The organism is Enterocloster sp. HCN-30185, from assembly GCF_037890305.1.
Lineage (GTDB): Bacteria > Bacillota > Clostridia > Lachnospirales > Lachnospiraceae > Enterocloster.
Window position 1 is genome coordinate 173,015 of the sequence record NZ_JBBKBT010000004.1, and the last position, 55,691, is coordinate 228,705.

The following is a 55,691-nucleotide window of genomic DNA, read 5'->3' on the forward strand; positions in this document are numbered from 1 at the left end:
TACTGCGCCGGGAACGAGAGGCAATATCTATGACCGCAATGGAAAGCTTCTTGCCTATAATGAACTGGCTTATTCGGTTACGATCCAGGATCTAGGCGATTATCCAAGGCCTGCAGATCGAAATGCCATGATCTACCGCCTGGTGACAATTTTGGAGCGAAGAGGAGAAAAGGTAGAAGGAAAGCTGGAGATTGCCATAAACGAGCAGGGAGAGATGTATTTCACCACCACCTCTAAGGCTTCTCACAAGCGTTTTCTGCTTAATTTTTATGGAATCAGCTCCGAAAAGCTGGATGATGCCAGCGGCCGTTATCCTTCGGACATTACAGCAAGAGAAGCCTTTGAGCTGAAAAAAAGCTCCGGCCGTGACGGCTATAACTTAAACGATATGAAGGATGAAGAAGGCAATCCCTTAGAGCTTACGGATCAGACGGCTCTCGATATGATCAATATCATCTATACCATGAAGCTTACGGAGTACCAGAAATACGAGAGCACTACCGTAGCCACCAATGTAAGCCGGGAGACCATGACAGAGATCCATGAAAATGCGGCTGATCTAAAGGGTGTTTCTGTAGAAGAAAGCTATATCCGTGTATACAATGACAGCCTGTATTTCTCCCCCATTATCGGATATACGGGAAAGGTTCAGGAAGAACAGGTAGACCGACTGAATGAGCAGTGGAGAGAGGAAGAAAATAAAAAGGGTAAAAATCTCACCGAGGAGGATGAAAAATACAACCTCAATGATGTGGTTGGCCGAATCGGCATTGAGCAGTATATGGAACTGGATCTTCAGGGCGAAAAGGGCTATACCAAAATGTATGTGGATAATATGGGACGGCCAAGGGAGGTCATTGAGCAGCAGGACGCCAAGGCTGGAAATGATGTGTATCTGACCATCGACCGGGATCTTCAGATTGCCACCTATAAGCTGATGGAGCAGCAGCTGGCAGGAATTATCACCAAATTCCTTGTAAACGAGGATGTAGATCCTGCCACAGTAAAGGACGGATCTAAAAAGCCGATTCCTGTTAAGAATGCGTATTATCAGTTGATCAATAACAATGTGCTTTCTCTGGAGGCTATGGCTGAGCCGGATGCCTCTTCTGTGGAAAATAAGATTTACAGCACCTATACCTCATCCAAAACACAGATTTTGACAGATATAAAGAATGAGCTTTTAAGTCCTCATGCCAGAGCGATGAATGATCTTCCGGAGGATATGAAAAGCTATATGAATTATATCTACAGTTTTCTGGCTTCCGAAGAAACAGGAATCATCAAGCGTGATAAGATTGATACCAGTTCAGAGGAGTATCTTTCCTGGAAAGAAGGAACCATCAGCCTCAGGGATTATATCTACAGCGGTATATCCGGCAACTGGATCGACACTACAAAGCTGGACTCGGAGAACAAGTATTCCAATGCGGATGACAGCTTTGCACAGCTGGTTGACTACATTTGTGTTCATCTGGAGGAAGATGGGAAATTTACTAAGCGTATGTTCCGCTATCTGATCAATAACGAGGTGATCAGAGGCAGCGAACTCTGTCTGGCCCTCTTTGACCAGGGCGTACTGGAGCCGGATCCCGGAGCACAGGCGGCTTTAGCCGGAGGAGACAGTGTATATGCCTACAACTTTATTAAAAAGAAAATTTCCAATCTGGAGCTGACTCCAGCGCAGCTGGCCTTAGATCCCTGTACAGCCGGAGCGGTTGTGACTGATGTGCGCACCGGAGAGGTGTTAGCCCTCGTTTCTTACCCAAGCTATGATAATAACAAGATGTCAGGCAGTGTGGATGCGGCGTATTTTGCGAAACTCCAGAACGATATGTCCAATCCTCTTTATAATAATGCAACTCAGGCCATCAAGGCGCCGGGCTCAACTTTTAAGCCGATTACTGCCGTGGCAGCTCTGGAGGAGGGCGTGATATCTCTTACCGATACCATTGAGTGTACAGGCTCCTATGATCTGTCCAGCCCGCCTATTAACTGCTGGGTATTCCCGGGACGTCACGGAGTAGAGGATATTGTGACCGGAATCCAAAATTCCTGTAATGTGGTCTTTGCAGAGCTTGGACACCGTTTAAGCCTTACAGAGGATGGAACCTATTCTTCGGAAAAGGGACTTGAGGCAATCCGCAAATATGCATCCATGTTCGGTCTGGATCACACATCAGGTATTGAACTTCCTGAAACAGAGCCTCATCTGACCACAGAGGATCCGGAGCGTTCAGCTATGGGACAGGGAACCAACTCCTACAGTAACGTGCAGCTTTCCCGCTACATTTCCGCTGTGGCAAATCGCGGTGCGGTCTTTGAACTGAGCCTCCTGGACAAGCTTACGGATTCAGACGGAAATCTGATTGAAGATTATACCCCTGAAACCAGTTCACAGATTGAAGCAAAGACTTCTACCTGGGATGCTGTCCAGTCCGGTATCCGCCGGGTGGTTACAGAGGGATCTGCAAAAAGCGTATTCGCAGGCTCCCATGTAGAAGTGGCAGGAAAGACAGGTACGGCACAGGAGGATCGGAGCCGGTCCAACCATGCATTTTTCGTTTCCTTTGCTCCTTATTCCAATCCGGAGATCGCGGTAACGGTCAATATCCCATATGGCTATGCGGGAACCAATGCGGCTTCTCTTGGAAAACAGATCTATGAATACTATTACGGCTATACGAGCTTTGAAGAAATTGTGGGCTCAGGAGCCTTAAGCGCATCAAACAGCTCCGTTGAAGAATGATATCATACAGGAGGAAGGTGATCATATGCAAAACGGGATCGTCATTAAAAGCAGCCGGGCAGGCATGACTGTGCTGCTGGATCCAAATCTCCCCTTTGAGGAGCTTCTTGCCGCTATTGCAAAAAAATTTAAAGACAGCGCCCGTTTCTGGGGGGCAGTTCAGATGACTCTTACACTGGAAGGGCGCAGGCTTACACCTGAAGAGGAGATGGCTGTGGTAAATACTATTACGGAAAATTCACAGATTGATGTGCTCTGTCTTCTGGATACGGATGCCCAGCGGATCGAACGTTGCGAAAAAGCTCTGAATGAAAAGCTTATGGAGCTGAGTGCCCAGACCGGACAGTTTTACCGTGGAACACTCCGCAGGGGAGATACCCTGGAATCAGAGTCCAGCATTATAGTGATCGGAGATGTGGAGCATGGGGCCAGGATCACGGCAAAGGGAAATGTGATCGTCTTGGGCGAGCTAAAGGGTTCTGTGACGGCAGGTGTTTCCGGAAATGCTCAGGCAGTAGTTATGGCCTTTTCCATGATGCCTTTTCAGCTTCGTATCGGAAACTGTCCGATTCCAACAAATGAAAAACACCGCCGGTTCGGCCGAGGAGCCATGATCGCCTGTATCAGGGACGGTGAAATAGCGTTCCGGCCTGTAAAAGGACGATCCATTTTTGGGGATATGGGCTGATATATGTAAAATTTTGCCGAACTGTATTAAATTTTTCTTGAATGGAAAAAAATACTGGTAAATTCACAAAATTTAATGTACAATAGATGGGTAAAGTTCATTTTTTCAGGAGGTCTATATGAGTGAAGTCATTGTGATTACTTCTGGAAAAGGCGGGGTAGGCAAGACGACTACTTCTGCCAATGTGGGAACAGGACTGGCCGTTCTGGGAAAGAGAGTGGTATTGGTTGATACCGATATCGGTCTGCGCAACCTGGACGTGGTGATGGGTCTTGAAAACCGCATTGTCTACAATCTTGTAGACGTGGTAGAAGGAAACTGCCGTATGAAGCAGGCCCTGATAAGAGACAAAAGATATCCAAGCCTTTACCTTCTGCCCGCGGCCCAGACAAGGGACAAATCCTCGGTAAATCCGGAGCAGATGGTTAAGCTGACAGAAGACCTGAAGGAGGAGTTTGATTATATCCTTCTGGACTGTCCCGCAGGAATTGAGCAGGGCTTTTACAATGCCATTGCAGGAGCGGGACGGGCTCTGGTGGTGACCACTCCCGAAGTTTCAGCCATTCGCGATGCAGACCGGATCATCGGCCTGCTGGAACACGCGGGCATTACTGAAATCGGGCTGGTAGTCAACCGGATCCGGGCGGATATGGTACGCCGGGGAGACATGATGTCTTTAGAAGATGTACGGGATATTTTAGCCGTGGATATCCTTGGCGCTATTCCGGATGATGAAAACATCGTAGTCTCCACCAATCAGGGAGAACCCTTGGTAGGAATAGGGTCCGCCGCCGGACAGGCTTACCTGAATGTATGCCGCAGGCTCTTAGGGCAGAATATCCCCATCGAATCCCCCGGCGAGGCCAGAGGCTTTCTTGTAAGGCTGGCCCGGGTGCTGAAGCGGGCATAGGAGGGGTGAAACAACGTGAAGACCAGACGTTCCAAAGATACGGCCAAATTCCGGCTGAAGCTTCTCCTTGTGGCAGATAAGGCAGGCTGTTCGCCGGAACTCATAAGGCTGATCAAAAATGACATGATCCGTGTCATTTCCAAATACATGGAGATAGAAAAGGACAATGTCCGCCTTTTGATGGACACAGACGGTTCCGCCTCCTGCCGGGGGCTGCCGGTGCTCCAGGCAGATATACCCATACGCTCCATTTCCAATAAGGGGCTTTACTGATATGCTTTTTGATTATGATTTCAGAAATTACAGCTTCCGGCTTCTTGCCTATATGACAGCTTTAAGCGTCATTGGCATACTGGTTGTGCGCAGTGCCACCAATATGGATTCGGAAGCAGTGACAAAACAGATGTTTGGCATACTGGCTGGCATGGCTATTGCTGTTTGTCTTTCACTGGTAGATTACCATAAGATACTGAATTTCAGCACGGTCATTTATCTGATCTGCATCGGAAGCCTTCTGGCCGTGCTGTTTTGGGGCAGATCCGTCAATAATGCAAAACGCTGGATCGAGGTTCCTGTTTTGGGACAGCTCCAGCCCTCGGAATTTGTAAAGATTGGCCTTATCATCACCTTCTCCTGGTATTTTATGAAATATCAGGAGAAGGTAGACAAGGTTTCTACCGTGGTACTGGCGGCAGCGCTTTTTGCCGTTCCGGCCATGCTTATATTTGAACAGCCAAACCTTTCTACCTGTCTCGTTACTGTGGTGATCGTGTTGGGGATTGTGTTCGCCAGCGGCATCAGCTACCGCTGGATCGTGGGGACACTGGCAGTTGTCATCCCTATGATTGCGACAGGCGTGTACCTTCTTCTTCATGGTATGATCCCGTTTATTAAAGAATACCAGGCGGGACGTATCTTAGCCTGGTTTTACCCGGAGCAGTATGGAGAGGCACGTTATCAGCAGAATAACTCCATTATCGCGATCGGTTCCGGTCAGCTGCATGGAAAGGGGCTTTACAACACTACGATTGCATCTGTAAAAAACGGTAATTTTCTTTCGGAGGAGCAGACTGATTTTATCTTTGCCGTTATCGGTGAGGAGCTTGGTTTTATCGGCTGCGCCATCGTGATTTTGCTGTTTTTACTGATTGTATATGAATGTCTTATGATGGCAGCCAGGGCAAAAGATATGGCCGGCAGGCTGTTATGTACCGGTATGGCTACGCTCATTGCATTTCAGAGTTTTGCCAATATCGCAGTTGCTACAGGTATTTTTCCCAATACCGGACTTCCGCTTCCGTTTATCAGTTTTGGAAGCAGTTCGCTGATCAGTATTTTTATTGGTATGGGGCTTGTGCTCAATGTAGGACTGCAGCGGGTACCACGACACTACTAATTCCTAAGGAGGGGTCTGAATATGACAATTGGCTTAATTGCACATGATGCAAAGAAAAAACTGATGCAGAATTTCTGCATCGCATACAGAGGGATTTTAAGCAAGCATTCTCTGTATGCCACCGGAACAACCGGAAGACTCATAGAAGAGGTTGCAAATCTTAATATTCACAAACATTTGGCTGGTCATCTGGGCGGGATTCAGCAGATGGCGGCTCAGATTGAGCATAACGATATGGATCTGGTTATTTTTTTGAGAGATCCCCTGATGCCCAAGTCACATGAGCCGGACGTAAATGATGTAGTCCGTCTCTGCGACACCTACAACATTCCGCTGGCTACCAATCTGGCGACTGCGGAGCTTTTGATCAAGGCTCTTGACAGAGGTGATATGGAATGGAGAGAGGTTGACAGATAATGAAGCGGGGGTATGTCAGAGCTTGGAGTGCCCTCATATTGGCTGCTTCTTTGTGTCTTGGAGGCTGCTTTGGCGGCTTTTCTGATGCGTATTCTCTGAAAAAGCGCCTTCCGGCGATTGCCTTGGCAGGTTCAGAGGAAGAAGTCATGGAAGGTTTCGCCTCAGATCTCTGCGTTGTATCCGATGAGAGTGTCTTTGACCCGGATTTTCTCACCTCTGAGGCGGGAGCGCTTTTTGATCTGAACGGCTATCAGACGCTTTACAGCAAGGATGCCTTTGAGACCATGTATCCGGCCAGTATTACAAAGGTAATGACTGCTCTGGTGGCGATCAAATACGGCAATCTGGAGGATCAGGTAAAGGTTACGGATGAAGCGGTAATTACAGAGTCAGGCGCTACACTCTGTGGCATTAAGCCGGGTGATACCCTTACGCTGGAGCAGCTTCTCTATGGTCTTATGCTTCCGTCTGGAAACGATGCGGGTGCAGCCATTGCGGTTCATATGGATGGCAGTATAGAGGCATTTGCAGACCGGATGAATGAGGAAGCGAAACGTCTGGGCGCAGTGGACAGCCATTTTGTAAATCCGCACGGACTTCATGATGAGGATCATTATACCACAGCCTATGATCTCTATCTGATATTCAACGAGGCCTTCAAATACCCCCAATTTCGGGAGATTATTGAGGCGAAGGCGTACACGGCAGATTACATTAATGGGGCCGGAGAGAGTGTATCCAGAACCTGGAAATGCAGCAACCAGTTTATCACAGGGGAACGGGATACGCCGGAGGGAGTTACCGTGTTAGGCGGAAAGACGGGTACCACAAAAGCAGCCGGCTATTGCTTAATTATTGCATCAAAGGATAATGCCTCGGAAGGAAATTTTATATCTGTTGTGCTGAAATCGGACAGCCGCGCCCATCTTTATGATAATATGACAAATATAATTTCTAAAATCGTCAAATAGTGATTGCGTTCCGCATGAATTTGTACTATAATCAAGGTAATCTTAATTGATTTTTTATACAACATATATAACTCAAGGAGGAGATAGGTATGGTTCAGATTATTGCAGGAAAAAAAGGTAAAGGCAAGACAAAACATCTGTTAGACATGGCCAATGCAGCAATCAAGGGAGCCAGCGGCACCGTTGTATATCTGGATAAGAGCGCTCAGCATATGTATGAGCTGAACAACCGGATCCGTCTTATCAATGTGAACGAATTTCCGATCACACACAGCGAAGGATTTTTAGGATTTATCTGTGGCATTCTTTCTCAGGATCATGATCTTGAGACTATGTATCTTGACAGCTTCTTAAAGCTGGCGTGCTTAGAGGGAGCGGACATTTCCGAGACCTACGAGACATTGAAAAAACTCAGTGACAAATATCATGTTACTTTCGTATTAAGCATTTCCATGGACGCGGATGAGCTTCCGGAGAATGCAAAGGGTGATGTGATTATTTCATTGTAATGATACATATTCTGTGATAAAATAGCAGACAGAACTTAGGCTGCCTGCCGCACGAGGTTTTGAAGTACGCCTGGTGCGGAGGGCAGCTTTTTTACGAAACAAGACTTTAAAAGGAGAGCCGTTATTCATGGCCAGTAAAAAGCACAGAAAAAACAGAAAGATCATTCCTTACCGGCGGCCACGCAATGATATCGGCAAGCTGATATTCGGTGTTATCTTTCTGTATCTTCTGATCAATATTTTTATCTATATGGGACATGAAAAAATCCAGTTTTATGAGGTGGCAGAAGGCGGTATTGTAAATGACCGTCCCTACACAGGACTGATCCTGAGAGAAGAACAAGTCTATAATGCGGATAACAGCGGGTATATCAACTATTACCTACGGGAAGGCAAACGTGCCTCCGTAGGTTCCAGGGTTTATTCTCTGGACGAAACCGGCCGCCTGGATTCCCTTTTAAAGGAGCATGGGGTTGAGAATCAGACGCTCAGTGATGAAAACCTGGCTGATTTAAAAAAACAGCTGTCCTCCTTTGTTACCAGCCGTTCGGACGAGGATTTCGGGGCGATTTATGATGCCCGTTATACCCTGGAAGCGGCAGTGATGGAGTATTCCAGCTTCAGTGCTCTGGATCAGCTGGATCAGATTGCCAGGGAATCCGGCATTGTCTTTGAACAGGTGGTATCGCCTCAGTCAGGTGTGGTATCCTATGGCTTTGATTCCTATGAAAGTCTTAAGCCTGAGGAAGTGGAGACGGCATCTTTTGACCGGTCTGCCTATACGAAAACCTTTCATAAATCAGGAGATCTGATCGAGAGCGGAACACCTGCCTATAAGATTGCAACTTCTGAAAACTGGTCGGTTGTATTCCCTCTTACAGAGGAGGACAGGGCCCTCTATGGGGACAAGTCCTCGCTTGAGGTGGAATTTAAGGATCACAGTATTGAAACCACCGCTTCTTTTTCCATTTTTACGGGAAAGGACGGCTCTGTTTTCGGTAAGCTGGATTTTAATAAATACATGGCACAGTTTATCACAGACCGTTTTGTGAATTTTGAGATTCGCCAGGATCAGGCAAAGGGGCTTAAAATCCCTGTCAGTGCAGTAACTGAGAAAAATTTCTATCAGATCCCAAGAGATTTTGTCACTCAGGGCGGGGACAGTACAGACAGCGGTGTAAATAAAGAAATCTATGATGCAAATGGAACAACAGCTGTCTTTACCCCTATAGAAATCGGCTTTGATGATGAAGAATTTTATTATATTGCTGTTCAGGAGGACGGCCCCTTAAAAGCCGGCGACTATATTGTAAAGCCTGATTCCCAGGAGCGGTTCCAGGTGGGAAGTACCAGGGCTTTAAAGGGTGTTTTTAACATTAACAAGGGATATACCGTATTTAAAGAAATTGAAATTCTGGATTCCAACAGCGAATACTATACCATAAAAAAAGGAGCAAGCTACGGTTTGTCTGTATATGACCATATTGTGCTGGATGCCTCTCTGGTTACGGAAGGCCAGATCCTGTATCAATAGGATCGCTGTTTTAAATCAGGATTTGACAGAGGAGGATGAAACGATGTCAGAGATAAGAGACAATCTGGAAATAGTAAGAAGGCGTATCGAGGAGGCCTGCCAAAGAGCGGGAAGAGATGCGTCCGAGGTAACGCTTATTGCGGTAAGCAAGACAAAACCTGTTCCCATGCTTGAGGAAGCTTATGAGGGAGGAGCCAGGGATTTTGGTGAAAATAAGGTTCAGGAGATCCAGGCAAAATATGGCAGCCTTCCTGATGATGTGCGCTGGCATATGATCGGACATCTGCAGCGCAACAAGGTTCATCAGGTTTTGGGAAAGGCCGTCCTGATCCATTCTGTGGATTCCCTGCGCCTTGCCAGACAGATTGAGGAGGAGGCTGCAAAAAAGAATATGGAAGTGGATATTCTTTTGGAAATCAATGTGGCAAAAGAAGAGAGCAAATATGGCTTTTTTATGGAAGATGCCGAGGCGGCCATACGGGAGATCAGCACCTTCCCTCATGTGCATATCCGCGGATTGATGACAATTGCGCCATTTGTTGAGAATCCAGAGGAAAATCGGGAAATTTTTAAAAAATTATATGAATTTGCTGTTGACATAGGTAGGAAAAACATTGATAATGTTACTATGGATGTGCTTTCTATGGGTATGACCGGAGATTATGAGGTCGCTGTTGAGGAAGGCGCTACCATGGTAAGGGTCGGCACCGGTATTTTTGGTGAGCGGCATTACGGCGCTGTGTAAGGCAGCGTTGATAGAGAGGAAATGGAGAGAGTAAAATGAGTCTGTTAGGTAAGTTGATGGATACCATGCGATTAAATCCTGAAGAGGAGGGTGAGGATTACTACCTGGACGATGACTTTGAAGATGAGCCGCCTAAAAAGAGCTTTTTCTCAAGGAAGAATACTGCGGATGATGAAGAGTATTACGATGAACCTCAGGACAAATCCCGTTTTCTGGGACGTCCTACGCCAAAGGTGGTTCCCATGCGCCGTTCCGGTATGGAGGTTACGATGGTAAAGCCTACCTCTATGGACAGTTCCAAGGATATCTGTAATTACCTTTTATCTGGAAAAGCAGTGGTTCTTAATATGGAAGGAATCCACATGGAGGTAGCACAGAGGATCATTGATTTCGTATCCGGAGCTGCTTATTCCATGGATGGCAATCTTCAGAGAATTTCCAACTATATTTTCATTGTAACCCCTAATTCTGTGGAGCTGTCCGGTGATTTTCAGGACATGCTGGCAGCCGGTGATGTGTCCGGTATGGAGATGGCAGGTATGACCATTCACATTTAAACTACATAGGGACAGGATTTGCGGAGGCTGCTGCCACTGGGAGAATTTTATTTCCTGCAGCAGCCCCCGTTTTTCTGTTCATACTACACAAAATTCAGACAGATCAGGAGGAACTTGACGTATGAAGGAACGTTTGACGGTTTGCAGGGATGGAGATCCCATTTATGATATTTGTATGGAAACATCCTTTGAAGGACTGAAGGGGGAACTGGCGGCATTTCATCTGGAAAAGCGCAAAATATGTATTGTTACAGATTCTAATGTGGCATTCCTTTATCTGGACAAGGTAAAAGAAATCCTAAGCCAATGCTGCAGCATGGTTTCTGTTTTTATTTTTCCAGCAGGTGAAGAACATAAAAACCTGGATACGGTTCGGATGCTTTATGAACATCTGATTTTAGAGCATTTTGACCGAAAAGATATGCTGGCAGCTCTGGGAGGAGGCGTGACAGGAGATCTCTGCGGGTTTGCTGCTGCCACTTATCTGAGAGGAATCGACTTCATCCAGATCCCCACCACACTGCTGTCTCAGGTGGATTCCAGCATCGGAGGAAAAACGGGGGTGGACTTTGCGGATTACAAAAATATGGTGGGTGCCTTTCATATGCCCAGACTGGTATATACCAATCTGGAAACACTTTTGACGCTTCCTGCGGAACAGTTTTCTTCCGGAATGGGAGAGGTGATAAAGCATGGACTGATTCAGGATAAGGCATACTATGAGTGGTTAAAGGAACATCGTGATGCGGTGATGGCCCGTGATCTTACGACATGCCGGCAGATGGTCTTTCGGAGCAATGAGATAAAAAAAGCAGTGGTGGAAAAAGACCCTACAGAGCAGGGAGAACGGGCATATTTAAACTTTGGCCACACATTGGGCCACGCTGTGGAAAAGTTAAAGAATTTTACTATGCTTCACGGCCACTGTGTCGGCCTGGGTTGTGTGGCAGCAGCCCGTATCAGCTGTTTAAAGGGTACTTTGAGTGAAACGGAAGCAGATGATATTAAACATACGATGGCGTCCTTTGAACTTCCAACTACTGTAGATGGCCTGATCTGGAAGGAAGTATTTGATGCTACAAAGAGTGATAAGAAGATGGAAGCAGGAAGGGTGAAATTTGTCCTTTTAAATGGAATCGGAGATGCTTATGTGGATCATTCCCTTTCAGAGGATGAAATCCGTGCCGGTTTTGAGGCTGTTTCCCTGTAAAAAAGATTATGCCTTTGACCGGGGCAGAAATACGATTGATATGAAGGAGTAACAATGATGAGCAGACAAAAACGATCCCTTCTGGTAAGCTTCTTAATCGGTTTTTTGATTCTTGTGGGGCTGGATCAGTGGACAAAAGGGCTGGCGGTTCGGTTTCTTAAGAACCAGGAGCCGGTAGCCGTAATAAAAGGTGTATTTGAATTTTCCTATCTTGAAAACAGAGGTGCCGCCTTTGGAATGCTGCAGAACCGTCAGTTTTTTTTCTTCCTGATCGGAATAGCCGTATTGGCAGCAATCTTGTATATGATGTGGCGGATGCCGGAAACACCGAAATATCGTCCGTTAGCAGTATGCCTGATGCTGGTAGCCGCAGGGGCAGTCGGCAATATGATCGACCGGATGACCCAGAATTATGTGGTTGATTTTCTTTACTTTCGCCTGATTGATTTTCCCGTATTTAATGTGGCAGACTGCTACGTTACCATAGCGGCAGCAGGACTGGTGCTTTTAGTGCTTTTTTATTATGATGATGAAGATTTGGACTGCTTCCAGCCCGGAAAGGCTCATGGAAAGGAGAAAACGCAGTGAAACAGGAAATCTGTGTAGGCGACCAGGAAGGCGGTCTGCGTATTGATAAATATCTGGCCGAAGCTGCCGGACAGCTGAGCCGCTCCTACATCCAGAAGCTTTTAAAGGACGGACGGATCCTGGTAAACGGAAAGCCGGTAAAAGCAAGCTATGTGGTAGAAGATGAGGATATTCTTTCCATGGATATTCCAGAAGCGGTGGAACCAGAAATAGAGCCGGAGCATATGGAACTGGACATTCTATATGAAGATCAGGATGTGATCCTGATCAATAAGCCAAAGGGAATGGTTGTCCACCCCGCCGCAGGCCATTATTCCCATACATTGGTCAATGGACTGATGGATCATTGCCGCGGGCAGCTTTCCGGTATCAATGGAGTCATGCGTCCGGGGATCGTACACAGGATTGATATGGATACAACCGGCGTATTGATCGTATGTAAAAACGATATGGCACATAATTCGATTGCGGCTCAGTTAAAAGAACACTCTATTACCAGGCGCTATCAGGCGATCGTTCATGGCGTCATAAAAGAAGAGGAGGGAACGATTGACGCTCCCATTGGCCGCCATCCGGTGGAACGGAAAAAGATGAGCATCAACTATGACAAGGGAAAATCAGCAGTGACCCACTATCGTGTATTAAAACGTTTCAGGCAGTTTACTCACGTAGAATGCAGACTGGAAACAGGACGTACCCACCAGATTCGTGTTCATATGGCCAGCATTCATCATCCTCTTTTGGGAGACGCCGTTTATGGCCCGGCTAAATGTCCGATTTCCGGTCTTAAAGGTCAGACACTCCATGCAGGTGTCCTTGGATTCATTCATCCCAGAACAGGTCTTTATATGGAATTTTCCGCCCCCCTTCCAGATTACTTTGAAAATCTGCTTAAGACTCTGAATTAATTAGACACAATTAGTGGATTTTATCACTCTTGTCTAATAATGTGCTTTTAAAATAGAATTTTCTGTATATTTCTATATACTTTTCTGAATTTTTGAGTTATAATACAAATATGGCAGAGAGAGCAGGGAACAGCTTGGTTCCTGCTGTGAGGCCAGAGAAAGGGGTATGCAGAATGTCAGGAAATCTTGTTATTACGATCGGCAGACAGTGCGGCAGCGGCGGAAAATTGATCGGAGAAAAGCTGGCGGAAAAGATGGGAGTGAAATGCTATGACAAAGAGCTTCTTTCAAAGGCAGCAAAGCATAGCGGCCTCTGTCAGGAATTATTTGAAAAGCACGATGAACGTCCTACCAGCAGCTTTTTATATTCTTTGGTGATGGATTCTTATTCTATGGGCTATACAGCCGCAGGATACTCGGATATGCCTATTAATCACAAAATCTTTCTTGCGCAGTTTGATGCGATCAAGCATCTGGCAGATGAACAGTCTTGTGTGATCATTGGACGATGCGCAGATTATGCCCTGGAAGATTATCCCAATGTTTTGAGCGTATTTATCGCGGGCGATGAAAAAGATAAGCTGGAGCGGATTAAGACGCTGTATAACCTGGATGATTCCAAAGCAAAAGAGGTTATTGTAAAGACAGATAAGAAGAGATCCAGCTATTATAACTATTATTCCAACAAGCGCTGGGGTGATCCCAGAAGCTATGATCTGTGTTTAAACAGCAGTTCGGTAGGTCCTGATGGTGCTGTAGAGGCTATTATGGCCTTTGCAAAGCTGAAACAGCAATGGAAGGATCAGAAGTAATTTCAATCACGATAATTTATGAAGTTTTTGATATGCCCCTTTCTGGCAGCAGTTTTTTGGTATTTCATCTGTCTGTCTGAAAGGGGATATTTTTATATTTACAAATTTTACCATCAGTGGACAATGAATCAGATTTAATGATTCCGTAAGACTTTACAGCTGTATTTATCTGTTTTCCTGTGGTAGAATAGCTGTTATGAAAGAAAATGAAACAGAGGTGAAAATCCATGAATTACCATGATAATGAGGATGAACTTTTACGAATGCAGTCCAGGCGCAGGAGGGCGGGCTCTTACGGAAACGTGCCTTCCCGCTCCAGGGCCTCTTCCCATGACGGCCGCAGTTTTCGGGAACGGGAATCCTTTGATTCCATAGATGACGCTTATTTTGAAGACGAGTATGGCTGTGAAGACGGACTGGATATACCGTTTTCAGATGAGTCTTCCAAAAGAGGTACATCCCAGGGACGATCCGCGAAAAGAGCGGGAGGTTTTTCCAAAAACCACAGAGAATCCTATAGCCGTTCCCGAAATAAGTTTAGGACAGGAGAGAAATCCCGCCGCAATCCGAAAGGCAGTTCTGTCAGAGAAAGACGTCGTAAAAGAAAGAAAAAATGGCCGATGCTTTTGATATTCCTTCTTTTAGCGGTTACGGCATATGGAAGCTTTCTATACCTTCATCGTCCTACAGGGATCTGGACAGTGGCTGTATTTGGTGTAGACAGCCGTGACGGTAATACGAAAAAAGCGCTGGCAGATGTACAGATGGTCTGCACACTGGACAGAGAAACAGGTGAGATACGGTTAGCCAGTGTATTCAGAGATACATATTTAAAAATTGACTCCAAGGGAACGTACCATAAAATCAACGAAGCTTATTTTAAAGGCGGGCAAAAACAGGCCGTAGATGCACTGGAAGAAAACCTGGATCTAAAAATAGATGATTATGCTGCCTTTAACTGGAAGGCAGTGGCTGAAGCGATTAACGTTTTAGGCGGTATTGATTTGGAAATTACTCCGGCAGAGTTCAAATATATCAATGGATTTATTACAGAAACCGTCAATTCCACGGGTATTGGATCGACGCAGCTTAAACAGGCCGGAGCCAATCATTTAGACGGAGTTCAGGCGGTAGCATACAGCCGTCTGCGGCTTATGGATACGGATTTTCAGCGTACAGAGCGCCAAAGGAAGGTGATTGCTCTGGCGTTGGAAAAAGCAAGACAGGCAGATGCAGGCACGCTTACTAATCTTGCAAAAGCTATTTTACCTCAGATTTCTACCAGTGTAGGGATTGAAGATGTGCTGCCTCTGGTAAAAGATATTGATCAACTTCATATTGCAGATACGGCAGGTTTTCCTTTTTCCAGGGAGACAAAGCGGGTTGGAAAAATGGACTGTGTGATCGCAACTACTCTGGAGAGTAATGTGATCCAGCTGCATCAGTTCCTGTATGGAGAGGATACGCCATACCATCCATCTTCCGGATTAAAAAAGATCAGTGCCCACATTTCGGAAGAAACAGGGCTATATGAAGAGGGAGCAGCTGCACCCTCCAAATCTTCTTCGGGCTCCGGAAAAATAGATTCCAAGGATAAGACAGGCGGCGCCGATGCTCCAAAGGAAACAGAGGCTTCAAAGCCACAGGAGACAATTCCGGAGACTTCTGCAGAAGAAACGGAAACAGAAGAGGAGAGCAGCAGCTTAGAAGAAACGGAAGAAACAAGGGAAACGATCAGTATAAAGGAAAGTGAAAAAGAAACAACAAAAGAGGAAGAGAAGAGACCGGGAATTTGGGAACCGGGCAGCAGTAAGGAAACCGAATCAGAGAAAGAAACGGGATCTCTGGAAAATAAGCTTTCTGAGGAAAAGGAAGAAGAGGACACTTCCAGGCCTTTAGGAGAAGCAGGAAGTACAGGACCTGGGGCATCCTCAGACCAGCAGCCGGGCGGAGGCCCCGGTATCTCTGCCTTACCGGGAGCCTCTAAAGATACAAAGCCCGGGGAGTCCGTAAGTAACCAGGGACCAGGGATTTAAGCATCTGCAGAATCGGCAGCTTTGCTCCAACCGGGTATATTTCCGTCTGTAATAGCACGAAAAAGACAATCCTTAATATGGGGGTTGTCTTTTTGCAGTTTCTGGATCAGTTCTTTGATGTACTGGCGTTTGGTGTATCCATCCATAGGGCATGGATTTTTACATACTGGAAGCTGGTACTTATTTTTAAATCCGATAACATCTGCTTCCGATACGAAAATCATAGGACGTATTACAGTCAGATCCATCCGGTCCAGATAGGTGTTGGGAGGAAAACAGTAAAAGCGTCCTTCATAAAAAAGGGACATCATCATTGTTTCCATCACATCCTCTTTATGATGGGCATAGGCGATTTTATTGCATCCCAGTTCTTTGGCTTTTTCATTTAAGGCGCCTTTGCGCATTTTTGCACAGAGAGAACAGGGATTGGATTCCTTTCGTATATCAAAGAGAACGGTTCCAATCTCTGTGGGAAGCACATAATAGGGAATTTCAAATTCTTTGCAGAGTTCCCTTATCGGATCCAGGTCAAGATTTCCAAGCCCCAGATCTACAGTGATGGCTGTAAGATCGTATTTTTGGGGATAGAACCGTCTTAAATGGTGAAGCGCATAGAGCAGTGCAAGACTGTCTTTTCCGCCTGAAATTCCCACTGCAATATGATCTCCGTCCTGTATCATATGATATGTATCGAGAGCCTGGCGGACCAAGCTTAATAAACGCTGGAGTTTCATTTTATAATCCTTTCTTTCATAAATTTGTACCAAATTATTCTAATCGTCCGTTCCTCCGGTGTCAAGTGTTTATAATCAATGGTTGTCATTAACAGACAATTGTGTTACTATAAGGATAGAGATTTTCAATAATGTCATAAATAAAAGATTAAAATCAAACAACAATGCCGTCTATTTCTGTAATATTGAAGATTTAATTTAAACACTAAAACGCAAAGGATGATAAAAATGATAAGCTACAGATATGTTATTTCAAACAGACAGGGACTTCATGCATCAAATTCTATGAGCTTAAGCCGCGCGGCTTCAGATTATCAGAGTCAGATTACCATATCCAGCGCCAAAGGAGAGGCAAACTGCAAAAATGTGCTGGCACTTATGAGTCTGAACGCCAGACAGGGAGAAAACCTTGTACTAAAGATAGATGGTCCGGACGAAAAACAGGCTGCCGGATTTTTAAATGGATTACTTCGGACGATTTTATAATAAAATAAGTTTATCTGCACAGATGTAAGATACGAATATGTCCCGGATAAAAATTGTCCGGGACGTTTTATTCATTTGACAATAATGAAGAGTATGTGATATAAAACAGAAGGAAGCAGGGGCAGCTGAAAATAGCTGAAAATAGCTGAAAATCAGTGAAAGTCGATGATTTAGTAAAATTAGTAATTCCTGCTTCAACTATTCGTTAAAGCTGTGTTTCGCGAATAGTTGAAACACTGTCTCTCATCACATAACTCCAACTGTTTTTATAAAATGAATTGTATGGAGTTTTTATTATGAGTACATTATCCTATCACGAACAAAAAGACAAAGAAAACATTATACGCCTTCGCGGTTTGATCCGGGATCTTCCGGGATTTTGCGCAGATTTCTTCCGTGGAATTGAACCCAGGACTTCTTCACGAACCCGAATTGCATATGCATATGATCTGCATATATTTTTTGATTTTCTCCATAAAGAAAATCCGGCGCTGAAACAGATTGCTATCACAGATCTTTCTCTTGATCTTTTAGATCAGCTCTCTGTAACAGATTTTGAAGAATATATGGAATATCTGAAATATCGGTTTAATGACAAAAATCAGGAAATTATGAATAAAGAACGTGGAATCATGCGCAAGATTTCATCACTCAAAAGCTTTTATAATTATTTTTACCGAAATGAACGTATTAAAAATAATCCGGCTGCATTAGTCCGTTTACCCAAAATTCATGAAAAAGAAATCATTCGTCTGGATATAGATGAAGTTGCTCTTCTGCTGGATGAGGTGGAACAAGGAGAAAATCTGACAGAAAAACAAAAGGCATATCATAATAAGACAAAACTTAGAGATCTGGCCATTATGACGCTCCTTCTTGGTACGGGAATCCGTGTGTCAGAATGTGTGGGATTAAATATTGCTGATATTGACTTTAAAAATGGAGGTATTCGTATCTACAGAAAAGGCGGCAAAGAAGTAACGGTATATTTTGGAACAGAGGTTGAGGAGGCTCTTTTAGATTACTTGGAGGAAAGGGACCGTATCATTCCGGAAACAGGCAGTGAAGATGCACTCTTCCTGTCTCTCCAAAAGAAACGCATGGCTGTACGCAGCGTGGAAAATCTGGTAAAAAAGTATGCCCGCACAGTGGCCCCTTTAAAGCCAATTACGCCCCATAAACTGCGCAGTACCTATGGTACCAGTTTGTATCGTGAAACAGGTGATATTTATCTGGTGGCAGATGTCCTTGGACATTCAGATGTAAATACAACAAAACGTCATTATGCGGCGCTTGAAGATGAAAGACGGCGTAGTGCCCGTAATAAGGTGCAGCTTCGAGAATCAGGGGGGAAGAAATGATATCCCCCCTATATATTACTTAATTCCCGTCCCAATTTCCTGCATCGCTCCAGTGCTTCTTCATCCGGTGCTTCCTGACAGATTACTCCTGTTCCACCCTGGATTTTGGCTCCTGCCGCAGCCATACGCGCTTCCCAATCGCGCATCCACTGCCCATCACCCCATCCATAGGAACCAAACAGGCCGATTACTTTACCGGATACAAACGGTTCAGACTTTGTTACAAATGGTTCCATCTCGTCCTCTTCCAGAACCTCTCCTCCCATAGCCGGACAGCCCAGAGCAAATACATTGGCTTTTTTTAATATCTCTGGCTCCGCTTCAGATACCTCCAGAAGCTTTGCCTGGTTCCCCTCTTCTTCTATCCCCTGGGCGATCGCATGAGCCATGGCCTCTGTATTGCCGGTCTGTGACCAGTATATAATGAGAATTGTTTTCATATAGTCCTCCTTGCTATACAGCCGCTGTGCTGTAATAATATGGGTGGTGCAGCGCTATAATGTGTCTGACGGTCATACCTCCAGCCATGAGACGGATCACACGCTCTCTGGCGTGATCATATTTATTAAAAATACGCCGGCATTCTTCCGGATCGGAGTATACTTTCCAATAACCGCTGTAAAGAGAATCCTGACCTTTATTTTCTATAAATCCCTCTACATCCGCTGCCGGATATCCCAGAAGCAGGCCGATTTCATGGGGGAATTCTCTTCTGCCCTCCATATGGTCCTTATAGCATTGGCCTACAAGAGAAAGGATTTCATCCAGCTTCATCCCCGTATAACCAAAACGTTTCATCAGTCCCTTGACAGAAGGCAGATCCAGATATGCCTTCAACTGCTCCTTCATATATAAGAGAAAAACAGCCTTTCCTTGGGATTGGCAAAGCAAAAAGCAGGATACCGGCGTACGGCTGAACAGACGTGCTGTATGGATCCGGTTGTTTTGATCAGTTGTCAGAAGGTTTGAAATCTTTATACCTGTTAAAAGCGGAGCACACTGCATTACAACCTGTGTTTCCAGCTCCTTTCGGTTAAGGCAAAGCATCATTTCGAGAGTCTCTTTACACATAGTATACCTCACATCTGCAAAATTATAAGTTAGTTTAATCTAACCATAGTTATATCTTAGCATAAGTGTGGAAAAAATGCAAGGCTGTTTTCAGAGGTGCCGTTATTTATAATAAACAATGGTAAGGTGCGCGCCGGCATGGATTGTATCTCCTGTCAGTCGGTTCATCCTCTGGAGCTGTTTTACATACTCTTGTGTAGTCATCCGGCTTCCTTTTCGATAACGGTCTGCAATTTTCCACAGGCTGTCACCCTCCTGGATTTCGATGCTGCTGTAATAAGGCAGCCCTTGAACTGGCTCCTCTTCTGCTAGTGTGGTCAGCATACTGTACCCTGTCACTGCGATCACGAGAATCAGAAGCATAAAACAGGATGCAAAAAAGCGCCGCCTTGTCATTTGAATGGTTTGTCTCATACCAGCTCCTCCTCTGTAAAACGTATGTTATGCGAACATGTGTTCTTATAGATGCAGTTATACTATAGCATCAGAACATACGTTTGTCAATGGGGCGCAGAAAAATCCGAACAAAGGTTTGCATTTTTTTCGAACATATGTTACTATAATATCAGCAAATGATGCCCGTATTATACAGCAGACAGGAGGTAAGGATTATGGAACAGGATAAGATCACTGCAAAACAGCAGGAAATATTAGAATATATTAAAAATACGATTTTAAAGAAGGGATATCCCCCGGCTGTTCGGGAGATCTGCGAGGCTGTTCGTTTAAAGTCAACGTCCTCCGTTCATTCTCATCTGGCTGCACTTGAGGATAAGGGATATATCCGCCGTGATCCTACAAAACCGAGAACCATTGAAATTCTGGATGATACGTTTAATTTTAACCGGAGAGAGATGGTAAATATTCCTGTGATCGGCACAGTGGCCGCGGGAGAACCCATTCTGGCAGAAGAATGTATTGAGGATTATTTTCCCTTTCCTGCAGAAGCCCTTCCCAATGCAGAGATTTTCATGCTTCATGTAAAAGGAGAAAGCATGATCGGTGCAGGGATCTTTCCGGGGGATAAACTGATCGTAGAACAGCGTTCTACTGCAGAAAACGGAGAGATTGTAGTAGCTCTTCTGGATGATTCCGCTACTGTAAAGCGTTATTATAAAGAGAAGGATCATTATCGTCTGCAGCCGGAAAATGATGCTATGGAGCCGATCATTACTGATCATGTAGATATTTTAGGAAAGGTCATTGGTCTGCTCAGGATGATGTAGCCAGCGGTGCTGGGTACTCAGGTATGAAAGCAGCATAAAAGCCGCAGCTTTTCGAAAAATCCCCATCCCGGATTCTAGCGAAAAGCTGCGGCTTATTATACCTTTATAAATCATATATTACAGTTCATTTACATCTACAAATGTCTTTCCGTCTCTCCAGATACGTTCCAGATCGTAGAATAAACGATCCTCTCTGCAGAAGATATGGACAATCACATCTTTATAATCCATCAGGATCCAGTTTCCGCTCTGGTATCCTTCGATCTGTCTGCATTCACATCCAACCTTTGCCAGCATTTCTTCTACATTGTCAGCCATTGCCTGAACCTGATTGACATTGCTTCCATCTGCGATGATAAAATAGTCTGCAAGGACAGATACCAGCTGGATATCGATGATTTTGATATCCTGTCCCTTTTTATCGCTGAGCGCCTCATAGGCGATTTTAACCATTTCCTTAGAAGTCATTCTTCATTTCCTTTCATCTGAGCCTTAAAGTATTCATATGCCTGCAGTGTCATGGGGTCTATACAGCCGCCCTTTCTTTGGAGATATTCCAACGTGCCTTTTAAAATAGCATACATGGTCTGATCAAGATCCTCATAAGCCATACGGCGGATCTGAGGCAGGTTGTCTGCTTTGTAACGTCTGGGTTCGATATAATCTGCAATATAAAGAATCTTATCCAGAACGGTCATCTCCGGTTTTCCGGTAGTATGACAGGCAATGGCATTCAAAATTTCAGAATCCTCAATCTGATATTTATGCCGGGCCAGCCAGGCTCCGTACTTTGCGTGGAGCACTGCAAGAGCCCTTCTCTCTCCTTCTGTAACGGGAATTCCATGCTTTAGGCATTTTTTTAAAATAACCGAATCTGGAAAACGCTTGCCGCAGTCATGAAGAAGACCTGCCAGCTCAGCCTTATCTATATCATACCCATAACGCATAGCCAGATTCATACAGGTAAAGGAAACGCTGAGTGAATGTTCATAGCGCATGGGATCCAGTCTGGATTTAAGTTTTTTCCGAAACATTAAAACCTGATTGCATTGGTGATCCATTTTCATCCGAAACCGCCTTTCTTTGCTGCGGCCCTGTCTTACTGATACAGTCCGTGAGCTTTTATATATTCCGCTACTTCGTCCGGAAGCCATTTAGTCAGATCGCAGCCCTGTTTCGCAGCTTTGCGGACAGTTTCTGAAGAAATGTCCATTTCCTCAAAATGTATCCGTTCGATTCTGGCACTGTATTTATCCTTTAAATAGGCAATCTGAAGATCAAGAGGCCTGTGGGTATGTTTGTATGGGCGGCCCGCAACCAGGATCGTTGTTTCCTGCATCACCATTTCCGGATGATACCAGTCCTCGATCTCATACAGAGAATCCGCCCCTTCTATAAAATAAAATTTATCATGGGGGTATGCTTCCTTTAATAACATAAGGGTCTGAGCAGTATAGCTGTTTCCGTGACGCCTGAATTCAAAATCAGAATACTGAAACCACGGATAATCCCTGATAGCCAGCTTTACCATATCCTGACGCTCGGTTCCTTCAGTCACCTTCTGCGCTCTTTTGTGAGGCGGAAGGCTGGAGGGCATAAACCAGATCTGATCCAGCTTAAACTGCTCATATGCCTGCTGTCCCAGTGCCAGATGTCCTTTGTGTATGGGATCAAAGGTGCCTCCCAGGATTCCTATATTTGCCATAATAGACCTCCTGCATTATTTAGGAAGTACGATTTTTCTCTTCGCCTCATCTTTTGCAGGACGGTACAAAACAATCTTGCGTCCGATTACCTGGACCACCTGAGAATGGGTTCTTTCCGCCAGTACATCAGCGATGGAACGCCCATCATCCAGACAGTTCTTTAATACAGTAATCTTGATCAGTTCCCTGGCTTCCAGTGCTTCAGCCACAGCCTGGGTTACTTCAGGCGTGAGGCTGGCTTTTCCAATCTGGAAAACAGGATCCAGATTCATAGCCAGGCCCTTTAAATAGGCTCTCTGCTTACTTGTCATAGCTGCTCCTTTATACTTGAATCACAGGGGCCAAACGATTTTTTGACCCCGATATCATTATTTATAATAGTCAAATTCCAGTCCGTACATCCGGACCGTGTCGCCCTCATTGATCCCGGCCTTTTCCAGATCATCCAAAACACCTGTATTTTTCAGGAATTTCTGGAAAAAGTCAAAGCCTTTCTCAGAATCCAGGTTGGTATAGCCAAGCATTTTTTCAATTCTCGGTCCTTCTACCACATAGGCGCCGTCATCAGCTCTGGTAACGGTATAAGGAAGGCTTCTGTCTCCCTGATACTGAATTTCAAACTCCTTTTCAAAAACGACAGGAGTCTGATCAACCGTCTTTAAAAGATCATTGATATGCCATAAAAGTTCCTTTACACCCTGACGGCTTACTGCAGAGATTGGGAATACACGGATGCCCTTGGGTTCAAATTCAGACTTTAATGCATCCAGGACCTGATTTTGGTCTTCTTCGGAATACATGGCATCCATCTTATTGGCAGCAATTACCTGCGGACGCTCCAAAAGCTTTGGATTGTACTTCTCAAGCTCTCTGATAATGGTGCGGATGTCCTCCAATGGGTCACGGCCCTCCACAGAGGCAGCGTCTACCACATGAACCAGCACCTTGGTACGCTCAATATGGCGCAGGAAGGAGTGGCCCAGCCCTACGCCTTCAGAGGCTCCCTCGATCAGTCCGGGGATATCGGCCATAACAAAACCGGCTCCGTCTCCTAAGTCCACTACACCCAGATGGGGATTTAATGTAGTAAAATGATAATTGGCAATTTCGGGCTTTGCATTGCTGACAACGGAAAGCAGGGTGGATTTTCCTACATTTGGATAACCTACAAGGCCTACATCTGCAATGACTTTGAGCTCCAGCTGTACCCACAGCTCCTGTCCGGGTTGTCCGGGCTGGGCATACTTTGGCACCTGCATGGTAGAGGTGGCAAAGTGCATATTTCCAAGTCCGCCCTTGCCGCCTTTTAGGATTACTTCCCGTTTGTTGTCTCCTGACATATCGGCAATCACCTTGCCGGATTCAAAATCTTTGATCACAGTTCCTTCTGGAACTTTAACGATCAGATCATCGGCATCTGCTCCGTGGCAGCGGCGTTTTCCGCCTTCCTGTCCATCCTTTGCGATGTATTTGTGTATATGACGGAAATCGATCAGTGTATTTTTTCCTGTATCAACCTGAAAAATCACATCGCCGCCTCTTCCGCCGTCACCGCCGTCAGGACCGCCGTTAGGAACATAAAGCTCCCGTCTGAAGGACACATGGCCGTCGCCGCCCTTACCGGACTTGATAAATACTTTTGCACGATCTGCAAACATATAACAGCACCTCCTGTATGGTGTGGCACACGCTCCGTCATCCGGAACGCATGGTTTTTGTATGCCCCGTCTTTTCGGGTACACTGTCTAAAAAAAGGGCTCCATACACCAGGTATGGGGCCCCTCAGAATTATTCGTTGATTGCTCTTGGGTAAACAGAAACCTGCTTTCTGTCTCTGCCCTTTCTTTCAAACTTAACAACTCCGTCTACTAATGCAAATAAGGTATCGTCGCCGCCTTTGCCTACGTTGTTGCCAGGATGAATGTGAGTACCGCGCTGTCTGTACAGGATGTTTCCTGCCAGTACGAACTGTCCATCAGCTCTCTTGGCGCCCAGTCTCTTGGACTCGGAATCACGGCCGTTCTTAGTAGAACCAACACCCTTTTTATGAGCGAATAACTGAAGGTTCATCTTTAACATGTCTTACACCTCCTTGAATCGGATGATAATATATGTTCTCCCATAATCCTTCTCAATATTCTGAAGTCCCAGAATAAGAGAATTCATAAGGAGCTGCGACTCAGGACTTATATCTGAGGTAAACCGAAAGTCAAACTGAACGTCCGCCTGTCCGGCAGCCCCCTCAAATGGGTCTTCCGTAAATGTCTCTACCGAATTATAAAAATTGATCGCCAGCGCCGATACAGCTGCGCAGATGATATCCTCACCCTCTTCAGCATATCCAGCATGACCTTCAATCACAATCCCCCGGTAAAGCACATTGCCTGAATCTCTGGAATCTTTTAATACAGTTGCCTGAATCATATCATTTACAATTAGGCATTGATCTTTTCGATCTTAACCTGTGTATAGAGCTGTCTGTGGCCGTTCTTCTTGTGATAGCCAGTCTTTCTCTTATACTTGTAAACGATCACTTTCTTAGCCTTACCTTCCTTCTCAACTGTTGCTGTAACAGTTGCTCCGGCTACGGTTGGGCATCCGATCTGCAGTTCGCCGTTGTTTACAGCCAGTACCTGGTCAAATGTTACGGTCTCGCCTGCGCCTGCGCCCAGTCTTTCTACCTTAATGACATCGCCTTCTGCTACCTTGTACTGCTTTCCGCCTGTTGCAATAATCGCGTACATAAAAGGCACCTCCTATGTTCATTACTCGCCAGCTTCGGTGCCGGTTTTTTGGATGCATCCATTCTCCCGGACTTTTACCCCGCTGTGCGGCATACTCGTATACTATAGCATTCCTGTTTTAATCTGTCAATATGTTTTTAGAATTTTTTGTTTTTCCGTCCGTCAGGCAGATACTTTTTTCACGGATGCCGAACGTATCAAAATATGCGTTTTCTTTCGGGATCCATTCCTGCTTAAAACGTTCGCACATTGCCTCGCCGTTTCTGATCCGGATTCTGTTTAACTGCTCTGCGGGATCAATTTCACAGAAAAACCTTAGATCCCAGATGTCTCCAAAGAAGGGGTGCTGGCTGTAGGAGCCTTCAATGATGCTTAAGGGAGTCCAGTCCGTTTGTATTCGGCAGTCCAGCCTCTGAGCCTTACAGCTGTAGATTTGATATTCCAGTCCCTCTCTGTCATTTAAGTGATCTAAAATCTCTTTTTTAAAACGTTCATAATCTACATTCCCGCCGATCTGGGACAGCCGGTCGGCGGTGCGCTGATAAGGCTGTAAAAAAAAGTCATCCATATGGAACAGCCGGCAGGAGTAAATACTTTGAAGAATCCGCCCCATGGTACTCTTCCCTGCGGCGCACATCCCGTCAATGGCAATCTGTACCTGCATCCTCTCTCTCAAAGCCCTGTCAATCCTTATGAAAGCTTCATAATAGCGTGCATAGCTGGCGGAAACGATCCGATAGGCCGGATGATAGGCACTGCGGTAAAAGCTACTGTGACGGACGGCGGGATATCCCTGGCTGCGGTATGTATCCAGAAATGCTTCTGCCTGAGCCAAAGTGAACGGAAGCTCTCCCGACCGGCAGCACTGGAGCAGACACCTTAGTTTCTCCTCAAAGCCCTCCCTTGTTCCGGATGCTCTGGCTGCAGTTTCTGTAAACATCCGGTTTAAAGTTTCTTCGGACAGTCCGTCCTCCAGAGCAGACAGATAAATCCGGTACATTTCTCCCCCGATTGGTTCGCATATAATGGGAGAATACTCCCACTTAAAGCTTTTGTACTCTTCTTTCAGACGATCCAGGCTTTTTTCAGGACTGGTGATCATATGGCCGCCGCCAAATTCGCTCTGATACAGCAGCTTTACCACATCCTGGAGCTGCATCTGGGGATATTGTTTTAAATGCGCAAGCAGTATTTCTTTCATATTTTATTCGATTACCTTTGCTTTTCTCAATGTTATAATAATAACAGGAATCAGGACAAGCTGCAAGATAATTCCCGGGACTGCCTTTAAAAGGGCTCCGCTTAAAAAAATCTGCACAGAAAAGGCATTTCCCATAATTCCATAAAGGACCATGCTTACAAGTCCCCATACGATACGCCCGAAAATCATGGCACCGATCAGACTGATATAAATGGAAATGGTATTTTTCTCCAGTTTTTCATAGAGAAGCCCTGTAGAAGCTCCGTAAGCTGCAAGTTCAAATGCCATAGCAGCTGCTACGGGCATCATAGGAGGCATTCCAAGAGTCATGCTGCGCAGAATGGGAACAATCAGGCCGACTAAAAGCCCCCACTGCCAGCCGCAGACATAGCCGCAGATCAAAACCGGAATGTGCATGGGAAGAAGCATACTTCCAATAGTTGGAATCTGACCGGTGAAGAAGGGAAGCACCATGCCAAGGGCCAAAAATACAGCTGCTGTTACCATGTTTTTTGTTGAAAATCGTTCTGTCATACCTTACTCTCCTTTTTGCACAAAAAATACCAGAAATGTACCTATCCTGTCGGATTTTTGTACCTTCCTGGTATCAATTACGCATGTTTATTTTTAAATATTCCGCTTTTGCGGGAACGGCTTCAGCCGGGAACGCTGGCTTGTGCCAGCTGCTTTATTTATTATAACGGACAAGGGGCACTACGTCAAGAAAATATGAAAATCCAAGGATGGCGTTGTTTTACGATGTTTTGCGATAAAAGAAGGATAACATAAAAACAGCGCCTGCTCCCTTCACATTCCTGCGAACAGACGCTGTCTTTCAGTTATCCTTTCTTCCACGTTCCCGGCGAAAACAGCACCAGGATCGGGAAAAGCTCCAGCCGTCCGGCCAGCATATCAAAGATCAATACCAGCTTTGATAAATCAGACAGCATGGAAAAATTAGAGCTTGGTCCGACGGTCGATAAACCGGGCCCAATGTTGTTAAAGTTTGCAGCCACCGCAGAAAAACTTGTGGCAAAATCAAAGTTATCCAGACTGACCAGCAGCACAGACACTGCAAAAATCAGGGCATAAAGAATCAGATATGCATTCAGCGAACGCAGGACGGGGTGTCCCAGCACTTTTCCCTCGTATTTAATCACCTTGACGCTGCGGGGATGGATCACTGCTGCCATTTCCTTTTTGGCCTCCTTGAAGGCCATCATAATGCGTGATACCTTGATGCCGCCTCCGGTGCTTCCTGCACAGGCGCCGATAAACATCAAAAGCAGAACAATGCATTTGGAAAATTCCGGCCACTGGTTAAAATCCACTGTCGCATAGCCTGTAGTTGTGATAATAGATGCTACCTGGAACAGAACATGGTGAACTGCCAGAAACAGGGATGGAAACAGGTGGCGTACATTCAGAGTAATCAGGATTACTGCTCCCAGAATGACGGCCAGATAGCCGCGCATTTCTTCACAGCGGAAGGCATCCTTGGGTTTTTTGATCAAAAGCAGGTAATAAACATTAAAATTCACGCCAAAAAGGATCATTGCGATACTTAAAACGGCCTGCTGATACAAGGTATAATCTGCCTGGCCGCTGTTTCTGCAGGCAAAACCGCCGGTTCCTGCTGCACCGAGACTCATGCAGATGGTATCAAATACAGGCATTCCGCCAATGAGCAGAAAGCCCATGGTAGCAATGGTCATAAAAAAGTAGATCTGGTACAGAAGCTTTGCTGTAATGCGGATTTTTGGCACCAGCTTTCCCACAGAAGGGCCGGGGCTTTCTGCACGCATGATATGCATATTGTAATCCCCGGTCATGGGAAGGATGGAAAGGATAAAGACTAAAATCCCCATACCGCCGATCCAGTGGGAAAAGCTGCGCCACATCAAAGTAGCCTTGGAAAGCTCTTCTACCTTTGGCACAATACTGGCTCCGGTAGTTGTAAAACCGGAAACAATTTCAAACAGCGCATCAATAAAATGAGGAATTTCGCCGCTGAGCCAAAAGGGCATACAGCCAAAAAAGCTGAGTACGATCCAGCCTAAGGACACCAGTACAAAGCCTTCTTTTGCAAAAAACATTTTTACTTTGGGCTTTTTCCTGGTACACAAAAAGCCCAAAACTCCGCAGATGCAGGAAACAGCCAGATAGAAGGTGATTACGGATTCCCGGTAAACGGCTGCCGTAATAATAGGCAGAAACAGCAAGACGGCTTCAATGTTCATAATCCAGCCAAGCATATAGATAATAATACTTCGATTCATCTCTCTCCCGCCTTTACCTTAAAATATCTGTAAGATCGTTTAATCCTGTATGAGTCGTAACGACAATAACTGTATCTCCAGCTTCAACCGTATCTTTGCCTCGTGGAGTGATGATCGTTCCGCCCCGGTTGATGCAGGCCACTAAAAGATTATCGATCAGCTTCAGTTTTTCCAAAGGAATGCCAAGAATCGGCGATCCCTCCTTTACGCGAAATTCCAGCGCCTCCGCTTTATCTGCGGCAATTTTATAAAGAGTCTCAATATTGCTGCTTCCCATGGAATTCTGCATAGCACGGACATACTGGAGGATAATCTCAGCAGTGAGCATCTTGGGCTGGATCAGACTTCCGATATTTAAAGAATTAATAACATTTTCAAAAGCAATCTTATTGACTTTTGTGATAAGTTTTGCTTTCGACTGGCTGGAGGCATAGAGGGACAGCATGATATTTTCCTCATCAAATCCGGTAAGACTGGCAAACGCCTCTGTCTGTCGGATCCCTTCCTCCAAAAGAAGCTGTTCATCCGTACCGTCGCCGTGGATGATCATAGCTTTGGGAAGAAGTTCGCTTAACTGGCGGCACCTCTCTTCGTCTCTTTCGATGATTTTAATCTTGATTTTTGTGTCCTCCAGCAGCCTGCACAGATAATGGGTCAGCTTTCCGCCGCCCACAAACATGGCGCTTTTGACAATATTATTGTCAACTCCCGCTTTTTTAAAGAAATCCGCACTTTCCTGATGAGAGGCAATAAAGGAAATTTTATCTCCCTTTTTCATCACAAAATTACCGTCCGGTATCACAACGTCATTTCCGCGCTCCACCACACAGATCAGAACATTGCTTTTTAGACGGTTTACAACATCCATGACCCGCATATCATTCAGCAGAGAATGCTCCGGGATCAGGAATTTTAAAAGCTCGATCCGCCCCTTTGCAAAAGGCTCGATCTTAATTGCAGAGGGGAAACGAAGAAGGCGGGCGATTTCTCTGGCGGCTGCCAGCTCCGGATTGATAGCCAGAGACAGATTCAGCTCTTCTCTGATATAACGGATCTCGGATGAATATTCCGGATTTCGGATACGGGCGATGGTGTGGCAGTTTCCGGCCTTTTTTGCGATCAGACAGCAGAGCATATTTAATTCATCTGAATTTGTGGTAGCGATCAGAAGATCTGCATCCTGGATCCCTGCCTCCATCTGTACCTGATAAACTGCACCATTTCCCGTCACGCCCATTACATCCGCGCTGTCGGAAATGTTTTGTATGGCTTCCTCATTTGTATCAATGAGTGTGATATCATGATTTTCTCTGTTCAGCTGTTCAGCCAGGGTGGTTCCCACCTTACCGCAGCCAACAATTATGATCTTCATAGGTTTTTATCCCCCCGCATCCCGTCATAGGTTTGTCCCGCCTGTTCATAAAGCGGTTTTCTTACCTTTTTTCTTGTCAGTTCCACCAGCCCCAGAGGCGTCATATCCACAACCACCGTACGGACCGGATCCGTTGACACAGCCTGTTTTAAGCAGTCTAAAAGGGCCTTTTTGTCCTCCTCCTGCTCCATATCAATAAAATCTACCATAATGATGCCTGAAAGATTCCTTAAACGCAGCTGGGCTGCAATGGTAAAAGCCGCCTCGTTATTGATTTTTCGGATGGTGTCGGCCATTTTCTTTCTGCCTTCATACTTTCCAGTGTTTACATCGATCACCGTCATAGCCTCTGTAGGCTCAATAACCAGATAGCCGCCGGATTTAAGCCAGACACGTTTTCCAAGAGCACGATCCAGTACAGTTTCCAGGCCGTAAAGCTTATATAAAGGCAGAAGGCTGTCGTCATAAAATTCAAGCTTTTCCAGATCCTCAGGCTGCTCTTCCTTCAGATAGGCCTTAAGCTGGTCATACAGCCCCCTGTCATCGGTTACAATAGAGGAAAGCCGGCCTTCATAGGCATCCCGCACCCCTGTAATATAGGACGGCAGAGGCTGGTACAGGCAGGAACCGCTCACTCTGCAGGCCGCGTCTTTTATTAAGGCTTCCAGACGTTCTTTTAAAAGGATACATTCTTTTATAAGCGCATCCATACCGGCCTGGTAGGCATTCGTCCGTACGATCACGCCAAACCCACTTAAGGGAGCTTCCTCCAGACAGGCCTTTGCTTCCTTTTTAAACAGGCTGTCGCTGATCTTATTGGAAAAGCCAATGCCTGTTCTGCCTGCGGTAACCACACAGAGACGGCCGGGAAGGGACAGGTTTGCTGTCAGCACCGGAGCCTTTGTCTTTACGCCCTCCCGGCTGATCTGCACCAGGATTTCATCTCCCTGGCGCAAAGGCCCCTCTTTCCGGTTCCTGTCGGTAAACAGATGGCTGCGGTTTTCTGTAAGACTGTAATAGCCTACACCGTCTCCCGTGTCGATAAATGCCGCGTTGATGCCCGGTACTACCTTCTGTACCCGTCCCACATAAATACGGTTTAAAACAGAGCAATCCTCGTCCTCCAGAGTCAACTCCACCAAAGAGCCGTCCTGGATAAAAGCAGTACAGATCCTGCCCCTAAGCCATGTAATGATCCGTTTTTCCATCACTCAATGTCCTGTCCCAAAGCTCCAAGAGGAATAAAAGAATGAATTCCCTGCTCTCTCTCATGCTCTGATGCCTGATCTGCGTATACTTCTTCTCTCTGAACCATAAAGGCAAAGGGAGAACGTTCCTTGCCCAGTGCTTCATAATAAGCATCCAACAAAAGCTCCGGCTTAATATTGGATGCGCTTCCGGTGGAAATCTTCATAAAGAGCTGTGACTGTGCTGCATCATTTCCGGCAATCACGCCAAGGTCATAGATAAGAGGCTTAAGGTCCATTTCCTTTTCGCCCTTTTTCGTCTTTTTAAGGACCATAACCTGAGGCTGGTCAAAAAAGGCAGTAAGCTTTTTAAACCACTCTTCTGCGCTTTCCTCCTCCGGCTCATAGCCGGGACGGAAGGTTAAGGTGTAATCTGCGGCAGCCACACTTGACATGGCGTTGGCAGCGGTATCAGGAAGAAGCTTGTACTCTGCGATCTCAAAGCCCTCGGCCATAACGGCATTTAAACGCTCTAACATCTCAGCCGTGGTGCCGGTGGAGTGTACTTCAATATCCACATATTCGCCATTGCTGGTGATTCCCACGCCTAAAGGCGCTGCAAAGGACATGATCTGATGAGGGCTGAAGCCCCCGCTGTAGCAGATCTCCACATCGGCTCTTCGGATGGCCTTCTGGAAATAGCGCATCACATCCAGGTGGCCGATGAATTTCATAATACCTGTTTTTCTGAACTTAATACGGATTTTCATTGGTCTTTCCCCCTGGTTTCAAAACATACGCCGCCGCCAAAGCCCATGGCTCCGCAGCCGGAACATTTCTGGCGGCAGTTGGGCGTCACCTCACCATTTAAAGCCTGCTGCCATTCTCTCTTTAAAAATTCCTTTGTCACGCCTGCATCAATAAAATCCCAGGGGAACAGTTCATCCAGGCTGCGCTCTCTGGTGGTGTAAAAATCAATGTCCACGCCGCAGGTCTTAAATGCATCCATCCAGATCTCATTTTTAAAGAACTCGGACCAGGAATCAAAGATGGCACCGTTTTTGTAGGCCTCCTCGATCACAGGGCCTACCCGGCGGTCGCCTCTGGCAAGGACGCCCTCAAGAACGGTCAGCTCTGCCTCATGCCAGTTGTATTTTAAGCTTTTGAAATTTTTCATTTCACGGAATTTGCCGCGGACAATATTGGCCCTCTCTAAAAACTCCTCTTTCGTGCACATTCTGGCCCACTGGAAGGGGGTAAATGGCTTTGGAACAAAGAAGGAGGAGCTGGCAACTACCTGGACTTTTCCGTTTCTCTGATCCTTTGGAATGTCATAATAGGCTTCTGCGATCTTTTCAGACAGCAGGGCAATCCCCTCCATATCTTCTACGGTCTCTGTAGGCTGTCCCAGCATAAAGTACAGCTTTACCCGGTTCCATCCGGCCTGGAAGGCTTCGGAAGCGCCCTTTAAGATTACCTCTTCGGTCAGTCCCTTATTGATTACGTCCCGCAGACGCTGAGAGCCGGCCTCAGGCGCAAAGGTAAGGCTGCTCTTTTTGATATCCTGAACCTTGCTCATGACATCCAGGGAGAAGGCGTCGATTCGTAAGGAAGGCAGGGAAATATTGACCCCTTTCCCCTTAAACTCGTCAATGAGGAAATTCACAAGGCCCTCCAGATAGGTATAGTCGCTGGAGCTTAAGGAGCTTAAAGAAATTTCCTCATGGCCTGTACTCTTAAGCATATCGTAGGCATAATGCTTTAAATATTCCAGGCTGTGCTCTCTTAAGGGACGGTATACGTTTCCGGCCTGGCAGAAACGGCAGCCCCGGATGCAGCCTCTCTGAATCTCCAGAACCACGCGGTCCTGAGTGACCTTTATATAGGGAACCAGAGGCTTTTCGATATAACCCACACTGTCCATATCGGCAACGACCTGCTTGCGGATCTTCTCTTTTGCGTGGCTGTTGTTGGGGGTAAAGCTTTTTAAGGTGCCGTCCTCATTATACTCAGGATCATAGAAGGATGGCACATAGATGCCGGGAATTTCCGCCGCCATCTCCAGAAAATCCTTTCTGGAGCCGCCTGCCGCCTTATTTTCCTGATAACGGTCAATAAGGTCAAAATACACGGTCTCGCCCTCTCCGATGTAGAACAGGTCGAAAAAGTCCGCCAGCGGTTCCGGATTGTAGGCACAGGGGCCGCCGCCGATGACAATGGGATCATTTTCACAACGGTCGCAGGCATGAAGGGGGATCTGGGACAGATCCAGGATCTGAAGCACATTGGTGTAGCACATCTCATACTGGAGGGTAATGCCCAAAAAGTCAAAATCCTTTACCGGCTTCTGGGATTCTAAGGTAAAAAGAGGGATTTTCTTCTCTCTCATAATGGGATCTAAGTCCACCCAGGGGCTGTATACACGCTCACAGCACACATCTTCTCTGCTGTTGAACATGGAGTAGAGGATCTGGATGCCGAGGTGGGACATGCCAATGTCATAGACATCCGGGAAGGCGAAGGCGAACCTGGTACGTACTTTGGAGTGATCCTTTACTACCATATTTACCTCTCCGCCGATGTAGCGGGCAGGCTGCTGGATCGATAGCAGAATTTCATCACTTAATGCTAATTTTCTCATTCTTTTTCCTTTTTGATTTTATTTGATTTGCAATGTTTTATATCTTCATTGCGGATAATTATACAACACATACTGAATTTAGGCAACCGTGAGTTGGCTTACAAACTTATCTAAATGACAGCTCCGACAGCTTTCGTAAAAAAGAAAAGCACCAGAAACGGTGCTAATCTTCATAATGCTCTTTACAGGAATAAATGATCAGATTTTGATTATTGTCAAAATTGTAAACTAACCTGTGTTCCTCCGTGATCCGGCGGCTCCATGCTTTTCTATACCTTAATGGTTCCGGCTTCCCAAGTCCTTGTGATAGTCCATCCCGATCTATGCTCTTAATAAGTTCATTGATCCTCTTAACTATCTTTTTGTCTTCCAGCTGCCAGTCTGTGTATTGCTGCCATGCAGTTGGAGTAAAATTATTCGTATGCCTCCAGCTCGTCAATGGTCTTTACAACAAACCCACCTGCTTCAGCTTCAGCCATAGATTTATCTATCATTGCAAGATAATCAGCGTTTCTCTTCGCTTTCATCATTTCATTATACTCTGCCTCAGATAACATCACAACATTTTCGTTTTTCGGTCTTGATATAATGAGAGTTTCACCCCGAAAAACTTTGTCGCATAATGATTTGAAATTATCTCTAACATCCATGCTCTTTACTGCTAACATTTTCAACACCTCATTTCTGCATTAAAAATCGTATGGTTTTTCGTATTTTTATTATATATTAGCATCTTTTACCTGTCAAGTACCATGATGATATAGGATAGTCTTTGTGAAAGGAATCTTATTCCAGCTTGACCACACCTTCCCCAATGACAGATTCCAGTCTGGCTCTGGCATCACCCACATATTTCTCCGGGGTGTTTATAAAACACCTGTTTTCCAGAAATCAGTTCCCAACTGCTGGCCGGATAAGAGCCGTTATCCTGCTTATAAATTAAAAGCCAGAAACAACATAGCCCATGATGGGTGTCTGCTGTTTCTGGCTTTTGTTGTTTTAAATCTGAATTATTACATTTTGTAAATCAATCATTCCGCCCGCATTGACAGAGCCATCTTTTTTGCAATAAATACCAGAAGGATCGCGGCTCCTGCAAGTATGGCAGAACCTATGTATCCGGCAACATAGGAGCCGGTAGAATCATAGAAGCTGGCGCTGATTTTAGGTCCCACAAAGGCTCCGATTCCGTATCCGATAAAAATCAGACCATAATTGCGGTTATAGAAACGGGAACCGAAAATGATTTTTACCATAGGTGCAAATACTACCAGCAGGCCTCCAAAGGAAAAGCCAACCAGACAGATGCAGAGAATAAAGTATGAAAGAGAGTGGGCGGCAGTCAGCATACACATGGAAATGCCGTTGATCGCAAGCACCAGAAGCAGGGAGTTCCAGCCCTTTAACCGGTCATAAATAAAGCCAAAGCCAATTCTTCCGCACATATTTGCAAGGGTCATAATGCTGACGCACATAGCGGCCATCATTGGAGTCTGTCCAATCTGGTTTTGAGCAATCGGCGAGGTGGCGCTTACCATCATGGTTCCGGCTGCATTTGCAAAAATGAACATCAGGAGCATAACCCAGAAAACGGGCGTTTTTACCATCTGAGGAATATTGTAATTGCTGCCGTTTAATTCTTTGGACTGAGCTGCACTGGGAGTCCAGCCTTCAGGCATCCAGCCCTCAGGACAGGGCACGATCATCCAGGCGACTGCTCCCACTCCGATCAGAAAGATAACTGCCAGGATTTTGCATGCTGCCTGTGCTCCGTAGGTATTAATGAGCCACTGGGCAATCGGGGACATGATGAAGGGCCCGCAAGATGCCCCGGCCTGTACCAGGCCGGAAATGGATCCGCTTTTATCAGGAAACCATTTTAAAGCCGTAGGAAGACAGGCCGGATAAATGGTGCCAGCTCCTGCTCCGGCAAAAATTCCATAAAACAGATAAAGCTGCGGGATGGATGAAGCAAAGCCGGTCAAAAACCATCCGGCTGCAAAAAATGCCAGTCCCAGATAGATCGCCACTCTGGGCTGAAGCTTTTCAGCCAGAAGCCCGCCTAAAAATCCAACGGCACAGTAGACAAACATATAAATCGTATAGGCCATGCTGAATTCAGAGCTGCTCCAGCCAAACTGGGTGGTAAGGGGCAGGGCAAAGAGGCTGAAAAATGCGGTGGCAGAGGTAAAAAGGCTCTGGATCCATACGCCTGCAAATACGCGCCATCTGGTTGCTTTTGTGATCTTCATATTCCTCTGCCCTCCTACTGCTGCAGTGTGCCCAGATCAAGTCCCAGGTCGCGTCCAGAAAATTTGCCTCCGGCCCTGCTGGTTCCCAGCCAGTAAACCATATCGGAAATATCCTCTACATCTAGGAAAGGAACGCCGTCATACATTTCCTGCCAGTTTTTAAAATCGTTTCCGGTCAGATCATTGATAAACTTCACATAACTTTCCGTCTCACACATAGGTGTTTTTACTTTGGTCGGACAGATGGTATTTACCACAATTCCCGTTCCTTTAAGCTCCTGGGCCAGTGTTTTTGTAAGTCCTCTCACACCCCATTTTGCCATACAGTAGGTAGCCAGCTGGGGCGTTCCATACATTCCGGAGGTAGACGCAATGTTGATAATGCGGCCAAAGCCCTGCTTCCTCATATACTGAGCGGCATATTTATTTGTACGCCAGGTACCGATCAGGTCAATGTCGATCACCTTCTGAACCTGTTCGTCTGTGAGCTCCCAGGTATAGCCGAAATTGATCACACCTGCATTGGCTACCACCACATCCAGTCGTCCAAAGGTTTCCCAGGCTTTTTCAAACAGCACCTTCATATCACTGTCGCTTGTGATATTGCAGCGTACAGCCAGCGTCTTAACGCCCAGAGCCTCAATCTCCTTTACGGTAGAGGAAAATACCTCTCCTGCCGGATCCTGCATATCCGCCAACACTACGTCAAATCCGTTTTCTGCAAATTTCAGAGCATGAGCCCGTCCCTGTCCCATGGCTCCGCCGGTAATAAGAACTACCTTTCGTTCCATTTTCATATCCCTCCTGTTAATTCGTTGATTGTTACTTTTATAACAATCATTATGTATTACTATAGACCTTTTATTCCATAAATACTATTGAATTATTTTTATTAAATCCATAAATAAAAATATATGAATTTGTGATATGATAAGAATATCATCTATGGATAAAGGGAGGAACGAGTTTTATGAATCTGGAGCATTTAAGATATTTTGAAACCATAGCAAAGCTGGAGCACTACGGAAAGGCGGCCAGTCTTCTTCACGTTACACAGCCTAATCTGAGTCATGCCATGGCACAGCTGGAGGATGAGCTGGAGATCAAGCTGTTTGAAAAATCAGGGAGGAACGTGCGCCTCACCCGTTACGGAGCCGTCTTTTTGGAAGCAGTTTCAGGCTCTCTTGAGCAGCTAGACCGTACGGTCCGAAATTTAAAGGAGATCCAAAGCGGGAGCGGCCTTATTATTCTTGGCTGTACCAGGGATTTAGGATCCAGTCTTGTCCCCGTTCTGATGCGTGATTTTAAAAGGACAGCCCGAGGAGAAAAGATCGTCTTTCAGCTCCATACAGACAGCAGCTTCAGCCGTGTTCTGTTAAATCAGGCTCTTGAGGGGCGTTACGATATGGTATTTACCTCATTGCCTGGAGATCCGTTCTGTATGGAATCCTTTTCTTTTGCACAGCCGCCTTTTATTGCGGCGGTTTCACTAGATCATCCGTTGGCCGGAAAGGATGAGATTTCATTATGTGAGACACTCTCCTTCCCTCATATCTTTCTGTCCAGAAAGTCCGGCCTGAGAGCGTTTACGGATCATCTTTTTTATCAGATTGGGACGTTTCCCTCCATCAGCTATGAAACAGAGGAAGACTTTGTAGTCGCCGGACTGGCCTCTGCCGGCTTTGGCATTGCCATTCTTCCGGATCATCCTTTTTTACACACCATGGATTTAAAGCTTTTAACGCTCACTGACCCGGATCCAAAAAGAACCGCCTATCTCTCTCTTGCAAAAGAAATCAAGCGATCCAAAGCGGCGGAATATTTTTATGAATTTTGTCGGGAAAGGCTTGCATAATCCTCACGGGATACGTTTTCTTTTATATTAAAAAAACCTTCAATGGGGTACCGGCATTAAGAGGTCCGCTTCCAGCCGGTATAATCGGCTGTGATGTCCCGCCTGCCTCGCAGCAGGCGGGTGCACCAGCTTTTTTTCGGAAAATCATCGGCCAGAGTCACTGTGATCTCCTTTATATTTCTGTGCGTATTCTTCCATAAATTTGTCTAATTCATGGAGATACACGTTCGCAAGCACTGGACTGACACCTGCTCCCTGCGGTACACCGCTGTATGTCCGATTGTACGTCCATTGCTCCATATATCCTGCTTTTAGGAATTTCCAGATAAGTTGTAGGAACATTTCATCATCAATGCGTTTTCTCAGCGATCAGATGATTGTGTGGTGATTAGAACTGTCGAGGCAGGCGTGTATATAACCCTCAACAAACCAGTTCGTTCCCGTAAAGGTTTTCTGAATCTGGTATAATGCTGTCAGACAGCTTTTGTTTGGTCTGAAACCATGAGATGTTTTGCTCATAAATGCTTTCTAAAATCATTTTCACTACTTCCTGCACCAGTTTGTCATTGCCCGACTGGATTACCAGCGGGCGCTTTTTATTGCTGTTTTTCTTAGCAATATATTCCCTGCGTGCAGGTTTTGGCAAGTAACTTTTATCTCGCATGGATTCAATAATCCTTTGGATTCTTTCGTCACTCATGCCATCAATGCTTTTCGTATGCGGAGTGCGGATTCCCCCACTCTGGCTATCGTTCAGGCAGTTTAGCTTTGTACCTCATACACGAATTTTTATTCTTGAATTTTCAGATACACAGGATTAGTACCTTATCATTCAGGATCTCGTCTATTAACAAGAGCGACAACATTCTACACTCCCCTTCGGGTTTCCCCTCTCGGATAAGTTGTAGAATAATAGGTTGTGATTTTTCATCACTTGATACTTTTACCTACTGCTTGCTAAAGGCAGTATTCCATAAATACCACGCCGCCAAATTTATAATGCGCTGGCGACTTCTGGGCGCACGCAATTTCCTACCAGGGTTTCCCATATTTTGTCATATTTTGCTTTAATCTGCGACAGGGATTGGAGGATGATCGTACAGGAAATTTCGTATTTCCTCATGGTTGATAACATTTTGTCAAAATCGGGAATTTCTCCGAATAGAGATAGGTAAGCCTCTGGTGTTACCACCTCGGGCTTTTCCGCCGCTCCACACCGTGCGTGATAGTTTCCCATCACACGGCGTTCCACCGACTAAGATTACTTTTTAGTGCCTATATAGTCCTCGAATTGTATTTCTTCCAACTCCCTATGTTTTCGGAGTTTATTGATTTTCTCTTTCATTTCTTCGGTCAAGTCTAAGTCTGTAAGCAACTTTCTGATTTTTTCCGGATTTGTTGCTCTGACCACTTCTGATACCGCTTTTGACAGGATAATTAGATTCCTGTAGGTGTCGTTTCGCTCTCCCTTACAGGGTTTGATGTGCACACAGACCATATCTGATATTGACAGAGCATTATGCGTTACCGCACATTTACCTTTTTGTACGATATACCTCGAAAGAGCGTTTTTAACCATATACTTCATAACATCGTAACTAATACAATTTTCGATGTCGGAATATTTCCTCACATATTTATTGACTTCATGCCTTTTATATTTAGGATATTCGTATGACACATATCCTACAGGTATAATCATTTTTCCATTTATCCACCGAAACTGCTTGGATTTTCCATACTTTTCTTGAATAATTATGATTCATTCCATTGCTTTTCCCTGTTATTTCTCCCGTTGTTTCCGCTTGCGCTTTGCGGCGTTGATCCGCTTCATGCGTGCGGCACATTCCGAGCAGTATTTGGCCCGGTTGGAACGGGGGGTAAACAGCGCCGTTTCCAGTTCCCTATCCTGCGGCAATACCGCTGTCCGAAACCACCTGCACAACAGGGAGTAGGAAATAGACTGGATACAGACACATTCCTCCCCATCGTCCAGGGCGATACAGTTTTCGTCGATGTAGTTACAGCACTCATGCACCAGTTTCCGCGCTCTGTGGTACTGGCGGTAATCCATGACAGGGATAGGTTCAGTCTTGTTGTTCTTCATAGCGACAGTTCCCACACCCACCGCAGCCGTGGCAGTGTTGAGCCTCCGGGCGGCTGTCCGTATCTGCCGGTTCCGGCTGCACCAGCGGAAGGAGCAGATGGATATTTAGGTGGATCGTGACAGGTAAAGTGATTTCTTTCATAAAACAGGTAACCTCCTTGAATGAATTTATTGTTAAATATTCGTGCAAAGTATTGTTTTCTTCGTGCAAATGGCATATACTATAATTGCCAGCAGAAAGGGGTTGATCGTATGGCTGGAAATACCACAAACATCAGTATCCGCATGGACGCAGATTTGAAAGCGCAGGCGGACGCACTGTTTACTGAACTTGGCATGAACCTGACTACGGCATTTAACATCTTTGTGCGCCAGTCGCTTCGTGAAGGCGGCATTCCCTTTGAGGTAAGGCTGGAACAGCCGAACAAAGAAACGGTTGCTGCCATGCTGGAAGCGGAAAGAATTGCAAAAGACCCGTCTGTAAAGGGCTACAATGACCTTGACGAGTTGTTTGCTGACCTGAAAAGATGAAAGAAACCAAATATACTGTCAAGTACACGACCAGTTTCAAAAAGGACTACAAACGAGCCATAAAGCGTGGCTTGAAGATCGAGCTGTTGGAGCAGGTCGTAGCATTGCTGGCAATGGGCGAACCGCTGCCGGATAAGAACCGTGACCATGACCTGTCCGGCGATTGGGCAGGTCATCGGGAATGTCATATTCTCCCGGACTGGCTGCTTGTCTATCGCATAGAGGATGATGTTCTGGTGCTGACGCTGGCCCGCACCGGCACACACAGTGACTTGTTCGGCAAATAAACCGTCTGCCGCCGTATGGGGAAACCTGTACGGCGGTTTTTTCTGTATACAAAAGTATGTTGTGAAACGCGACGCACTTGGCAGGGGTACACCAAAACGCGGCAGCCTTTATCGCTCCGGCCCACGGTCGTGAGACTTGTCCATTTCCTGTCGGGACAGCTGCCCGGCGGTTTTGCGGAGCCGTTCCACTGCTTTCAAATTCTCCCTCATGGATTTCATGGCAAGCGTGTCCGTCTGCTTTCCGGCGGCCAGCTGGTCGATCTCCCGCTGCCATGCCTTCGGGGTTATCCCCTCGCCACTGTCTTTCAAGTCTTTCAGATACCGGACTGCTGCGTCATACAGGATCAGTTCCCGGCTGTGGCGCTGCTCAAACTGTTCCCGCTTTTCCGGCTTTACTTTGGCAAACTGTTTGTGATTTGTGGTAAATTGAAAAGCAGTTGTAAGAATGGAGTCAAAAAGCCTTATAACCGCTGGAAATCAACACAAAAGGAGCTGAATTTTATGAAAACTATCTTTGAAGAAATGGGCGGTACATACCGTCAAGTGGGCGATTATTTCATTCCCAGCATTACTTTGCCGGATGACGGCGAATATCAGATAGGCAAATACGGGCGTATGCGCCGCAGCTACCTGAAAGAGTACCGTAAAATCCTCTACAACAACTATGTGTTGGAGGGAACACTGTTCAAGCATTTAGCTGAAATCGATCAAATCGGCAACGAGCGCATTGAAAACATCGTTTCCGCTATGGCAAAGCAGGAAGGCGTCTGTCCCGCCATGCAATCACATTTTCAAACTCCCGTTGTGTTCTGGCGGAATCCTCCAATCGTGCAAGGGCTTCTGCCCGCAGTTCTCGTGCTTGTTCGGATAATTCGGTTTCTTCGGTATCCGTATCATTGTCAGCAAGAACAACTTGGTTCTTCCGCTTCTTTTCGGGAAGATCGTCAGCAGCTTCTTCCTCATCGTCCCAAAGGGATTTTCATCTTCTTCGGCATCGACTATGTAATCGGAATCGTCCGTTTCATATTCATCTTCATAGTCAGTATTTTCTTCATAAAAACCGTCATGTTCATATCGTTCGGGATCGTCGAACACCGCAGACCCCTCCCTTCGAAAATATTTTCAAAAAAAGCTGGTTACTTCTCTCTGCGCCAACTACGACAACGAGTACGGCTGCCTGCCATTGGACTGTGACTGTCCAGTGTTGGGGATCTGTTTTACCAACAGCGCACTATGCAGATATTTCCGCAAGTCTGTCCTGCCGGAAGATGCAGGGTTGGAAGCCGTATTCACGCAAACACCGACCACTCATTGCAAACAATGCGGCAAGCCGTTCCCAACTGACGGAAAACGGGTGTACTGCTCACAGCGCTGTGCCAAAGGCTTTTTGAGGGCATTTTTGCATTGGCAGGGTGTTAATACCTTTTCTATTAGACGAAAAAATAATGAATATCTCAACACGGAGGTAACTGCCTATGGCAAAAAACGAGAACAGTAATTTTTCTTATATGACTCGCCGCATTGACGGCACCACCTATAAAGTTAAAGTAATATTCAGCGATACAGAAAAAGAAATAATGGAGGATAAAGTTTTACGGATGATTCGCAATGAAACGGTTACAACTGGCGGAACTTGTCGTATAATAGATTCACCACAAATGAGCCGACAGTCTGAAAGGAGCGCATCATGAGCATAAAACAGACTGAAGGAAAAATCATGGAACGGGGAAAAGATAGTTATCGTTAGCCATCTTTTTCTCTTTTTTATAAAAAAATTTCAGGGCCGGTTGTGACTCGCATAAGTCACAACCGGCCCTGTTTTAGGCTATCTATTTCCCGACAACCCCTTTTCATAGAGTGATTTACATATTAAAATAATTCTTCTTCTTTTACACAGTGGTTTTTAAGTTCGCCTACCAGAGACTGAAGAGCATCAACCACATGGGGACGGATATCTCCGCCGACTAACACCAGCATGATATTGTCTCCTACCTCCAGCTGTCCTTCATTCAGCCATACACGGACATAACCGATTCCCGGCATATTCTGTGTGTTCTCTACTGCCTCTTCCACCTTCTCTTTGTCATAAGAGAATACCATTCCTTTCACATCGGATGCAGAAATGTCTCCCTGTCTTACCTTTGCCTTCGCACTCTGGCGGACGATTCCATTGTGGAACAGATACATTCCACATTCAGGTGCGCTTTTATCTTCTTTTGCCTCTTTAATCCATGCATCCATGGAAGGTACTGTGGTTTTTGTATGCTCCATACGATCCATTTATTTTATCCTCTTTTCTTTATTGTATTAAACCGACATTTTAATATATTATTTTCTGTAAATGAGCAAGTTCGTGATTTTGCACAAAAGAAAGACACTGCGAAGTCAAGTAATGATTTTGATTCATTTATGAAGCTGGCAATATAATTTTGTGCAATTTTTCAAATTTGCTCATTTATAGTTATTTTTATATTATAAACGGTTTTTAAATGAATGACAACCATCTCATTGAAGCCAGAAAATCTTCATACACCATAGGCCGTCAACTCCTGCGTTTCTGTTTTTCCATGTCGATCACCGGCGAGATAAACATGATCTATCATACATATTTTTAATGCTGTTATCATCCTTCCTTTTCTGTATAATGGTGGAATGGATTTCAATGAAAGGAAGTGAAAATACGATGATTCTATATTTTACAGGAACAGGAAACAGTGAGTATACTGCCCGGAGGATAGCGAAAGAACCCGGGGGGAAAATCTGTAATCTTTTTACAAAAATGCTTGTAAACGGCAAACCCCATTGGGGAAATAAATGTACCCACTGTATGACCTGTATCTGCCGCTGTTCCCAAAAAGTGATTGAGTATGGAAAACACAGTCAGGAACTTAACCGATATACCTGCCCGAAATAAAAAGAACCGACCGTCTCCTTTTGAAAAGAGATCAGGCGGTTTTCGGGCTGCAGAACATGTTGGTCTGTTTGATCAGGAAAGACCCGCGTAAACCTTCGCTGCATTCTGATACAGGATCTGTTCCCGCTCTGCATCATTTAGCCCTTCCATCTCCCGAATCCAGCGCACATAGTCGCCATACGGAGCCTCTTTCAGGGCTGAAGGCATATCTGTGCCGAACAGCAGCTTATCTGCGCCCACCAGGTCTCTTGCCAGCCGTACATAGGCTCCGGCTCTCTTCCAGGGCTCGGAAGCATCCATACAATTATGGGGTACGCTTGCCAGGTCAAACCATACATTGGGGAGGGCCAGCCCTTCCAGAGCCCGTTTCAGTTCCTCCTCCTGCTTTCCGTTGGGAGCCAGAAGGTGGCAGATCACAAAGTTTACGCCCGGATGGCGGGTAACTGCGTTTTTAAGTCCCTCCGCCTGCCAGCTTTTACTGCCGCACTTTCCGATGTCAATAACCATCACATGGCCCATACGCTCCCCATAGGAAAAGGCCTCCTCCATGCGTTCTCCGTCGATGAGGAAATCAGGATGGATTGCCATCACGCCGGAGCCGGTGCTGACCTCGAACTTTTCAATCTTAAATCCCAGTTCTTCAAACAGAAAGCGCCGGATTCCATCCCGGTCAAAGGAATAGGGATCATAGCTGGCGGCGCCGATAAAACGGTCCGGATACTTTTTTACAGCCTCCCAGGTATAATAATTCTGAAAACCGTAGAAGTTTCCCTGAAGGAGCACGGATTTTTCCACTCCGTTCTCATCCATGATTTCAAGAAGCTGTTCCGGGCTTACGCCGTCTGTATGAAACTGCTCCGGTATCATCCGGACTACCTGTCCGTTGGCATAGCGGGCCATTCCGCCGCCGATGCTGCGCAGCTCTCCGCCGGAGCCGATCCCTGCGATGTACTGGACAATATGGGCGTGGCTGTCGATTATCTTCATAGTTCCTTTTAACCTGCCTTTTCTCTGTTATTTAAAAACGGCATCCATGTTTTCTGCCGGCTTTTTCCTGTCTGTGATGGCCGCCGCAATGTTCCCTTTGCGGTCTGTGGAAGGCTTCCCGCTGTCCTGCTTCACCATAACGGTCGCAGACGCCGTCCTGATCCGCGTCCTCATAATACCTGCCGCATCCCGGCTCGGCTGCAAAGGTGCTTACTGAACCCATTGCAAACACAGCTGCCGATGCAAAAAACGCTACAGCCGTCTTTTTTATGTTCCGTTTCATAGAGGTTCCTCCCTTCTTTTTATACCATAAATATAACACAGTCCGACGGCTAAATCCAGTGGGAGCCGGTATGTCTGCTATGCAGTTTTGCAGTTCAATCTGAAGTTTGTTTTCCAAAAAAAATAAACAGATATGGGCATAGTGATGCTAAAAAATAGGATAAAACTCCACCAGAACCTATTCTGACAAGCAGACGTATTATGATTCTGTACCAGCCTATAGGATACAAAAATAGAACTATCCCAAGAGCGCCTAACAGGTCAGGCATTACCAGTTCCAATGCTGTTATGATTATCTGAAATATTACAGTTATACTGGCTGAATAAAACAGGATTTTTCGAGAAAAAAACGAAAAATAAATCTTCCAAGCAAAAGAGCGATTGCAAAGATTGCTGCTTCCAGTATGTAGTTTTCCTGTTCTGTATGAACGCTGTATGTGATATCCGCATAAAAACCAATCGTTCCTGTGATCAAACAATAGGCAGGGACAATCCAAAGACCGTGCATTTTATATTTTATATTCAATTACAGCTCTCCTTTTCATGTTATTTTAGGATATACCATATCTTAAATATACCACAAACCTGTGTTTTGCTGTCTTACTATTTTTTTACATTTTTACATGGATATAAAACAAAAAAGCGCCCCATCCGGCTTTCAGCCTCCGGACAGGACACTTTTATTTTACTTACCTATGAAACAAAACTTTCTTCCCATACCTGCCATGCCTCCCTGGCCTGGCGGTATTTTTTATTGTGCCATTTCAGCGCTTCGCTGTTTCCGGCACATTTGGCAAGGCTTTTTTCAAAGCGCTCGTCGATGGATACTTCTTTATCTCCCTGGATCATCTTATCTGCTAAATATACAACCAGGGTTTCGTCTGCCTTTGAGGGCATCTTGTCCAGCCAGTGGTGCTGCCGTACAATCTCCGCTGCCCGGCTGTAGCCGCTTTCCTTTAAAAGCGCTGCTCCTGCTGCTGCATGATCTGCGCTCCCCTTGCGGATGTCATGAAGAAGGGAAGCAGACCGAACCAGATTCAGATCCAGGAGTATCCCTTTTTCCTGTAGCTTTACAGCCATGGAAAGAGCCTTACGGCTCACTGCCTCGCTGTGGCGGCGGAGGTGATCCGGCATCTGAGAGGTTTCCAAGAGCCATTTTAAGGCTTCCCCATCAGGATATCCCTGTCCTCTGCTGCCCTCCAACTGTAACAGACGGCGGTATTCCTCTTTTGTATCTGCATCTACAAAACTGCCCTCATCAGCGACTTCTACATCCAGAATCAAATCTGAGCAGCTTTTTAAAAAGCCCTTCAGTCCCTGCTCTCCCTGATACGATAATACAGCTTCCATCATTACTGAGTTGAGTTTTACCGGATGTCCACGCCGTCCGGCACATTTTGTCCGGACAATAGGGCTGTCTGCGGCTATGATCTTTTTTACAGTTTCTTCGGTTACGGCAGGCACGTCCACGGGCATGACAAGCACCTCGCTGCATTGTCCTTTAATTGCTTCGAACCCCAGCTTTAACGAATCGAGCATTTCCGTAGAAGCATACTGCCGATTTTGGATAAATATAATATCCGTATCCTTTAACTGCTGTTTTAGCTCTTCTCCCCGGTATCCCGTAACAATTACAATAGGGGAGACGCCAATCCGTTTAAGCATTTCTGTCAGGTGCCTGGCAATACATTCCCCGCCGAAGGGAAGCAGCGGTTTGAAATCTCCCATTCTGGAAGAAAGCCCCGCTGCTGCAATTACAGCGCCGGTTTGTTTCATCTTTTTTACCTCTTTTTATGCCTGTTTGCTGATCCGCTCTGCACGCTTTACAGCGTAATCCTGAAGAGTCCGTTTAAGGCCGATTTCCGCCATTTGAGCGCAGTGGATGCTCTCCTTTTCAAGTCCGCCGAAAAACTCAGACAGCTGGGCGGCATTGATCAGATATGCTTCCATTACAGGCTTGCCCAGTGCACATTCTGCGACTCTTGCGGCACATGCTTTTAATGGAGGGCAGGCGGTATCGGTAACTGTATAATGAAATTCCGTAATAACTTCCCTTTTTGTATCAATAAACATTTCCAGACAGTCGCCGCATCCCGGCTCTTTAACCTCTCCCGCCCCCAGAAAGTGCTCCGGCTTTCCCAGATTTTCTTTTTTTTCACTGTATAACAGAATTTTCTCCCTGTCCATTTTACAATATCCTTTCTTTGATGCCGGAGAGGTCTTTTGTCCTCCCGCTTTTTATTTTATCCAACTGGATGGCTTAAATCAGAATCCAAGGAATCTCCGGATCATAACCTTTGCCATTTCAATCTTATAACCGTTCATCTCCAGAGGAATTGCCTTCTTAAGGGCAATCTCTGCTGCTTCTTTTGCGGTTTCCTCTGTAAGTTCCTTACCAAGCAGATACTGCTCTGCCTCCTGTAATTTCATAGGAATCGGTGCAGCTGCTCCCAATACAAGGCTGATTTCCTTTACAATGCCTTCTTCCAGACGAAGGGTACCTGCTACTGCAAGAATAGCGAAATCAATTGATTTTCTCGTTCTGTACTTATCATAAACAGCAGTTGTGCCTTCAGAAGGCATTGGAACTACGATTTCCAGAACAATTTCTCCCGGCTTTAAGGTATCCTTTACGCGGGTAGAGCCTGCAAAGAAGGTTTCTGCGTCCAGCTCTCTCATATTTGTACGGATTTTTGCACCGTAAGCATACAGCATATTTGCCATGTCGCTTGGGTTTACAGCCAGACATCCGCAGTTGAAGCAGCGGGATGCCTCATGCTTTACAGCACTTTCATCCAGTCCGCTTAAATCCTCCTTATCCATGGCTCTGTCTTCTACAGAAAGGAGGGATGCCTTTGCTGCCTCGTGATTATGACGGCACTCATTTGTAAAGGATGCCAGTTTTTCTTTCAGGCGGGCAGCAGCTGCCTTCTCAACCTCAAGGGCGTCTGTCTGGCAGTATTTGCGGATAGCGATCGCAGTGTCCTTTCCTGCCGCAATTGCCTTGATAACGGTTGCAGGTCCGGTTGTTACATCGCCTCCGGCAAAAATGCCTTCCACGCTGGTCTTGTTTCCTTCTAATGCCTTGATGCGTCCGCGTTCAGTTTCAACCTCATAAGCGCCTTCCAGGAAGTCCAGATCAGCCTTCTGTCCGATTGCCATCATGATAACATCTGCATCTACTGTAAGCAGATTGTTTTCATCATATACAGGATTGAAACGTCCTGTTTCATCCAGAACCTGAGGACAGTTCTTGAATACGATTCCGCTGACTTTTCCGTCTGTTCTCAGAACTTCCTTGGGTCCCCAGCCGTTGACGATCTTTACGCCCTCTTCCAGTGCCCTTGTAACCTCTTCTTCATTTGCCGGCATGGAATCTCTCTGCTCAAGACAGACCATGGTTACATTGTGGGCGCCCAGACGTTTGGCAGTGATGGCAACGTCCATGGCAACGTTTCCGCCGCCGACTACAACAACATCAGAACCGGGTCTGTCAAGAATATAATTATTTACGTCAATCAGGAATTCCAGGCCGAACCGTGTGAGTTCTTCGCCTGCAAGCCCGATCAGAGGACGTTTCCATGTGCCTGTATCCAACATTACGCTGTCGCTGATTTTATAAATTTCATCCAGAGTAATGTCTGTGCCTACATTACAGCTGCAGCAGAATGTGACACCCATATTTTTAAGAACAGAGACGAATTTTCTTACGATATCCTTTGGAAGCCGGTATGCCGGAATCGCATAGGAAAGGCAGCCGCCCGGTTCTTTCTGTTTCTCATATACGGTAACTGCAAAGCCACTCTGGCGGAGATAGAAAGCGGCGGTCAGGCCCGCAGGACCGGAACCTACGATGGAAATTTTCTTTCCGTTTTCTTCCTTCGGTCCCTGCATAAAGTCCTCGGAATGCTCCAGGATCATATCTCCAAGGTAACGCTCAATGCCGCCTACATTCAGGCTCTCATCATATGTATTGCGGTTGCAGCCTTCCATACAGAAGTGAGCGCATACGCGGCTGGTAATAGCCGGCATCGGATTTACCTCCAGGATTACGCGGGCCGCATCCTCATATCTTCCTGCGCGTACCATTTCCATATATGCGGAGATGTCTGTATGGGCTGGGCAGTTTCCGGTACATGGAGTCTCACATACCTTTGCTGCACCGAAAATGGAGTGATAACGGTTTTCACCCATCATAGCGGAGCAGAGATGGCCGCTCTTACGTGCACAGTCAATCTTTCCGCCTAGAATATCCGGATAGCGGTAATACCAGCAGCGAATGTCCTGACACAGGTTTCCGGCTACGGTAGCAGTATTGCGGATGTTAGGGGTGGCAACACTTGTAGCGGCAGTGCTTAAAGCGCCCCAGTGCTCTTTTACTGTTTCAGAATCAGCTACCTGACGCAGAGTTGCCTCCGCGCCAATGTGAAGTCCGTCCTCCTTTACTTCAATCTGGGACAGGCCGGGAAGCTTCTTTAAATTAACCACCTGCTCCGGATATTCCGGAAGCAGTCCGTCCTTTAATACGCCAATCAGATCCGTGCCTCCGCCCATGGCAACTGTGCCGGACTGTTTCAGCAGCTCAGACGCATCCTCCACAGAAGATGGATTTATGTATGTAAAATTTTTCATTTATTTGCCTCCTTTTCCTTCAGCGCTTTCAGGACTTTTGCAGGTGAGAATGGATAAGAATCCAGCTTAATGCCGCAAGCATTGTAGATTGCCATACGGATGGCAGGACCGCCGGGAGCCAGTAAGGGCTCTCCTACTCCCACTGCGCCAAATGGATAATCATTCTCTGTATTCTTCATAGACTCCAGGACAATGTGGTCATGGGGAACTACATCATTAAAGGTTCTTGTCTTATAATCAATATTGCTTGCGTTTAATACCCGGTAATCATTGGGGTCCCATACGGTTTCTTCCATACATGCGATATCAATTCCCGCAAAGAAGGACTGCATCTGATTGCGCAGCGGAAGCGGGTTTACAATTACGCCTGCATCAGATCCGCCAAAGTGGTCTACAATCTTAAAGGTACCCATTTCCAGATCTACCTCTACTTCTACAAACTGAAGATGGAAAATGGTACTGTCATGAACACCGTCAAAATGGCCGCAGCCGGTAACGCCGTCTACTTTTCCCATCAGGTGAGGGAACAGAGAGTATTTTTCTTCCGGATTGGACAGACGGCACACATATCCGCCCTTAAATTCCAGATCATCCTCAGGAAGGCCGAGCTTTTCATGAGCCAGCTGATAAAGCTTCTTTTTCACATCCTCACAGGCGCGCTTTGCTACGATGCCTCCGCAGTAGGTAGAACGGGAACCGGTGGAACCGAAATCAGGCGGCGTCATTCCTGTATCAGAATCGGACACACGGATGGACTCCAACGGCATATCCAGCTCTTCTGCCACAACCTTGAGCATAACATCTCTGGTACCTGCGCCAAACTCAGACATACAGGTTGACAGATAGACTGCGCCCAGTCCGGTAAGGGTAACATTGGCATTGGATGGCTTTCCGCCGGTATCTGAATGGCCTGCAGCGCCTACTCCCACGCCTCTTACCTTCTTTCCGTCAGCAGATACCCAGGTAGGAACGCCCCAGCCCTTGAATCGGTCAGACCAATGGAATGCATCTGCTGTCTTGACAACCAGATCGCTCCAGTCGGCCGTCTTGTTATACTGCCATGGATGAGGCTCTGCATTTGCATTGTGATACCGGTCGCCCTTCTTCATCGCATTTTTAACCAGATAAGTTACAGGATCAATATCCAGCTTTATACATGCCTCCATAATTGCCTGACTTACCAGAGCCGTAGACTCCATGTAGCCGTATCCGCGGAAGGAACCGGAAGGCATATGGTTGGTAACAACTACCTCTGCATCGTATTTCTTATTGTCTGTTTTACAGAGGATGGGAAGAGTATTAGTTCCCACCGCCAGCATGAATTCCTGAGTGGAAGCGCAGACGCCTGCATCTGCAACCTGATTCATAACAACCGCGCTTGCCAGACCGTCTTTCTTCATACCAAATTTAAGATGAGCCTTGGTAACCATACGGTTCTGATGGATTGCAAAATGCTCTTCTTTGCTGTAATTAAACATAACCGGACATCCGGCAGCCTTCGCCATTACTGCTGTAAATACAAGAGGCTGCACATTGCCGCTGTATAACTTGGAACCAAAGCTTCCTCCTACTGCCGGAGCGGTAAGGCGTACCTGCTCATAAGGCACATTTAAGGATGAAGCCACATTCTGATGGCAGTATGCAGGAGCGGCAGCGGATGCGATAAAGTTATATGTATCGTTTTCATACCAGCAGATGGTAACAGGAGGCTCTACCGGAAGCGGGTTCTGTCCGTTTTCGATAGAAGAATCAACCTCAACGATTACATCTGACTCCTCAAAGCCCTTTTCCACATCTCCCACCTCAAAGTTTATGTTATTTTTGTGAGGAGCAATATTTCCCGGAAATTCTGGATAAAGCTGTGGTGCATCGGGAGCCAGCGCTTCCTCGATGGTGAATACAGGCTTAAGCACCGTGTAGGTTACGTCAATCAGCTTCATTGCTTCCAGAGCAATATCCTCTGTCTCGGCAACTACCAGGGCAACTGCATCTCCGATGAAGCGGACATACTGATCCATAATATGATGATGCTTAGGAGGGGTAAAACCGTTTGTGATGTAAATATTCGGGTCCACATCCTTCCAGGTCACAACGGCAGTAACTCCGGGATAAGCCTTGGCCTTTTCAACGTCAATGGCTTCGATTTTGGCATAGGGATGGGGGCTTCTTAAAATTTTTCCATACTGCATACCAGGCACCTTAAAATCACCGGTATACTTTGCTTTTCCCGTTACAATCTGAGGACCTAACAGGCGAACCTTTTCCTTGCCTACATACTTTAATTCTTTCATTCCTGCTCCTCCTTTTTGCTTTTATTGCTTTCTACATAGGCCATAATGGATTCTACTGCCGTATAGTGGGTTCCGCAGCGGCAGTAATTTCCAGCCAATGCTTCTCTGACCTCTTCCTCTGTGGGTTCCGGATTTTCATTTAAAAGCGCTTTTGCTGTCATGATTACACCGGGGATACAGAAACCGCACTGATATCCGCAGTTGTCCAAAAATGCCTGCTGCAGGCCGTCCAGTTCTCCTGTGGCCCGGTCAGCCAGACCTTCAATTGTGGTAATCTCTGAGCCGTCACAATCCATAGTCAATGTCATGCATGACGTAACTGCCTTTCCGTCCATAATCACGGTACAGCAGCCGCAGGCTCCCTGATCGCATCCGATCTTTAAGCCTGTAAGGCCCAGACGGTCCCTGAGGGTATGAGCCAGAGTCTCGCTTTCGGGCATATCATTTCTGCCCGTTCCCACGGTGATGTCGTAATCCTTTCCGTTTACCTTCAAGGTAATGATTTTTTGAACAAGTTCTTTCATATTGCTTTTTTCCTTTCTATAAAAGTGATCTTTGAATCAAAAGCTACCTTTTTATGGACGTTCGTCATTTTTTACCAGAAAGCTGAAGAATACCGCAACCACTGCGCATCCAACAAAGATGTACCATACAAAGGAATAACTTCCTGTTGCATCAATTACCCGTCCTACAATGATAGGCATAATCAGGCTTGCCATCTGGAATAACAGATTCTGTGTGGAGGCGGCAGTTGCTGTAAAGCGCTCTCCTGCCAGCATCATGGCAGAGGTGGTGTAATGGGTGGAAGGCAGATAGGAAACCGCACCATAGATAATTCCTACCAGAATCAGTCCGGTGTAGCTTCTCTGCATAGAGAAGATAATGGTCATCACACCCATGCCTGCAAGGGTCATCATAAGGAAATTCCGGTGGCTCATGTGAAGCTTCTGGGCAATACTTCCGGACAGGCAGGAGGCAATGATGCCCGCAATGCTGTAGCAGGTAATAATCATGCCGCCCTGGACAGGGCTGAAACCGATGCTCTGGACATATTTATTGGTCCAGGTAGCAAAGCCTACGCTGATAAACATGAACATAAATCCGCTGGCGCCCAGAAGAAGCTGCTGTTTATTGGTAAAGAAACCAACCAGTCCCTCCAGCATTCCGGCCTGTCCGGCTCCGGGAGCTTTGGCTGCCGCGGTCTGTGCTGCTGCCCTGGGAGCGGAAGCTTCCGGCGCTTTCTTTTCAACGGGCTGTACAAATACAGCTAATAAAACCACGATAACGGCTGCCACTGCGCCTACAATCATAAAGGTAGTCCGCCATCCAAAGGCCTGATTGAGAGGAGCGCCTAAAGACTGAGCCAGTGTGATGCCGAAAGGCGGGGAAGCCAGCACTACGCCCATAGCAGAAGCTCTCTCTTTTGGTGCAAATGTAAGGGCAACTACTTTTGAACACTGGGCCATAACGCAGCCGCTGCTCACACCTGTAATCACACGGATTGCCAGTCCCATTTCATAGCTGTTTATGGCTGACATAAGGGCTGTCATAGCGCCGCCTAAAACGGTACAGGCAATCAGAATATACTTGGGCTGATATTTGTCCGCCATAATTCCGCCCGGAATCTGTGTTACCAGATATCCTGCAAAAAAAGCAGACATATAAAGTCCTGCCTGTGTGGCGTTAATACCAAATTCCCCGGATACGTCTGCCATCAGAGGGCTCCAGATGTACCGGCTCAAAAAGGTAAATGAAAACGCCAGTGTGACTGCCGCCAATGACATATACTTGTTTGTTTTTTTCGTTTGAGTTCCCATGACTTCTCCTTTTTGTCATTTTTTTAACATTTGTGTTTAAAAAAAAGAATTCAGCTGACCTTTTTGTGCTATACAAACACATTTTGTATACTGTTGATTTTAACCTTTTTTATCCATATAGTCAATATAGTTTTGTAATTTAATTCAAAATTTACGTTATTAATTTATATAAATAACGCTTTTTTCGATTTTTTTCACACAATACAAAATGTTATTTGTATAGCACTATTTTTCTTGATTTTGTCAGATAATATAACAATCTTCTTTGTTCATATTTACTTGGCAAAGATTTGTCATTGAGTTATAATGGTTTGGGAAGGCCAGAGTATTTTCCTTCTGACCATCCATATCAATCTAAAGGGAGTCCAATATTTGAAAGAAACAGAATCCAGAAATTTAAAAGAAGAAATTCTGACGGTAACCGGCCGTATGTTCCTTGAATACGGATACAGCGGCACTACATTTCAGAAAATTGCAGATGAATTAAATATTACAAAAGGCGCCATCACTTATCATTTTAAGAACAAATTTATGATCATGGAAACGTTTATAGATGATCTGTTCAGTCAGATCAAAGGATATGTAGACTCGTTTCCGGAAGAATATAAAAACCGATACTGGCGTCACTGCATAATCTATATCTACGCCTACAGAAAGATAATGAGCACGCCTAAAAACATGGAATTATTTTATCATAAGGATCAGCAGCTGATCTGGCAGAATCATAAGCTGGCCATGATCGCCGGAATCTATGAAGAGATTGAAAAGGACTTCCACAAATCCTATGACCGAAAAGATCTGCAGATGAAGGCATACATGGATATGGGGGTTCGATCCAGACTGTTTGAGACCTACCAGAATCATCCCGGCGTATTTACCCTGGATCAATACTGCTACTATCATATCTATCTGTTGGGCATTTTATGCAAGCTGGATGAAATGACCATCCAGGAAAACATAAAAGACGCCTTTGCCTTTGCCGATTCCCATCCTCTCGATATACGGTCATGTATTTTTGAATAAAGCGCCCCATTCCGAAGATCCGGAAGGGACGCATTTGTTTTTATCGATCCATTTCCCCGAATCGCTTTGCAATCCGGATCAGAAGCTCTGTAATGGTTTCCATAGATTCTGCACAGATATACTCATACTTCCCATGGAAATTGTGGCCTCCGGTACACAGGTTGGGGCAGGGAAGGCCCATATAGGAAAGCCTTGCTCCGTCTGTGCCGCCGCGGATGGGTACGATCACCGGAGTGATACCCAGCTCTTCCATAGCTGCCTTTGCCTCGTCGATCAGGTACATATAGGGCTCGATCTTCTCTTTCATGTTGTAGTAGGAATCTTTTACCTGTACCTCTATAGAACCAGAGCCGTATTTTTTGTTCAGATAGGCAGCTGCTTCCTTAAACAGTTCCTTTTTATCCTCAAATTTCTGCTTATTGTGGTCACGGATAATGTATTCCAGAGAAGCCTCCTCTACACTGCCCTCCATCCGGTCCAGATGGAAGAAGCCTTCATACTCCTCTGTATACATGGGATTTTCAAAGACCGGCAGCAGGGACTGAAATTCCATTCCCATTAAAAGGGCGTTTTTCATCTTTCCCTTAGCGCTGCCGGGATGGATGCTGGCTCCATGGATCTTTACCCGCCCGGATGCCGCATTAAAATTCTCATATTCCAGTTCTCCGATCGCTC

66 protein-coding genes and 1 pseudogene (2 of these 67 running past the window's edge) are annotated in these 55,691 nt (G+C 45.8%); 27 read left to right on the forward strand and 40 right to left on the reverse strand.

Translation table 11 applies throughout. The annotated features are described in order from the left end of the window. From WKT10_RS06565 to WKT10_RS06640, 16 genes are all read left to right on the forward strand, one after another. On the forward strand, positions 1–2,749 hold the 3' portion of the coding sequence (locus WKT10_RS06565; protein WP_340276282.1) for a penicillin-binding transpeptidase domain-containing protein. It extends 185 nt beyond the left edge of the window; only the last 2,749 of its 2,934 coding nucleotides appear in the window; its start codon lies off the left edge, out of view; it ends in the stop codon at positions 2,747–2,749. A gap of 25 nt (positions 2,750–2,774) precedes the next feature. Continuing rightward, positions 2,775–3,437, forward strand: a complete 663-nt coding sequence (locus tag WKT10_RS06570) for a septum site-determining protein MinC (RefSeq protein ID WP_337433307.1) — start codon at positions 2,775–2,777, stop codon at positions 3,435–3,437. Positions 3,438–3,555: 118 nt separating this feature from the next. After that, positions 3,556–4,347 carry a septum site-determining protein MinD gene (gene minD / locus WKT10_RS06575; RefSeq protein ID WP_066548504.1) on the forward strand — a complete coding sequence of 264 codons (792 nt, stop codon included), beginning with the start codon at positions 3,556–3,558 and terminating at the stop codon, positions 4,345–4,347. Between the two features lie 15 nt (positions 4,348–4,362). Beyond that, positions 4,363–4,620, forward strand: coding sequence for a cell division topological specificity factor MinE (gene minE / locus WKT10_RS06580; RefSeq protein ID WP_066548502.1), 258 nt, complete (start codon positions 4,363–4,365; stop codon positions 4,618–4,620). Position 4,621: 1 nt separating this feature from the next. After that, complete coding sequence (locus WKT10_RS06585) at positions 4,622–5,743, forward strand: FtsW/RodA/SpoVE family cell cycle protein (RefSeq protein ID WP_066548495.1); 1,122 nt, start codon at positions 4,622–4,624, stop codon at positions 5,741–5,743. A 21-nt stretch (positions 5,744–5,764) separates the two neighbouring features. After that, positions 5,765–6,160, forward strand: a complete 396-nt coding sequence (gene mgsA / locus WKT10_RS06590) for a methylglyoxal synthase (protein WP_066548492.1) — start codon at positions 5,765–5,767, stop codon at positions 6,158–6,160. Next, entirely contained in the window at positions 6,160–7,131 is a 972-nt protein-coding gene (locus WKT10_RS06595) for a D-alanyl-D-alanine carboxypeptidase family protein (RefSeq protein ID WP_340276285.1), read from the forward strand. Before mgsA ends, WKT10_RS06595 begins: the two co-directional genes overlap by 1 nt. A gap of 89 nt (positions 7,132–7,220) precedes the next feature. Next, positions 7,221–7,640 carry a twitching motility protein PilT gene (locus WKT10_RS06600; RefSeq protein WP_066548488.1) on the forward strand — a complete coding sequence of 140 codons (420 nt, stop codon included), beginning with the start codon at positions 7,221–7,223 and terminating at the stop codon, positions 7,638–7,640. A 127-nt stretch (positions 7,641–7,767) separates the two neighbouring features. After that, positions 7,768–9,174 carry an HlyD family efflux transporter periplasmic adaptor subunit gene (locus WKT10_RS06605; RefSeq protein WP_337932600.1) on the forward strand — a complete coding sequence of 469 codons (1,407 nt, stop codon included), beginning with the start codon at positions 7,768–7,770 and terminating at the stop codon, positions 9,172–9,174. 43 nt (positions 9,175–9,217) lie between these two features. Continuing rightward, positions 9,218–9,919 carry a YggS family pyridoxal phosphate-dependent enzyme gene (locus tag WKT10_RS06610; protein ID WP_317438753.1) on the forward strand — a complete coding sequence of 234 codons (702 nt, stop codon included), beginning with the start codon at positions 9,218–9,220 and terminating at the stop codon, positions 9,917–9,919. A gap of 35 nt (positions 9,920–9,954) precedes the next feature. Further along, positions 9,955–10,476: a cell division protein SepF gene (locus WKT10_RS06615; RefSeq protein WP_066548482.1), complete on the forward strand. Its 522-nt coding sequence runs from the start codon at positions 9,955–9,957 to the stop codon at positions 10,474–10,476. A 121-nt stretch (positions 10,477–10,597) separates the two neighbouring features. Beyond that, positions 10,598–11,686, forward strand: coding sequence for a 3-dehydroquinate synthase (gene aroB, locus WKT10_RS06620; protein WP_337932603.1), 1,089 nt, complete (start codon positions 10,598–10,600; stop codon positions 11,684–11,686). 57 nt (positions 11,687–11,743) lie between these two features. Next, entirely contained in the window at positions 11,744–12,274 is a 531-nt protein-coding gene (gene lspA / locus WKT10_RS06625) for a signal peptidase II (RefSeq protein WP_340276289.1), read from the forward strand. Beyond that, positions 12,271–13,182 (forward strand): RluA family pseudouridine synthase, encoded by a 912-nt coding sequence (locus WKT10_RS06630; RefSeq protein ID WP_337932605.1) that lies wholly within the window; start codon positions 12,271–12,273, stop codon positions 13,180–13,182. Before lspA ends, WKT10_RS06630 begins: the two co-directional genes overlap by 4 nt. Positions 13,183–13,355: 173 nt before the next feature. After that, positions 13,356–13,994 (forward strand): cytidylate kinase-like family protein, encoded by a 639-nt coding sequence (locus WKT10_RS06635; RefSeq protein WP_317438758.1) that lies wholly within the window; start codon positions 13,356–13,358, stop codon positions 13,992–13,994. Between the two features lie 227 nt (positions 13,995–14,221). Then, positions 14,222–16,030 (forward strand): LCP family protein, encoded by a 1,809-nt coding sequence (locus WKT10_RS06640; RefSeq protein ID WP_340276291.1) that lies wholly within the window; start codon positions 14,222–14,224, stop codon positions 16,028–16,030. Here the strand turns inward: WKT10_RS06640 and WKT10_RS06645 are convergent. Beyond that, entirely contained in the window at positions 16,027–16,764 is a 738-nt protein-coding gene (locus tag WKT10_RS06645; protein WP_066550787.1) for a tRNA 2-thiocytidine biosynthesis TtcA family protein, read from the reverse strand. The two genes, WKT10_RS06640 and WKT10_RS06645, sit on opposite strands and share 4 nt — an antisense overlap. Before the next feature lie 228 nt (positions 16,765–16,992). On the opposite strand from WKT10_RS06645, the gene WKT10_RS06650 reads away from it, so the two are divergent. Together WKT10_RS06650 and WKT10_RS06655 are read left to right on the forward strand one after the other, a co-directional pair. Next, positions 16,993–17,250: an HPr family phosphocarrier protein gene (locus tag WKT10_RS06650; protein WP_066548471.1), complete on the forward strand. Its 258-nt coding sequence runs from the start codon at positions 16,993–16,995 to the stop codon at positions 17,248–17,250. 296 nt (positions 17,251–17,546) lie between these two features. Continuing rightward, complete coding sequence (locus WKT10_RS06655) at positions 17,547–18,611, forward strand: tyrosine-type recombinase/integrase (protein ID WP_066548469.1); 1,065 nt, start codon at positions 17,547–17,549, stop codon at positions 18,609–18,611. A gap of 8 nt (positions 18,612–18,619) precedes the next feature. Here the strand turns inward: WKT10_RS06655 and WKT10_RS06660 are convergent, their stop codons facing one another. From WKT10_RS06660 to yneA, 3 genes are all read right to left on the reverse strand, one after another. Next, positions 18,620–19,051: a flavodoxin gene (locus WKT10_RS06660; RefSeq protein WP_066548467.1), complete on the reverse strand. Its 432-nt coding sequence runs from the start codon at positions 19,049–19,051 to the stop codon at positions 18,620–18,622. A gap of 13 nt (positions 19,052–19,064) precedes the next feature. Next, positions 19,065–19,661: a DUF3793 family protein gene (locus WKT10_RS06665; RefSeq protein ID WP_296038457.1), complete on the reverse strand. Its 597-nt coding sequence runs from the start codon at positions 19,659–19,661 to the stop codon at positions 19,065–19,067. Positions 19,662–19,784: 123 nt separating this feature from the next. Continuing rightward, positions 19,785–20,096, reverse strand: a complete 312-nt coding sequence (yneA, locus tag WKT10_RS06670; protein ID WP_242962997.1) for a cell division suppressor protein YneA — start codon at positions 20,094–20,096, stop codon at positions 19,785–19,787. 197 nt (positions 20,097–20,293) lie between these two features. Between yneA and lexA the strand changes: the two genes are divergently transcribed. Then, positions 20,294–20,908: a transcriptional repressor LexA gene (gene lexA, locus WKT10_RS06675; protein ID WP_066548463.1), complete on the forward strand. Its 615-nt coding sequence runs from the start codon at positions 20,294–20,296 to the stop codon at positions 20,906–20,908. Between the two features lie 117 nt (positions 20,909–21,025). On the opposite strand, the gene rsfS is transcribed toward lexA, so the two are convergent. The 17 genes from rsfS to WKT10_RS06760 form a co-directional block, all read right to left on the reverse strand. Then, complete coding sequence (gene rsfS / locus WKT10_RS06680; RefSeq protein WP_340276296.1) at positions 21,026–21,376, reverse strand: ribosome silencing factor; 351 nt, start codon at positions 21,374–21,376, stop codon at positions 21,026–21,028. Further along, positions 21,373–21,969, reverse strand: a complete 597-nt coding sequence (gene yqeK, locus WKT10_RS06685) for a bis(5'-nucleosyl)-tetraphosphatase (symmetrical) YqeK (RefSeq protein ID WP_337433331.1) — start codon at positions 21,967–21,969, stop codon at positions 21,373–21,375. The genes rsfS and yqeK overlap by 4 nt, the downstream gene beginning before the upstream one ends. Positions 21,970–22,007: 38 nt before the next feature. Next, the gene (gene nadD, locus WKT10_RS06690) at positions 22,008–22,613 is read right to left on the reverse strand and encodes a nicotinate-nucleotide adenylyltransferase (RefSeq protein ID WP_340276298.1); all 606 of its coding nucleotides are present in this window, start codon (positions 22,611–22,613) and stop codon (positions 22,008–22,010) included. A 15-nt stretch (positions 22,614–22,628) separates the two neighbouring features. Next, positions 22,629–22,925, reverse strand: coding sequence for a ribosome assembly RNA-binding protein YhbY (gene yhbY / locus WKT10_RS06695; RefSeq protein WP_066548457.1), 297 nt, complete (start codon positions 22,923–22,925; stop codon positions 22,629–22,631). A gap of 57 nt (positions 22,926–22,982) precedes the next feature. Continuing rightward, positions 22,983–24,272, reverse strand: a complete 1,290-nt coding sequence (obgE, locus tag WKT10_RS06700) for a GTPase ObgE (RefSeq protein ID WP_066548455.1) — start codon at positions 24,270–24,272, stop codon at positions 22,983–22,985. 130 nt (positions 24,273–24,402) lie between these two features. Next, positions 24,403–24,693 carry a 50S ribosomal protein L27 gene (rpmA, locus tag WKT10_RS06705; protein ID WP_066548452.1) on the reverse strand — a complete coding sequence of 97 codons (291 nt, stop codon included), beginning with the start codon at positions 24,691–24,693 and terminating at the stop codon, positions 24,403–24,405. Positions 24,694–24,696: 3 nt separating this feature from the next. Beyond that, a complete protein-coding gene (locus WKT10_RS06710; RefSeq protein WP_337934272.1) occupies positions 24,697–25,038 on the reverse strand; it encodes a ribosomal-processing cysteine protease Prp in 342 nt (113 codons plus the stop codon). 11 nt (positions 25,039–25,049) lie between these two features. Then, positions 25,050–25,358, reverse strand: coding sequence for a 50S ribosomal protein L21 (gene rplU, locus WKT10_RS06715; RefSeq protein ID WP_066548443.1), 309 nt, complete (start codon positions 25,356–25,358; stop codon positions 25,050–25,052). A gap of 118 nt (positions 25,359–25,476) precedes the next feature. Further along, complete coding sequence (locus tag WKT10_RS06720) at positions 25,477–26,559, reverse strand: hypothetical protein (protein WP_337934273.1); 1,083 nt, start codon at positions 26,557–26,559, stop codon at positions 25,477–25,479. A 3-nt stretch (positions 26,560–26,562) separates the two neighbouring features. Further along, the gene (locus WKT10_RS06725; protein ID WP_066548434.1) at positions 26,563–27,093 is read right to left on the reverse strand and encodes an ECF transporter S component; all 531 of its coding nucleotides are present in this window, start codon (positions 27,091–27,093) and stop codon (positions 26,563–26,565) included. A 305-nt stretch (positions 27,094–27,398) separates the two neighbouring features. Then, on the reverse strand, positions 27,399–28,838 hold the full coding sequence (locus WKT10_RS06730; protein ID WP_337934274.1) for a TrkH family potassium uptake protein: 1,440 nt from the start codon (positions 28,836–28,838) through the stop codon (positions 27,399–27,401). 13 nt (positions 28,839–28,851) lie between these two features. After that, positions 28,852–30,210 carry a Trk system potassium transporter TrkA gene (gene trkA, locus WKT10_RS06735; protein WP_337934275.1) on the reverse strand — a complete coding sequence of 453 codons (1,359 nt, stop codon included), beginning with the start codon at positions 30,208–30,210 and terminating at the stop codon, positions 28,852–28,854. After that, positions 30,207–31,418, reverse strand: coding sequence for a ribonuclease E/G (locus WKT10_RS06740; RefSeq protein WP_337934276.1), 1,212 nt, complete (start codon positions 31,416–31,418; stop codon positions 30,207–30,209). Before WKT10_RS06740 ends, trkA begins: the two co-directional genes overlap by 4 nt. Then, positions 31,418–32,167 carry a TIGR03936 family radical SAM-associated protein gene (locus tag WKT10_RS06745; protein WP_066548425.1) on the reverse strand — a complete coding sequence of 250 codons (750 nt, stop codon included), beginning with the start codon at positions 32,165–32,167 and terminating at the stop codon, positions 31,418–31,420. The genes WKT10_RS06740 and WKT10_RS06745 overlap by 1 nt, the downstream gene beginning before the upstream one ends. Beyond that, positions 32,164–34,038 carry a TIGR03960 family B12-binding radical SAM protein gene (locus tag WKT10_RS06750; RefSeq protein ID WP_337934277.1) on the reverse strand — a complete coding sequence of 625 codons (1,875 nt, stop codon included), beginning with the start codon at positions 34,036–34,038 and terminating at the stop codon, positions 32,164–32,166. Before WKT10_RS06750 ends, WKT10_RS06745 begins: the two co-directional genes overlap by 4 nt. Positions 34,039–34,201: 163 nt before the next feature. Continuing rightward, entirely contained in the window at positions 34,202–34,477 is a 276-nt protein-coding gene (locus tag WKT10_RS06755) for a Txe/YoeB family addiction module toxin (protein WP_337934278.1), read from the reverse strand. Further along, the gene (locus WKT10_RS06760) at positions 34,452–34,706 is read right to left on the reverse strand and encodes a type II toxin-antitoxin system Phd/YefM family antitoxin (protein ID WP_066548423.1); all 255 of its coding nucleotides are present in this window, start codon (positions 34,704–34,706) and stop codon (positions 34,452–34,454) included. Before WKT10_RS06760 ends, WKT10_RS06755 begins: the two co-directional genes overlap by 26 nt. 106 nt (positions 34,707–34,812) lie before the next feature. Between WKT10_RS06760 and WKT10_RS06765 the strand changes: the two genes are divergently transcribed. After that, the gene (locus WKT10_RS06765) at positions 34,813–35,064 is read left to right on the forward strand and encodes a hypothetical protein (RefSeq protein WP_296038434.1); all 252 of its coding nucleotides are present in this window, start codon (positions 34,813–34,815) and stop codon (positions 35,062–35,064) included. Positions 35,065–35,069: 5 nt separating this feature from the next. Here the strand turns inward: WKT10_RS06765 and WKT10_RS06770 are convergent, their stop codons facing one another. Both WKT10_RS06770 and WKT10_RS06775 read right to left on the reverse strand, forming a co-directional pair. Then, a complete protein-coding gene (locus WKT10_RS06770) occupies positions 35,070–36,290 on the reverse strand; it encodes an L-lactate MFS transporter (RefSeq protein WP_340276306.1) in 1,221 nt (406 codons plus the stop codon). Between the two features lie 14 nt (positions 36,291–36,304). Further along, positions 36,305–37,081: an SDR family NAD(P)-dependent oxidoreductase gene (locus WKT10_RS06775; RefSeq protein ID WP_340276308.1), complete on the reverse strand. Its 777-nt coding sequence runs from the start codon at positions 37,079–37,081 to the stop codon at positions 36,305–36,307. 179 nt (positions 37,082–37,260) lie between these two features. Between WKT10_RS06775 and WKT10_RS06780 the strand changes: the two genes are divergently transcribed. Beyond that, positions 37,261–38,145: a LysR family transcriptional regulator gene (locus tag WKT10_RS06780; protein WP_340276310.1), complete on the forward strand. Its 885-nt coding sequence runs from the start codon at positions 37,261–37,263 to the stop codon at positions 38,143–38,145. A 174-nt stretch (positions 38,146–38,319) separates the two neighbouring features. Here WKT10_RS06780 and WKT10_RS06785 read toward each other — a convergent pair. The 5 genes and pseudogenes from WKT10_RS06785 to WKT10_RS06805 form a co-directional block, all read right to left on the reverse strand. Next, positions 38,320–38,857 (reverse strand): annotated as a pseudogene (locus WKT10_RS06785) (reverse transcriptase/maturase family protein); the annotation flags it as partial. A 282-nt stretch (positions 38,858–39,139) separates the two neighbouring features. Beyond that, positions 39,140–39,382 (reverse strand): TraM recognition domain-containing protein, encoded by a 243-nt coding sequence (locus WKT10_RS06790; RefSeq protein WP_066548401.1) that lies wholly within the window; start codon positions 39,380–39,382, stop codon positions 39,140–39,142. A 24-nt stretch (positions 39,383–39,406) separates the two neighbouring features. Then, complete coding sequence (locus WKT10_RS06795; protein ID WP_340276312.1) at positions 39,407–39,847, reverse strand: hypothetical protein; 441 nt, start codon at positions 39,845–39,847, stop codon at positions 39,407–39,409. A gap of 81 nt (positions 39,848–39,928) precedes the next feature. Beyond that, complete coding sequence (locus WKT10_RS06800; protein WP_340276314.1) at positions 39,929–40,252, reverse strand: cysteine-rich VLP domain-containing protein; 324 nt, start codon at positions 40,250–40,252, stop codon at positions 39,929–39,931. Then, positions 40,233–40,394, reverse strand: coding sequence for a hypothetical protein (locus tag WKT10_RS06805; RefSeq protein ID WP_340276316.1), 162 nt, complete (start codon positions 40,392–40,394; stop codon positions 40,233–40,235). Before WKT10_RS06805 ends, WKT10_RS06800 begins: the two co-directional genes overlap by 20 nt. A gap of 110 nt (positions 40,395–40,504) precedes the next feature. Between WKT10_RS06805 and WKT10_RS06810 the strand changes: the two genes are divergently transcribed. Both WKT10_RS06810 and WKT10_RS06815 read left to right on the forward strand, forming a co-directional pair. Beyond that, positions 40,505–40,783: a type II toxin-antitoxin system RelB/DinJ family antitoxin gene (locus WKT10_RS06810; RefSeq protein WP_005924829.1), complete on the forward strand. Its 279-nt coding sequence runs from the start codon at positions 40,505–40,507 to the stop codon at positions 40,781–40,783. Next, positions 40,780–41,070: a type II toxin-antitoxin system YafQ family toxin gene (locus WKT10_RS06815; RefSeq protein ID WP_002596328.1), complete on the forward strand. Its 291-nt coding sequence runs from the start codon at positions 40,780–40,782 to the stop codon at positions 41,068–41,070. The genes WKT10_RS06810 and WKT10_RS06815 overlap by 4 nt, the downstream gene beginning before the upstream one ends. A 108-nt stretch (positions 41,071–41,178) precedes the next feature. Here the strand turns inward: WKT10_RS06815 and WKT10_RS06820 are convergent, their stop codons facing one another. After that, entirely contained in the window at positions 41,179–41,379 is a 201-nt protein-coding gene (locus WKT10_RS06820; RefSeq protein ID WP_340276318.1) for a hypothetical protein, read from the reverse strand. A 48-nt stretch (positions 41,380–41,427) separates the two neighbouring features. On the opposite strand from WKT10_RS06820, the gene WKT10_RS06825 reads away from it, so the two are divergent. From WKT10_RS06825 to WKT10_RS06835, 3 genes are read left to right on the forward strand one after another with little or no spacing between them, the layout of a single operon-like run. Further along, positions 41,428–42,264, forward strand: a complete 837-nt coding sequence (locus WKT10_RS06825) for a TnpV protein (protein WP_340276320.1) — start codon at positions 41,428–41,430, stop codon at positions 42,262–42,264. Then, a complete protein-coding gene (locus WKT10_RS06830) occupies positions 42,254–42,568 on the forward strand; it encodes a cysteine-rich VLP protein (protein WP_445292999.1) in 315 nt (104 codons plus the stop codon). Before WKT10_RS06825 ends, WKT10_RS06830 begins: the two co-directional genes overlap by 11 nt. Continuing rightward, the gene (locus tag WKT10_RS06835; RefSeq protein ID WP_066548395.1) at positions 42,546–42,761 is read left to right on the forward strand and encodes a transposon-encoded TnpW family protein; all 216 of its coding nucleotides are present in this window, start codon (positions 42,546–42,548) and stop codon (positions 42,759–42,761) included. The genes WKT10_RS06830 and WKT10_RS06835 overlap by 23 nt, the downstream gene beginning before the upstream one ends. A gap of 178 nt (positions 42,762–42,939) precedes the next feature. Here the strand turns inward: WKT10_RS06835 and WKT10_RS06840 are convergent, their stop codons facing one another. The 10 genes from WKT10_RS06840 to WKT10_RS06890 all read right to left on the reverse strand — a co-directional run bounded on the left by WKT10_RS06840 (position 42,940) and on the right by WKT10_RS06890 (position 53,993). Then, a complete protein-coding gene (locus WKT10_RS06840) occupies positions 42,940–43,350 on the reverse strand; it encodes a molybdenum cofactor biosynthesis protein MoaE (RefSeq protein ID WP_340276324.1) in 411 nt (136 codons plus the stop codon). 706 nt (positions 43,351–44,056) lie between these two features. Continuing rightward, entirely contained in the window at positions 44,057–44,971 is a 915-nt protein-coding gene (locus WKT10_RS06850; RefSeq protein WP_340276326.1) for an amidohydrolase family protein, read from the reverse strand. Between the two features lie 31 nt (positions 44,972–45,002). Beyond that, positions 45,003–45,254 carry a hypothetical protein gene (locus WKT10_RS06855; protein WP_340276329.1) on the reverse strand — a complete coding sequence of 84 codons (252 nt, stop codon included), beginning with the start codon at positions 45,252–45,254 and terminating at the stop codon, positions 45,003–45,005. A 309-nt stretch (positions 45,255–45,563) separates the two neighbouring features. Continuing rightward, complete coding sequence (locus tag WKT10_RS06860) at positions 45,564–45,779, reverse strand: hypothetical protein (protein ID WP_340276331.1); 216 nt, start codon at positions 45,777–45,779, stop codon at positions 45,564–45,566. A 167-nt stretch (positions 45,780–45,946) separates the two neighbouring features. After that, entirely contained in the window at positions 45,947–47,029 is a 1,083-nt protein-coding gene (locus tag WKT10_RS06865; RefSeq protein ID WP_340276333.1) for a DVU_1551 family NTP transferase, read from the reverse strand. A gap of 15 nt (positions 47,030–47,044) precedes the next feature. Continuing rightward, positions 47,045–47,440, reverse strand: coding sequence for an iron-sulfur cluster assembly scaffold protein (locus WKT10_RS06870; RefSeq protein WP_066548382.1), 396 nt, complete (start codon positions 47,438–47,440; stop codon positions 47,045–47,047). A gap of 78 nt (positions 47,441–47,518) precedes the next feature. Next, on the reverse strand, positions 47,519–49,885 hold the full coding sequence (locus tag WKT10_RS06875) for an FAD-dependent oxidoreductase (RefSeq protein ID WP_340276335.1): 2,367 nt from the start codon (positions 49,883–49,885) through the stop codon (positions 47,519–47,521). Continuing rightward, positions 49,882–52,176, reverse strand: a complete 2,295-nt coding sequence (locus tag WKT10_RS06880) for a xanthine dehydrogenase family protein molybdopterin-binding subunit (RefSeq protein ID WP_337434521.1) — start codon at positions 52,174–52,176, stop codon at positions 49,882–49,884. Before WKT10_RS06880 ends, WKT10_RS06875 begins: the two co-directional genes overlap by 4 nt. Further along, positions 52,173–52,700, reverse strand: coding sequence for a (2Fe-2S)-binding protein (locus tag WKT10_RS06885; protein WP_066548376.1), 528 nt, complete (start codon positions 52,698–52,700; stop codon positions 52,173–52,175). Before WKT10_RS06885 ends, WKT10_RS06880 begins: the two co-directional genes overlap by 4 nt. 51 nt (positions 52,701–52,751) lie before the next feature. Continuing rightward, positions 52,752–53,993 (reverse strand): MFS transporter, encoded by a 1,242-nt coding sequence (locus tag WKT10_RS06890; protein WP_337434522.1) that lies wholly within the window; start codon positions 53,991–53,993, stop codon positions 52,752–52,754. A 372-nt stretch (positions 53,994–54,365) separates the two neighbouring features. On the opposite strand from WKT10_RS06890, the gene WKT10_RS06895 reads away from it, so the two are divergent. Next, positions 54,366–55,016: a TetR/AcrR family transcriptional regulator gene (locus tag WKT10_RS06895; RefSeq protein ID WP_296038955.1), complete on the forward strand. Its 651-nt coding sequence runs from the start codon at positions 54,366–54,368 to the stop codon at positions 55,014–55,016. Positions 55,017–55,056: 40 nt separating this feature from the next. Here WKT10_RS06895 and pepT read toward each other — a convergent pair whose 3' ends face one another. Next, a protein-coding gene (pepT, locus tag WKT10_RS06900) for a peptidase T (protein ID WP_337434523.1) crosses the window boundary here: on the reverse strand, positions 55,057–55,691 show its 3' portion. Its footprint extends 616 nt past the window's final position; only the last 635 of its 1,251 coding nucleotides appear in the window; its start codon lies off the right edge, out of view — the gene reads right to left on this strand; the stop codon is at positions 55,057–55,059.

Coding starts and splice junctions, on each gene's coding strand:
- WKT10_RS06570 (WP_337433307.1), top strand. CDS start 2,775: ATGCAAAACGGGATCGTCATTAAAAGCAGCCGGGCAGGCATGACTGTG.
- minD (WP_066548504.1), top strand. CDS start 3,556: ATGAGTGAAGTCATTGTGATTACTTCTGGAAAAGGCGGGGTAGGCAAG.
- WKT10_RS06585 (WP_066548495.1), top strand. CDS start 4,622: ATGCTTTTTGATTATGATTTCAGAAATTACAGCTTCCGGCTTCTTGCC.
- mgsA (WP_066548492.1), top strand. CDS start 5,765: ATGACAATTGGCTTAATTGCACATGATGCAAAGAAAAAACTGATGCAG.
- WKT10_RS06595 (WP_340276285.1), top strand. CDS start 6,160: ATGAAGCGGGGGTATGTCAGAGCTTGGAGTGCCCTCATATTGGCTGCT.
- WKT10_RS06600 (WP_066548488.1), top strand. CDS start 7,221: ATGGTTCAGATTATTGCAGGAAAAAAAGGTAAAGGCAAGACAAAACAT.
- WKT10_RS06605 (WP_337932600.1), top strand. CDS start 7,768: ATGGCCAGTAAAAAGCACAGAAAAAACAGAAAGATCATTCCTTACCGG.
- WKT10_RS06610 (WP_317438753.1), top strand. CDS start 9,218: ATGTCAGAGATAAGAGACAATCTGGAAATAGTAAGAAGGCGTATCGAG.
- WKT10_RS06615 (WP_066548482.1), top strand. CDS start 9,955: ATGAGTCTGTTAGGTAAGTTGATGGATACCATGCGATTAAATCCTGAA.
- aroB (WP_337932603.1), top strand. CDS start 10,598: ATGAAGGAACGTTTGACGGTTTGCAGGGATGGAGATCCCATTTATGAT.
- lspA (WP_340276289.1), top strand. CDS start 11,744: ATGAGCAGACAAAAACGATCCCTTCTGGTAAGCTTCTTAATCGGTTTT.
- WKT10_RS06635 (WP_317438758.1), top strand. CDS start 13,356: ATGTCAGGAAATCTTGTTATTACGATCGGCAGACAGTGCGGCAGCGGC.
- WKT10_RS06640 (WP_340276291.1), top strand. CDS start 14,222: ATGAATTACCATGATAATGAGGATGAACTTTTACGAATGCAGTCCAGG.
- WKT10_RS06645 (WP_066550787.1), bottom strand. CDS start 16,764: ATGAAACTCCAGCGTTTATTAAGCTTGGTCCGCCAGGCTCTCGATACA.
- WKT10_RS06650 (WP_066548471.1), top strand. CDS start 16,993: ATGATAAGCTACAGATATGTTATTTCAAACAGACAGGGACTTCATGCA.
- WKT10_RS06655 (WP_066548469.1), top strand. CDS start 17,547: ATGAGTACATTATCCTATCACGAACAAAAAGACAAAGAAAACATTATA.
- WKT10_RS06660 (WP_066548467.1), bottom strand. CDS start 19,051: ATGAAAACAATTCTCATTATATACTGGTCACAGACCGGCAATACAGAG.
- WKT10_RS06665 (WP_296038457.1), bottom strand. CDS start 19,661: ATGATGCTTTGCCTTAACCGAAAGGAGCTGGAAACACAGGTTGTAATG.
- yneA (WP_242962997.1), bottom strand. CDS start 20,096: ATGAGACAAACCATTCAAATGACAAGGCGGCGCTTTTTTGCATCCTGT.
- lexA (WP_066548463.1), top strand. CDS start 20,294: ATGGAACAGGATAAGATCACTGCAAAACAGCAGGAAATATTAGAATAT.
- rsfS (WP_340276296.1), bottom strand. CDS start 21,376: ATGACTTCTAAGGAAATGGTTAAAATCGCCTATGAGGCGCTCAGCGAT.
- yqeK (WP_337433331.1), bottom strand. CDS start 21,969: ATGGATCACCAATGCAATCAGGTTTTAATGTTTCGGAAAAAACTTAAA.
- nadD (WP_340276298.1), bottom strand. CDS start 22,613: ATGGCAAATATAGGAATCCTGGGAGGCACCTTTGATCCCATACACAAA.
- yhbY (WP_066548457.1), bottom strand. CDS start 22,925: ATGACAAGTAAGCAGAGAGCCTATTTAAAGGGCCTGGCTATGAATCTG.
- obgE (WP_066548455.1), bottom strand. CDS start 24,272: ATGTTTGCAGATCGTGCAAAAGTATTTATCAAGTCCGGTAAGGGCGGC.
- rpmA (WP_066548452.1), bottom strand. CDS start 24,693: ATGTTAAAGATGAACCTTCAGTTATTCGCTCATAAAAAGGGTGTTGGT.
- WKT10_RS06710 (WP_337934272.1), bottom strand. CDS start 25,038: ATGATTCAGGCAACTGTATTAAAAGATTCCAGAGATTCAGGCAATGTG.
- rplU (WP_066548443.1), bottom strand. CDS start 25,358: ATGTACGCGATTATTGCAACAGGCGGAAAGCAGTACAAGGTAGCAGAA.
- WKT10_RS06720 (WP_337934273.1), bottom strand. CDS start 26,559: ATGAAAGAAATACTGCTTGCGCATTTAAAACAATATCCCCAGATGCAG.
- WKT10_RS06725 (WP_066548434.1), bottom strand. CDS start 27,093: ATGACAGAACGATTTTCAACAAAAAACATGGTAACAGCAGCTGTATTT.
- WKT10_RS06730 (WP_337934274.1), bottom strand. CDS start 28,838: ATGAATCGAAGTATTATTATCTATATGCTTGGCTGGATTATGAACATT.
- trkA (WP_337934275.1), bottom strand. CDS start 30,210: ATGAAGATCATAATTGTTGGCTGCGGTAAGGTGGGAACCACCCTGGCT.
- WKT10_RS06740 (WP_337934276.1), bottom strand. CDS start 31,418: ATGGAAAAACGGATCATTACATGGCTTAGGGGCAGGATCTGTACTGCT.
- WKT10_RS06745 (WP_066548425.1), bottom strand. CDS start 32,167: ATGAAAATCCGTATTAAGTTCAGAAAAACAGGTATTATGAAATTCATC.
- WKT10_RS06750 (WP_337934277.1), bottom strand. CDS start 34,038: ATGAGAAAATTAGCATTAAGTGATGAAATTCTGCTATCGATCCAGCAG.
- WKT10_RS06760 (WP_066548423.1), bottom strand. CDS start 34,706: ATGTTAGCAGTAAAGAGCATGGATGTTAGAGATAATTTCAAATCATTA.
- WKT10_RS06770 (WP_340276306.1), bottom strand. CDS start 36,290: ATGAAGATCACAAAAGCAACCAGATGGCGCGTATTTGCAGGCGTATGG.
- WKT10_RS06775 (WP_340276308.1), bottom strand. CDS start 37,081: ATGGAACGAAAGGTAGTTCTTATTACCGGCGGAGCCATGGGACAGGGA.
- WKT10_RS06780 (WP_340276310.1), top strand. CDS start 37,261: ATGAATCTGGAGCATTTAAGATATTTTGAAACCATAGCAAAGCTGGAG.
- WKT10_RS06790 (WP_066548401.1), bottom strand. CDS start 39,382: ATGGGAAACTATCACGCACGGTGTGGAGCGGCGGAAAAGCCCGAGGTG.
- WKT10_RS06795 (WP_340276312.1), bottom strand. CDS start 39,847: ATGATTATACCTGTAGGATATGTGTCATACGAATATCCTAAATATAAA.
- WKT10_RS06800 (WP_340276314.1), bottom strand. CDS start 40,252: ATGAAGAACAACAAGACTGAACCTATCCCTGTCATGGATTACCGCCAG.
- WKT10_RS06805 (WP_340276316.1), bottom strand. CDS start 40,394: ATGAAAGAAATCACTTTACCTGTCACGATCCACCTAAATATCCATCTG.
- WKT10_RS06810 (WP_005924829.1), top strand. CDS start 40,505: ATGGCTGGAAATACCACAAACATCAGTATCCGCATGGACGCAGATTTG.
- WKT10_RS06815 (WP_002596328.1), top strand. CDS start 40,780: ATGAAAGAAACCAAATATACTGTCAAGTACACGACCAGTTTCAAAAAG.
- WKT10_RS06835 (WP_066548395.1), top strand. CDS start 42,546: ATGGCAAAAAACGAGAACAGTAATTTTTCTTATATGACTCGCCGCATT.
- WKT10_RS06840 (WP_340276324.1), bottom strand. CDS start 43,350: ATGGATCGTATGGAGCATACAAAAACCACAGTACCTTCCATGGATGCA.
- WKT10_RS06850 (WP_340276326.1), bottom strand. CDS start 44,971: ATGAAGATAATCGACAGCCACGCCCATATTGTCCAGTACATCGCAGGG.
- WKT10_RS06855 (WP_340276329.1), bottom strand. CDS start 45,254: ATGAAACGGAACATAAAAAAGACGGCTGTAGCGTTTTTTGCATCGGCA.
- WKT10_RS06865 (WP_340276333.1), bottom strand. CDS start 47,029: ATGAAACAAACCGGCGCTGTAATTGCAGCAGCGGGGCTTTCTTCCAGA.
- WKT10_RS06870 (WP_066548382.1), bottom strand. CDS start 47,440: ATGGACAGGGAGAAAATTCTGTTATACAGTGAAAAAAAAGAAAATCTG.
- WKT10_RS06875 (WP_340276335.1), bottom strand. CDS start 49,885: ATGAAAAATTTTACATACATAAATCCATCTTCTGTGGAGGATGCGTCT.
- WKT10_RS06880 (WP_337434521.1), bottom strand. CDS start 52,176: ATGAAAGAATTAAAGTATGTAGGCAAGGAAAAGGTTCGCCTGTTAGGT.
- WKT10_RS06885 (WP_066548376.1), bottom strand. CDS start 52,700: ATGAAAGAACTTGTTCAAAAAATCATTACCTTGAAGGTAAACGGAAAG.
- WKT10_RS06890 (WP_337434522.1), bottom strand. CDS start 53,993: ATGGGAACTCAAACGAAAAAAACAAACAAGTATATGTCATTGGCGGCA.